This is a genomic window from Streptomyces sp. NPDC043867 (assembly GCF_056435845.1).
The window spans coordinates 224653-282323 of sequence record NZ_JBWKDS010000003.1 but is presented as its reverse complement, the minus strand read 5'-3'; the positions used below and the strand labels follow the sequence as shown (position 1 = coordinate 282323).

Annotated in this window: 43 protein-coding genes (2 of these 43 only partly in view); 19 read left to right on the top strand and 24 right to left on the bottom strand. The window is 69.4% G+C overall.

Translation table 11 applies throughout. The annotated features are described in order from the left end of the window. From AC069T_RS04825 to AC069T_RS04795, 7 genes are all read right to left on the bottom strand, one after another. Window positions 1-1156: the 5' portion of a class I adenylate-forming enzyme family protein gene (locus tag AC069T_RS04825; protein WP_478781349.1), read on the bottom strand. Its footprint begins 155 nt before the window's first position; the window shows 1156 of its 1311 coding nt (coding positions 1-1156); it begins with the start codon at window positions 1154-1156; the stop codon falls past the left edge of the window. Further along, entirely contained in the window at window positions 1153-2415 is a 1263-nt protein-coding gene (locus tag AC069T_RS04820) for an MFS transporter (RefSeq protein WP_478781348.1), read from the bottom strand. The genes AC069T_RS04825 and AC069T_RS04820 overlap by 4 nt, the downstream gene beginning before the upstream one ends. A gap of 23 nt (window positions 2416-2438) precedes the next feature. Then, the gene (locus tag AC069T_RS04815; protein WP_478781347.1) at window positions 2439-3467 is read right to left on the bottom strand and encodes a biotin synthase BioB; all 1029 of its coding nucleotides are present in this window, start codon (window positions 3465-3467) and stop codon (window positions 2439-2441) included. Then, the gene (locus AC069T_RS04810; protein ID WP_478781346.1) at window positions 3451-4722 is read right to left on the bottom strand and encodes a hypothetical protein; all 1272 of its coding nucleotides are present in this window, start codon (window positions 4720-4722) and stop codon (window positions 3451-3453) included. The genes AC069T_RS04815 and AC069T_RS04810 overlap by 17 nt, the downstream gene beginning before the upstream one ends. Beyond that, window positions 4719-5564 (bottom strand): GNAT family N-acetyltransferase, encoded by an 846-nt coding sequence (locus tag AC069T_RS04805; RefSeq protein ID WP_478781345.1) that lies wholly within the window; start codon window positions 5562-5564, stop codon window positions 4719-4721. The genes AC069T_RS04810 and AC069T_RS04805 overlap by 4 nt, the downstream gene beginning before the upstream one ends. Then, window positions 5561-6940 carry a B12-binding domain-containing radical SAM protein gene (locus tag AC069T_RS04800; RefSeq protein WP_478781344.1) on the bottom strand — a complete coding sequence of 460 codons (1380 nt, stop codon included), beginning with the start codon at window positions 6938-6940 and terminating at the stop codon, window positions 5561-5563. Before AC069T_RS04800 ends, AC069T_RS04805 begins: the two co-directional genes overlap by 4 nt. Before the next feature lie 165 nt (window positions 6941-7105). Next, complete coding sequence (locus AC069T_RS04795; RefSeq protein WP_478781343.1) at window positions 7106-7396, bottom strand: hypothetical protein; 291 nt, start codon at window positions 7394-7396, stop codon at window positions 7106-7108. A gap of 691 nt (window positions 7397-8087) precedes the next feature. Between AC069T_RS04795 and AC069T_RS04790 the strand changes: the two genes are divergently transcribed. Continuing rightward, a complete protein-coding gene (locus AC069T_RS04790) occupies window positions 8088-8315 on the top strand; it encodes a hypothetical protein (protein ID WP_478781342.1) in 228 nt (75 codons plus the stop codon). Between the two features lie 124 nt (window positions 8316-8439). On the opposite strand, the gene AC069T_RS04785 is transcribed toward AC069T_RS04790, so the two are convergent. Together AC069T_RS04785 and AC069T_RS04780 are read right to left on the bottom strand one after the other, a co-directional pair. Further along, entirely contained in the window at window positions 8440-8838 is a 399-nt protein-coding gene (locus AC069T_RS04785; RefSeq protein WP_478781341.1) for a helicase associated domain-containing protein, read from the bottom strand. Next, window positions 8823-9137, bottom strand: a complete 315-nt coding sequence (locus AC069T_RS04780) for a hypothetical protein (protein WP_478781340.1) — start codon at window positions 9135-9137, stop codon at window positions 8823-8825. Before AC069T_RS04780 ends, AC069T_RS04785 begins: the two co-directional genes overlap by 16 nt. A 625-nt stretch (window positions 9138-9762) precedes the next feature. On the opposite strand from AC069T_RS04780, the gene AC069T_RS04775 reads away from it, so the two are divergent. Further along, window positions 9763-10203, top strand: a complete 441-nt coding sequence (locus AC069T_RS04775) for an ATP-binding protein (protein WP_478781339.1) — start codon at window positions 9763-9765, stop codon at window positions 10201-10203. Between the two features lie 104 nt (window positions 10204-10307). On the opposite strand, the gene tpg is transcribed toward AC069T_RS04775, so the two are convergent. Then, window positions 10308-10886, bottom strand: coding sequence for a telomere-protecting terminal protein Tpg (tpg, locus tag AC069T_RS04770; RefSeq protein ID WP_478781338.1), 579 nt, complete (start codon window positions 10884-10886; stop codon window positions 10308-10310). Between the two features lie 69 nt (window positions 10887-10955). On the opposite strand from tpg, the gene AC069T_RS04765 reads away from it, so the two are divergent. Continuing rightward, the gene (locus tag AC069T_RS04765) at window positions 10956-12023 is read left to right on the top strand and encodes a TniQ family protein (RefSeq protein ID WP_478781337.1); all 1068 of its coding nucleotides are present in this window, start codon (window positions 10956-10958) and stop codon (window positions 12021-12023) included. A gap of 13 nt (window positions 12024-12036) precedes the next feature. Here the strand turns inward: AC069T_RS04765 and tap are convergent, their stop codons facing one another. Beyond that, a complete protein-coding gene (gene tap, locus AC069T_RS04760; protein WP_478781336.1) occupies window positions 12037-14058 on the bottom strand; it encodes a telomere-associated protein Tap in 2022 nt (673 codons plus the stop codon). 279 nt (window positions 14059-14337) lie between these two features. Here tap and AC069T_RS04755 point away from each other — a divergent pair, with 279 nt between their 5' ends. The 4 genes from AC069T_RS04755 (at window position 14338) to AC069T_RS04740 (ending at window position 19325) form a co-directional block, all read left to right on the top strand. Then, complete coding sequence (locus tag AC069T_RS04755; RefSeq protein ID WP_478781335.1) at window positions 14338-15126, top strand: TnsA-like heteromeric transposase endonuclease subunit; 789 nt, start codon at window positions 14338-14340, stop codon at window positions 15124-15126. Next, entirely contained in the window at window positions 15123-17507 is a 2385-nt protein-coding gene (locus AC069T_RS04750) for a transposase family protein (protein ID WP_478781334.1), read from the top strand. Before AC069T_RS04755 ends, AC069T_RS04750 begins: the two co-directional genes overlap by 4 nt. Next, window positions 17504-18568 carry an AAA family ATPase gene (locus tag AC069T_RS04745; RefSeq protein ID WP_478781333.1) on the top strand — a complete coding sequence of 355 codons (1065 nt, stop codon included), beginning with the start codon at window positions 17504-17506 and terminating at the stop codon, window positions 18566-18568. Before AC069T_RS04750 ends, AC069T_RS04745 begins: the two co-directional genes overlap by 4 nt. Window positions 18569-18650: 82 nt before the next feature. Beyond that, window positions 18651-19325, top strand: coding sequence for a hypothetical protein (locus AC069T_RS04740; protein WP_478781332.1), 675 nt, complete (start codon window positions 18651-18653; stop codon window positions 19323-19325). Between the two features lie 68 nt (window positions 19326-19393). Here the strand turns inward: AC069T_RS04740 and AC069T_RS04735 are convergent, their stop codons facing one another. After that, window positions 19394-21718 (bottom strand): helicase associated domain-containing protein, encoded by a 2325-nt coding sequence (locus AC069T_RS04735; protein WP_478781331.1) that lies wholly within the window; start codon window positions 21716-21718, stop codon window positions 19394-19396. Between the two features lie 171 nt (window positions 21719-21889). Between AC069T_RS04735 and AC069T_RS04730 the strand changes: the two genes are divergently transcribed. Further along, window positions 21890-22963 (top strand): TniQ family protein, encoded by a 1074-nt coding sequence (locus AC069T_RS04730; RefSeq protein WP_478781330.1) that lies wholly within the window; start codon window positions 21890-21892, stop codon window positions 22961-22963. A gap of 29 nt (window positions 22964-22992) precedes the next feature. On the opposite strand, the gene AC069T_RS04725 is transcribed toward AC069T_RS04730, so the two are convergent. From AC069T_RS04725 to AC069T_RS04715, 3 genes are all read right to left on the bottom strand, one after another. Beyond that, window positions 22993-24672 carry a helicase associated domain-containing protein gene (locus AC069T_RS04725; RefSeq protein ID WP_478781329.1) on the bottom strand — a complete coding sequence of 560 codons (1680 nt, stop codon included), beginning with the start codon at window positions 24670-24672 and terminating at the stop codon, window positions 22993-22995. Beyond that, window positions 24672-26174 carry a transcriptional regulator gene (locus AC069T_RS04720; protein WP_478781328.1) on the bottom strand — a complete coding sequence of 501 codons (1503 nt, stop codon included), beginning with the start codon at window positions 26172-26174 and terminating at the stop codon, window positions 24672-24674. The genes AC069T_RS04725 and AC069T_RS04720 overlap by 1 nt, the downstream gene beginning before the upstream one ends. Before the next feature lie 204 nt (window positions 26175-26378). Continuing rightward, window positions 26379-27242, bottom strand: coding sequence for a hypothetical protein (locus AC069T_RS04715; RefSeq protein ID WP_478781327.1), 864 nt, complete (start codon window positions 27240-27242; stop codon window positions 26379-26381). A 163-nt stretch (window positions 27243-27405) separates the two neighbouring features. Here AC069T_RS04715 and AC069T_RS04710 point away from each other — a divergent pair, with 163 nt between their 5' ends. Together AC069T_RS04710 and AC069T_RS04705 are read left to right on the top strand one after the other, a co-directional pair. Then, entirely contained in the window at window positions 27406-31818 is a 4413-nt protein-coding gene (locus tag AC069T_RS04710; protein ID WP_478781395.1) for an AAA family ATPase, read from the top strand. A gap of 142 nt (window positions 31819-31960) precedes the next feature. Then, complete coding sequence (locus AC069T_RS04705) at window positions 31961-36412, top strand: hypothetical protein (protein WP_478781326.1); 4452 nt, start codon at window positions 31961-31963, stop codon at window positions 36410-36412. A gap of 168 nt (window positions 36413-36580) precedes the next feature. Here AC069T_RS04705 and AC069T_RS04700 read toward each other — a convergent pair whose 3' ends face one another. Together AC069T_RS04700 and AC069T_RS04695 are read right to left on the bottom strand one after the other, a co-directional pair. Next, window positions 36581-37084, bottom strand: a complete 504-nt coding sequence (locus AC069T_RS04700) for a hypothetical protein (protein ID WP_478781325.1) — start codon at window positions 37082-37084, stop codon at window positions 36581-36583. After that, on the bottom strand, window positions 37035-39011 hold the full coding sequence (locus AC069T_RS04695) for an AAA family ATPase (RefSeq protein WP_478781324.1): 1977 nt from the start codon (window positions 39009-39011) through the stop codon (window positions 37035-37037). Before AC069T_RS04695 ends, AC069T_RS04700 begins: the two co-directional genes overlap by 50 nt. A 38-nt stretch (window positions 39012-39049) precedes the next feature. Between AC069T_RS04695 and AC069T_RS04690 the strand changes: the two genes are divergently transcribed. Then, the gene (locus AC069T_RS04690; protein WP_478781323.1) at window positions 39050-39181 is read left to right on the top strand and encodes a hypothetical protein; all 132 of its coding nucleotides are present in this window, start codon (window positions 39050-39052) and stop codon (window positions 39179-39181) included. Between the two features lie 79 nt (window positions 39182-39260). Then, window positions 39261-39449, top strand: coding sequence for a hypothetical protein (locus tag AC069T_RS04685; protein WP_478781322.1), 189 nt, complete (start codon window positions 39261-39263; stop codon window positions 39447-39449). A 508-nt stretch (window positions 39450-39957) separates the two neighbouring features. On the opposite strand, the gene AC069T_RS04680 is transcribed toward AC069T_RS04685, so the two are convergent. Beyond that, complete coding sequence (locus AC069T_RS04680) at window positions 39958-40125, bottom strand: hypothetical protein (protein ID WP_478781321.1); 168 nt, start codon at window positions 40123-40125, stop codon at window positions 39958-39960. Between the two features lie 90 nt (window positions 40126-40215). On the opposite strand from AC069T_RS04680, the gene AC069T_RS04675 reads away from it, so the two are divergent. The 3 genes from AC069T_RS04675 to AC069T_RS04665 all read left to right on the top strand — a co-directional run bounded on the left by AC069T_RS04675 (window position 40216) and on the right by AC069T_RS04665 (window position 42508). Beyond that, the gene (locus AC069T_RS04675) at window positions 40216-41127 is read left to right on the top strand and encodes a hypothetical protein (protein ID WP_478781320.1); all 912 of its coding nucleotides are present in this window, start codon (window positions 40216-40218) and stop codon (window positions 41125-41127) included. 503 nt (window positions 41128-41630) lie between these two features. Next, entirely contained in the window at window positions 41631-41852 is a 222-nt protein-coding gene (locus AC069T_RS04670) for a hypothetical protein (protein ID WP_478781319.1), read from the top strand. Beyond that, window positions 41849-42508 carry a hypothetical protein gene (locus tag AC069T_RS04665; protein ID WP_478781318.1) on the top strand — a complete coding sequence of 220 codons (660 nt, stop codon included), beginning with the start codon at window positions 41849-41851 and terminating at the stop codon, window positions 42506-42508. Before AC069T_RS04670 ends, AC069T_RS04665 begins: the two co-directional genes overlap by 4 nt. Before the next feature lie 133 nt (window positions 42509-42641). Here the strand turns inward: AC069T_RS04665 and AC069T_RS04660 are convergent, their stop codons facing one another. Further along, a complete protein-coding gene (locus AC069T_RS04660; RefSeq protein ID WP_478781317.1) occupies window positions 42642-44372 on the bottom strand; it encodes an SIR2 family protein in 1731 nt (576 codons plus the stop codon). A 129-nt stretch (window positions 44373-44501) separates the two neighbouring features. Next, the gene (locus AC069T_RS04655) at window positions 44502-45596 is read right to left on the bottom strand and encodes a KOW domain-containing RNA-binding protein (protein WP_478781316.1); all 1095 of its coding nucleotides are present in this window, start codon (window positions 45594-45596) and stop codon (window positions 44502-44504) included. Between the two features lie 479 nt (window positions 45597-46075). On the opposite strand from AC069T_RS04655, the gene AC069T_RS04650 reads away from it, so the two are divergent. The 3 genes from AC069T_RS04650 to AC069T_RS04640 all read left to right on the top strand — a co-directional run bounded on the left by AC069T_RS04650 (window position 46076) and on the right by AC069T_RS04640 (window position 49816). After that, entirely contained in the window at window positions 46076-47959 is a 1884-nt protein-coding gene (locus AC069T_RS04650; RefSeq protein ID WP_478781315.1) for a hypothetical protein, read from the top strand. Further along, a complete protein-coding gene (locus tag AC069T_RS04645) occupies window positions 47956-48357 on the top strand; it encodes a hypothetical protein (RefSeq protein ID WP_478781314.1) in 402 nt (133 codons plus the stop codon). The genes AC069T_RS04650 and AC069T_RS04645 overlap by 4 nt, the downstream gene beginning before the upstream one ends. A gap of 379 nt (window positions 48358-48736) precedes the next feature. After that, on the top strand, window positions 48737-49816 hold the full coding sequence (locus AC069T_RS04640; protein ID WP_478781313.1) for a three-Cys-motif partner protein TcmP: 1080 nt from the start codon (window positions 48737-48739) through the stop codon (window positions 49814-49816). Here the strand turns inward: AC069T_RS04640 and AC069T_RS04635 are convergent. The 3 genes from AC069T_RS04635 to AC069T_RS04625 form a co-directional block, all read right to left on the bottom strand. Then, window positions 49803-50555 carry a DUF5131 family protein gene (locus AC069T_RS04635; RefSeq protein WP_478781312.1) on the bottom strand — a complete coding sequence of 251 codons (753 nt, stop codon included), beginning with the start codon at window positions 50553-50555 and terminating at the stop codon, window positions 49803-49805. The genes AC069T_RS04640 and AC069T_RS04635 overlap by 14 nt on opposite strands. Window positions 50556-50880: 325 nt before the next feature. Further along, window positions 50881-51174, bottom strand: a complete 294-nt coding sequence (locus AC069T_RS04630; protein ID WP_478781394.1) for a WhiB family transcriptional regulator — start codon at window positions 51172-51174, stop codon at window positions 50881-50883. After that, complete coding sequence (locus AC069T_RS04625) at window positions 51167-56569, bottom strand: hypothetical protein (protein ID WP_478781311.1); 5403 nt, start codon at window positions 56567-56569, stop codon at window positions 51167-51169. The genes AC069T_RS04630 and AC069T_RS04625 overlap by 8 nt, the downstream gene beginning before the upstream one ends. 201 nt (window positions 56570-56770) lie before the next feature. On the opposite strand from AC069T_RS04625, the gene AC069T_RS04620 reads away from it, so the two are divergent. Next, window positions 56771-57109, top strand: a complete 339-nt coding sequence (locus AC069T_RS04620) for a hypothetical protein (protein WP_478781310.1) — start codon at window positions 56771-56773, stop codon at window positions 57107-57109. 33 nt (window positions 57110-57142) lie between these two features. Here AC069T_RS04620 and AC069T_RS04615 read toward each other — a convergent pair whose 3' ends face one another. After that, window positions 57143-57671 carry the 3' portion of a hypothetical protein gene (locus tag AC069T_RS04615; RefSeq protein ID WP_478781309.1) on the bottom strand. It continues 92 nt past the right edge of the window, so only the last 529 of its 621 coding nucleotides appear in the window; its start codon lies off the right edge, out of view; it ends in the stop codon at window positions 57143-57145.

The window sequence follows — 57671 nt, the reverse complement described above, 5'->3', positions numbered from 1 at the left end:
CGCCCTCCACCACCGCGAAGAAGTCCTCGAACTCGGGCATGCCCTCGCGTGGCAGCACTAGGAGGAAGACGTCCCTAACTCCGTGGACGCGGCGCAGGAGGCGTTGTGTGAGGTCCGCCTTGATGAAGGTGCCATTCAGGCGGAGGGGCCCGCGGGCGCGTTCCTCGAAGTACAGACAGCCGTTGCTGTGGTGCCGGACGATGTCACCGGTGTGCCACTCGCTGGTGGGCCCGCGTTCGTCATCCAGGCGGCCCTCGACCGGGGCGGCTGACCGGAGTACCAATTCGCCGCGCTCCCCCTGCGATGGCGCGAGGACGTCGATTCCGGGTACCGGACGGCCCATGCCACGGTCTCCGAGGAAGGTGCCTCCGGTCTCCGTCGAGCCGTAGCCACGCAGCAGGGGGACGCCGAAGCGGTCCCTGAACGCCTCATCGAGGTCGGCCGGTACGGGGCCTGCACCGGCCATCGCCGCCCGGGGACGGGCCGAGCCGGTGCGGCGGGTCTCAACGAGAAGGCGGGCCACCGGCGGGGTGACAGCGAGAACCGACGCGGTCCCGGCGTCGGCCTTGCGTGCCAGGGTGCCCGCCCGGACGAACGGGGTGACGTCGACATCGCATCCGGCGAGGAGCGCGGCGACGGCGACGCCCCAGCCAAAGGAGTGTGTGAGCGGTACGGGTACCGCGACCCGGTCGTCATGCCTCAGTCCGAGGCCCTGCCGGTAGCCCTCCGCGTCCTGAAGCACGCTGGCGACGCCGCGGCGGACGACTTTCGGGCGGTCGGTGCTGCCCGAACTAAGGTGCAGCACCGCCGTGGTCACCAGCCGCTCGTCCCGGGGCGCGGGGGCGGCAGAGAGCACGGACAGCGTCCTGGTGATGCGGCAGGTGCCTTGCCAGTCGTCGTCCGCCGCTCCCGCGGCGGGGTCCCTCGGCGGTACGGGGAGGGGGACGGCGTCCGACTGCCAGACGGCCAGGGCGGCGACGATCAGGTCTCGGCCGTGCAGTCCGTCCAGCACGACGATGTCACCGGGTCGGACGCCAGCGCGCGGCAGCGCTTCGGTGAGCCGGTGGAAGGCGGACTCCGCCGCGTCCACGCGGTCGCCGTTTACCCGGACCCGGTGGTCGAGGATCCGTGCCACCAGATCCCGCCGCGCGGTCATCGTACGGTCTCCGTCTCCAGCGCCCGTGTCGCGTCCGTACGGGAGTCCATCAGCCGGTCGATGGTGAGGATCGGGAGGACCGTGACCAGGCTGCCGACTACGCCGACCCAGAGAGTAGCTGTGACTCCGATCGCCGAGCCTAGCCAGCCCGCCAAGAGCGCCGCGAGCGGCATGCTGCCCCAGACGACGAAGCGGACCGAGGCGTTCATACGACCCAGGAGATTCTTGGGACAAAGGGTCTGCCGCAGGCTGACCTGCGTGACGTTGAAGAGGAGCGCGCCCACTGTCAGGCCGAACTCGCCGAGCAGCAGCACCGCGCCCGCGGCCAGCTTGCTGTGGGGGGCCAGGACGGCGGCCAGGGGGTTGGCGACGGTGAAGGACGCGGCCGTGAGCAGGCCGCAGGCCATCACGGTCCCGGCGCTGAGCCGCTGCCGGGCCTTGGGAGCGAGCAGCGCGCCCAGCACGCCGCCTGCGGCGCCACAGGTCATGACGAGCCCAAGCATGAACGAGTCGAAGCCGATGGTGCGGATCACGAGAACGGGCACCAAGGTCGAGACGACGGTGGCGAAAAAGTTGGAGACTCCCATGGAAACCGCGAGCCGCCGGATGACGGGCTGGTCCCGGACGAAGCGCAGGCCCTCGGCGATGTCGGCGAGCAGTCGGTTCCCCTTACCCGTGACCGGTTCGGGCTTCTGCTCAGCGTCTCTGGTCACGCTAAGGGACAGGAAGCTGACGAGGTACGTGAAGGAGTCCACAAGCATGACGACGGGGGCGCTGACGACCCGCATGAGCAGACCGGCGAGCGCCGGCCCACCAAGCGTCGAGACCTGGGCTGTCGCCTCCAAGCGGGAGTTGGCGGCGCCGATCTCCTGCTCGGGCACCAGCACCGGTACGTATGACTGGTAGGCGACGTCAAAGAAGACGCTCACCACGCCAACGAGGACGGCGACTCCGTAGAGGACCTCGATCCTGAGGTCGCCCGTCAGCCAGAGCAACGGGACGGTGAGGACGGTGAGGCACCGGATGAGCGCCGCCCACATCATCGTCCTGCGTTTGAGCAGCCGGTCCACCCACGCGCCCGCGGGAAGCCCGATAAGGAGGTAGCAGACGGTGGAGGCCGCGGCGAGCACACCGACCTGCCGGGTGTCGGCGTCGAGCAACTCGACGGCGGTGACGGACAGCCCGAGGGTGCCGATGCGGGTCCCGAACTGTGAGAGGGTCTGGCCGAACCAAAAGCGTCGGAAGTTCGTGGACGACACGGAGTGCAAGTTTATGGGGTGGTTCACGACACCGGCTTCCTCGCACCGGCCCCCACGGGAACGTCAGTACTCGTCTCGGAGTCCAGGAACACCGATCCGCGCAGGCGCAGGCCGGAGGCCCGGGTCAGCTCCTCGACATGCTGTTTTCTCACCACGTAGCGGTCCTTGCCGTAGATCAGATAGCGCTGCTGGTCGTCGGCGCCGGTGAAGTTGACAGTCATGACGTTGGCGCCGGCCTCCAGGCCGCGGGACTGGCCGCCGGCGGACGTCTTCTCAAGCGCGCTCACCGATGGGATCAGCATCTGCGGCCGGTGCAGGCGCAGCACGGCGATCGTGTTAAGGGCCAGTTCGTTGGAACCGGCGGGCGCGAGCTGCAACGGGGTGTCGGGCGCCGGGACGAAGGGAGCGACGCTGCACATGTGGGCCCCGAGCGTCTCGGCCAGTTCGATGTCGTCGACGATGCTGTCCAGGGTCTGTCCGGGCAGGCTGGAGATGAGGCCCGTACCCACCCGGTAACCGAGGTCCACAAGGTCACGGAAGCACCGCAGGCGAGTCTGCAGCGATTCGTGGCGGATCGCCTGGTGGAGGTCGGGGTCGCTCGTCTCGTGCTTAAGGATGTAGCTCGTGGCGCCGAGGTCGCGCAGGCGCTGGTACTGGCTGCGCCGCAGGTTGCCCAGATTCAGCAGGATCTCAACGCGCCCGTCGAACAGCTCGCAGATACGCGGAATGGCGTCTTCCAGGGTGGCGACATTGCGCGGGGTCTCGCCGCCCTGGAGGAGGACGATGTCGATGCCAGCGTCGCGGATGGCGCGGGCGCGGGCAACGATGTCGTCGCTGCTCATGAAGTAATGGTCGTTCTCGGAGGTGTTGTCGCGGCGCATCGGGCAGTAGTCGCAGTTCACCCGGCACACGTTCGTGATCTCGATGACGCCACGCAAGATCACTGTCGGCCCGAAGTGTTCCTCCCGAAGCCGCCGGGCCTCGGCGAAGAGTTCCTCCTGGGCCGGGCCTTTGGCGGTGAGGTACGCCCGTATATCAGATCGAGTCAGCATTGCGACACCTCGCGTGTGCGTTCGGTTCGGTGGGCTCGGTACGGGACGGTCGCGGTACGTCGAGGTGGATGACCTGTTCGGCAACGAGTCCCGCGTCCGCGGTGTCCCGGAAGGTGCGGCGCACGACATCCGCGTCGGGCACGAAGATCACGGTGGACTCCGTGCCGTTGACGGTGACCGAGATTGTGCGGCTGGCGGGGAGCCGATCGCCGCACAGGTGGAGCGTCACGCGCCGCGCACCGCTCGCCTCGATCTCGATGCGATCCGACATGGTCCATCGAGCGTGGATCTCGCCCCGTCTCTCGGGTGCGATCCCACTGATCGCCACCCAGTGGGCACGGCCGTGCGCGTCCTGGTCGGCGCGGTGGTGGATCTCCAGGGGCGGCCGTGCGCGCCTGGCTCGGCTCAGCCATCGCTCCAGTCGCAGGAACAGCGGGTTGTCCTCGGTGAGTCTGAGGGTGTCCAGACCGTGGGCGCCGTCCGGGATCTCGGCATGCTCCAAGTCGCGGTGTCCCAGTTCGCGCAAAGTGGCGACGGACTCGCGGTCGAATTGAGGCGGGATGCGGGTGTCCTGGGCTCCGTGGATCACGAAGAGAGGGAGCGGCAGCGTGTTGCTGAGCAGGGCCCGTGTCCGTCGGTCCGGGCCGAACGCCTCCCACATCGAGAGGGCGCCGTTGAGGGGGACGGCGGCGGCGAAGGAGTGCCAGAACCGCATGCCCAGGTTCCAGGTGGCCAGTCCGCCCATGGACACTCCGGCGAGCACGCAGCGGTCGGGGTCGGCGCCCAGCACCGTACGGGCCCACCGCAGGGCGGTGTGCGGGAAGTCCTGGCCGGTCAGGTCCCAGCGCGGCATCCGGAACCGGCTGCCGAAGATGCCCGCTACATCGAGGTGGTGCGTCGGCTTGGCCAACTCCCGCGCGGTGGGCGCCAGGACCGCGAGCGAGAGCCGGTCCCCGAGAGCGGTGAAGTACGGCAGGATCTGCTCGCCGGAGCCGCCCGCGCCGTGCAGGACGATCAGGGCGCCGAGGCGTCGGCCGGGCCGGTGGGGCGGTACGTGCACTGCCATGTCGGTGCGCCGGCCGCTCGCGTCGTCGACGAGTTCCACGGTGTCCGACCAGGCTCGCCAGGGACGGTCGTCGAGGTGGCCGAGCAACTGCCGCAGGCGGGCCGCGTCGAGGCCGTGACGGGACAGCTCGGCGTGCGCCTTCTCCTCGTCGGGCTGAAGGGCCAGGGCTCGCGCTTCGCGCGGCATCATGCGCGGACCTGCTCCTTCGGCTCTCGTGCGGCGCGTCCTCGGCGGGTGGAGCCGAAGTCCGTGCGTCCGAGCCGGACGGGCGTACGGCTGAGCCGATGGGCTTTCAACGACGCGAGGAAGAACGCCGCCGACAGGTCCGCGGCAGGCACGGGTAGCTCCAAGCGGCGGGTGCCGGCAGCCTTGGCCAGGGGGCCCGCAGCGGCCAGCACCTGCCCGAGGTCGGTGACGGAGGCGGCGGGAAAGCCGCTCAGGACGAGGCGGTGTCGGTCATGGACCCACCGCACGCTCCCGGGCGCGTCAGCGGTCAGGAGGTCGGCAACCAGTGGCGGCGCGGACGTCACTGGTTCCATGACGAGTCGGCCGTTTGAGCGGGCCGGGGCGGCGACAGCGTACGGACCGTCGACTGGCAGGGGGACGTCGAACCGGTGGACGAGGGGGCCGGTGGACCGCAGCCGCAGCATGTGGGCGAGCGCGGCCTCGGGCTTGTGCGGCTCGACCCAGGCCGCGAGTCCCTCGTAGCCTTCGGCATGCGCGGTGTCACGCAGCGCGAACGCGAGTTGCAGGGCCGCGCCGCTGCCGCGCAGTGGCTCGTCGACGAACACGCCCTTCAGGAGAAGGTGGTCGCCCCACCTCATGCTGCGGTGAACGGCGCCTAGTCGCCCCCCGTGCAGGTCGATACCCATCCACATGTAGTCGTCCGGGCGGGCGAGTTCGCACGCGAGAGTGGCGGAGTCCAGTTCTTCGAGGTCGACGATCCGAAGGACGCTTTCGGTGTCGTCGGCCGTTAGCCGCCGCACCGGGCCGGTCCGTACGGATGGCTGGTTCTCGTGCATTGCGGTCACGCGAGGGGCAGCTCTCGGCTCAGTGCCAGGTAAGGGAATTCGGTGGGCGCTGACTGAAGCGAGTCGGCGGGCAGCGGGACCTTGGCCATGCGCCTGCTGGAACTGCGTGCCGCCATGAAGTTGAACAGCACGCTGGACGGCATGAAACGGTTCTCCAGATCACGGATGATCCACGAGAACGTATCGGGGTGAAACGGGTAGAACGTGGGGGCGAGTAGGTCCTTGTCCGGCATGCCCAGTTGCCTGGCCATGCCGGTCTGGGGTAGGACCCGATAGCCGACGTGCATGACCAACTCACCGTCGTGCAGCTTGGAGTTGATGTACTCGATGCTGTTGCGCACGCTCGTGGCGTCCTCGCCCGGTCCGCCGAAGACGACGTTCACCCGCGCCGGGATGCCGTGTTTGCGGCAGCGTTCGAGACAGCGATCGACGTGCCGCGTGTCGAAGGTCTTGCCGAGCAGCTTCATGACCCGGTCGTCGAGACTGTCAGGGGAGATGACGACGAACTCGACTCCGCTCTTGGCGAGAAGAGCGGCGAACTCGTCATCGAACGGCTTGGGTGTGAAGTACGCCGACCACGTCAGTCCCGGCAGCGCCAACTCCGCGATAAGCTGGACCACTTGCTTGGCGAACCGGAGTTCGCTGTTGAATATGCCGTCAGTGAAGAAGACGCGGCGGATGCCGGAGGCATGGATCGCCCGGAGTTCCGCGGCGATGAGGTCGAGGGGCTTCAGATCGCCGCTGTTGTCACCGTTGAGATACGCGTACGGGCAGTACACACACCCCTGGTAACAGGTCTTCCTGCGGGTCTCGACCCCGATCATCGCACCCTCGAACTGCGTATAGACCTTCATGAGCGGTTCGGGGTGCCGGAGCACCTCTGTCAGAAAGCCTTCGTAGCGGCGGCCTGTGATGTTCTTGTTCAGCCCGCGGTGCTCCTCCGGGGCGGCGAGGATGTCGAGCATGGCCTGTTCGCCCGGGCCAATCACACCGACGTCGAAGCCGAGGAGTGGGGTCAGTTGGTCGGCGAACAGGGTGTAGCCCGGTCCGCCACCGATCAACAGCGGGCGCCGCTGGTCTGTCGCGTCGAGAGCCGCGCGCACCCTGTCCAGGAACCGTACGTAGTGCTCGACGTGGCCGTCGCAGGAGAGGTCGATGGGGTCGATGTTGCGGATGGTGAACCCGATGGCGTCCCAGGATTCGGCGGCCCAGGTTAGATCGTCCACGGCTTCGGGGTCCTGGACGAAGTCGATCAGCCGGGTCTCGTGGCCGGACAGGTCGAGAGCGTCCTGAACGCATCGCACCCCGATCGGGAAGATCGGTTCGTTGCCGGGCATGGGGAGACTGGCCAGATTGACCAATGCGACGCGGGCCATGTCGGTCCTCTCTGGAAGACGCTGCGATTCGATGGGCAGGCGGGCGGTGGGGGCAAGCCCACAACGCGACCTGCCCCCGCCCTCCTTGCATTGCTCTGCCGGCGCGTGCGGGAAAGGGGCGGTCAGCCCAGCATTACGCGCCGCCCCCCGGCGCCGGGGATCCGGTCAGCCGCAGGAGGGCGCCGTCATTGCGTGCAGGAAGTCGGAGTCGACGAGGTCGAACAGCGACTCACAGAGCTTGTCGAAACGCTCCGGGTCGGTCGCCATGAGCGCCTGGACGGCCTCCTTCTCCATAAGCATGCCCGAGCCTTCGAGAGCCTCGCGCGGGTTGTTGGCCAGGTGGACCGCGAAGTCCTCGTCCTGGCTGAGGCGCTGGATGAGCGCCTCCATCGCGACGGCAGCCTTGCCGGCCTGAGCGATCTGTTCGGCGGAGTACTCGACTACGTGCTGTGACATGTGTCCTCCTCTTCCCTCGTGTACCGAGGGACGGGCAGCAACGGTGGATGGTATGCCGCAGAAAAGCAGGCCTCGGGCGGTCCAACGTCGTAAGCCGAACCGTTTTCCCTCACGGGCGACCACCCACGAACGAACCCTCCTTGCGGCTCCGCCAATCGTCACGGATGCCGTAGGGAAAGTCATTGCGATCTACACGTTTGGCTCATACATGCAGCATGGACGGAGGGGATCCGGATACGCCGATACCGCTGTCATTGCAGGACAGGGGGTCATGTGCCCGTCGTCTCCCTCACCTCGAAAGATCCATGCAACGGCCACCTACTGGCGGGATCTCTCCACTTGACTCCCATCGGAATCCCCTCCCCCTTCTTCCTCTGCAGGATCCCGCACCGCCCCCGCTCCGGGACTCGGAGCAGACGACTGCGGTGCCCTGAGCAGAACGAGTAAGCTGTTCACCAGTACCTGGCCGGGGCCATGTCGCCGGCGCAGACCCGGCTGACTGCGCTGCTCGCGCTGGAGCTGGACACCGCGGCGCGAAGCGGGGAGCTGGTCGAGCTGCGCACCACGGACCTGAGCGAGGGCAACGCCGCGGTGCGCGTCGAGCGGCGCCCCCCAGGGCGGCGGCACGGTCGAGGGGAAGTGGGGCGAGGCCTCGGCGCTGACACGGGCCGCGCTGGAGCGGTGGCTGGACGTGCGCAAGGGCTTCCTGCAGCGGGCTCACGGCACGTCGAAGCTGTGGGTGTCGCTCTGGATGAACCACGACGGCGTCCTCGATGACCAGGGCAACGCCGTGCTTCAGCCTCCGGGGATGCCGCTGGAGGAGAACGGGCTGATCACCCCGTACCGGGTCGGGCGGCTACGGTACGACGGGCTGCGCCAGTTACTGCCCCGCAAACTGGAGGCTCTGCGGCGCGGTTGACGCCGAACGCCAGCGCACCGCCGCGTAGTCCTCTTATGTGTTGCTGCCTGACCTGGTTTTTTGCCGGGCGGTGGCCGCGGCACCCCCTCATCCGGCAGGTGACGCGATGGCGCGTGCGGCGTACTCATCTGAGGGCGAAGGGAGGCGGTCGGATCCACGACAGGTCGGCGTCGGGTGGCCAGGCGTCGTACGGGGTGTCCTGCGCGTGCTGCACGGTGAGGGGCGCGGGTTGGAAGACGGGGTCCAGGTCGATGCCGAGCGCGGTGAGCGCAGTGATCTGGGGGGCCGTCATCTGTGCGGTGTTGCTGCGGCATTTATGCAGCCACTGGCCGAGGAGGACCTCATCGCGGTGGATGTCTTCGCGGTGGGAGAGCGGGACGTCCAAGTGGCCTTCGCGCTGCTGGTACTGGCGGGCTGCGACCAGGCCGCGGCTGAAGCCGCGGGCGCGCGGTGCGGGGTCGGGCAGCAGCAGCATGGCGTGCGGGTGCAGGTTCGGTTGCTGGGCGGCTAGCTGGGCCAGCAACCGAAGTCGGCAATGGGTTGTGCTGGTGTGGCGGCGGCCATCGCGGGCGCCACCGCTTGCGTCTGGGTGGCGGGATGGGGCGGAGCCTCGGTGCTGTCGGTGGTGGCCGAGGCGTCCGGCTGGGGGCGGGGCGCGGTGGTCTTGGCTGTGGTGAGGCGGTCGGGGGCCAGCGCAAGGGGCAGGGTGACGACGTCCGTCAGGCTCAGTCCGGCCGCCGGGGCGATACGTTCCGCCTTCGCCTTCTCATACCTGGCGAGCTGTGTGATCTGCCGGTCCCGCTCGGCTTCCAGCTTCGCCAAAGCAGTGCGGGCCTTTTTGATCTCACAGCTACACACAGCTGCTGAACCGCCACCTCCGCACCAGCGGCACGGCCCGCGACTTCGAGCAGGCCCTCGACGCCATCACCGCCGAACTCCTCGCCGACCCTGTCATCGACTACCAGCGCCGACGCGAGGCCCTCGCCACCTGGACCCTGGAACCCGAGAACTGGCAGCACATCCTCGCCCAGCTCCCGGTCCTCACAAGCCATCGAAAACCCATCAGCGACGACCGCAGACGCCTGGCCGTCAGCGCCTACATCTGGACCCGCGCCACCGAAGGCGAGCCCGACTTCGCCCCCTGCCCGCCACACATCGCACCCCATCCAGCGCTACGCGCTGTCTGGACGCGGGAACGGCACAACGTCTTCCACTGGCTCCACAAAGCTGACCACCAGCCCCACTACGGCGCCATCAAACCACTGCTCGAAAACCACGCCAAGCAACTCGTCAAGGCGATCGACCGCACCGGATCTTCTACTCTGCCTGTCCCCGCGGCCCGCACGACGCTAGCGTCAAGTCCATGATCGTATGACTTAACGGCACCCACGGCGCAGGCAAGACAACGACCAGTGCGCTCGTCCAGCAGCTGATCCCGGACTCACGGGTGTTCGACGCCGAGAAAGTCGGCGAGACACTCATGGACATCAAGCCAGGACTGCCCGCGACGGACAACTTCCAGCACTGGCCGCCATGGCGGCCCCTCGTGGTAGAAACCGCCCGACGCATCCTCGACTACACCGGCGGAACCCTGGTGATGCCCATGACCGTCCTGGTCGAGCAGTACTGGCGCGAGATCAGCTCGGGCCTTGCCCGGCACGATATTCCGGTCCGGCACTTTGTTCTCCATGCCGACCAGGACACCCTCCGCGCACGCATCGCGGGCGACACCGTTCTCGGCCCCAACTCCCCGTTCCGTCTCCAATACCTCGAGCCCTACGCCGAGGCGGCCCGCACGTGGCTGCACGCCGAGGCCGAGGTCGTCGACACCACGCACCTCACCCCCGCCCAGGCTGCCCAGCAGATCGCAGAAGCCGTCAAGAGTTGAGACCTTCCGGCGCCGCCCTCGCAGGTGACAACAAGACTGCCTACGTGACAACTACCGTGCTTCGGCTCAAGTAGCCGCTCTGAAGGGCAGCACAGAGGGCGGAATCAGTAGTAGAACTCCAGGAAGTCGATGCGCTCCAGGACCGTTTTCTCCTTCGGGTGTGCGGGCCGGTCGCGGTAGAAGTAGCAGACGCCGAGGGCGTCGCTGAGGATGGCGCGTAGTTCTGTCTCCGAAGCCCCTGCGCGCTGGGCGGTGAACAGGCGCTCCGGGTACGGGGCGGTCAGGCTGAGGGTCAGAAACCGCAGGCGGGGGTCGTCGCTTGATCCGGTGGCGGCGGTGAATCCCAGCCAGGCGCGGAAACTGAGCATCATCTGGCCGCCGTTGGCGAGGATGGCGTCGTGCGCACGGCGGCGCACGCGGGGCTGCCAGAGCCGGATGACCTCGCGCTCCACGGCTTGGTGGAGCGGATGGTCCTGCAGTGTCTGTCCGGCTGTGCGTAAGACGTCGAGGTCGGCGGGGCGTGCCTGAAGGCGGTGGGCGAGGGCGGCCGTGTCGTGGTGGTGGTGTTTGAGGAGGTAGGCCAGCCGGGCGCGTGCCGAGAGGGGCGGGGTGCGGGTCCAGTGCCGGGAGTCGGCCCGGTCGAGGGCTTCAAGGACGGTGTCGGCGCTCAGACGCAGTGGCACGGCAGGAGGCTTTCGTGGTGGGTGGCTTGTTTGTGCGGTGCGGGCAGCGGGTCTTGTCACGATCGCCGCATGAGGATCGAGGGTCCGCTTGAGCGGCTGCCACGGCGTGCGGTGATGGTACGGGGCGAGACGGTTGCGTCGTATCTGTGGCGGCTTGCGGAGCTTAACGGGATGGGGTTTGAGGACCTGGCCCGGCATATCGGCGCATCGGGGACGGTCAGGGCGGCGGACCCGGGGGTCGAGGAGGTGCGTCTGGGGCCGGTGGCGCGTCAGCGGCTGGCCGAGGCCAGCGGGGTGGCGTCGGCGCATCTGGCGCAGGCGCTGGTGTCCCTGAACGACAGCAGGATCAGTGCCCGCGCGCGCCGCCAGGTGGAGGTCGAGCCCTGGCCGGAGGGCTGGATGCCGGTGCTGGCCTGTGCGTTGTGTGCGGCGGGGCGCGGCGAGCGGGCGGTGTGGCGGGTGCCGGGAGGGCGGTGGGCGGTGTGTGTCCGCCACCGGCGGTGGACGGCGCTGGAGCGGGGGCGTGTGCAGGTCGGGCTGGAGCTGTTGCCTGAGGTGGTGGAGGCGCATGTGCGGCGGGTGCGGCTGGAGCGTCGCACGGGCTTGTACGCGCGGGCTTTGCTGGCGGATGCGCAGCAGGTGGCGGTGTATTGGTGGCAGTGCCGTCAGATGGCGTGGCGGGGGGTGTGGCGCAAGCGGCAGGAGATCTTGAGGGTGGACCGTTCGGCGCTGTGGGCGGTACCGCTGGTGGTGTTCCCGGAGGCGGTCACCGTGGCGGAGGCCATGGCGGTGCGCGAGCGCCAGCGCGCGGTGGGGCGCAGTTTCGCCGGCGGTCATGCGGGCTGGTCGACGGGCCGCTGGACGGCGTGGGTGGGCGAACGGCTGGGGATGCGCGAGGAGATGGCCGCCGGGGGCCATCGTGGGCTGGAGGCGTGGTTGGTGTCGCACCGCAATACGATGCCGGTCGTCGAGCGTCTGGCGTCCGAGCAGGCGCGGGCTGTGCCGCGCAGTGCACCGTTGATGCTGATGGAGCCGCACCGTGTGGTTCCGGTTCACGGCCCGCTGGAGGATGCGTCGTGCCTGCCGTGGCGGCTGGGGGCGCCGATGACCGGCCGGCCCTGGCGGCCTGCCGGGTGAACCGCTGGGCAGGTCAGGTGTCGGGTGCATCGTTTTTGATGTAGCGGGCCGGATTGAGGCCCTGGGTGAGCTGCTGCTGGTACCAGGCCATGCTCTTGGCTCCTTCTTGCTTGGCGCAGCCGGGGTTGACGGCGAGGCGGATCAGTCCCTTTGTGCCGAGCTGGTCGGGGCCGGCGGGGACGACGTCGATGGCGGTGGGGGCGTGCGCGGGGTACAGGACGCAGTCGGACAGGACGGCCAGGGGGTAACGGCCACTGTGTTCGGCCATCTTGCGGAGTTTGCGGTGGAGGTTGACGCGGGCCTTGGCGACGACGGCGGCGCGGATGTCGGGGCGCCAGGTGGGCTTGTCCAGGGCGGGCCAGCGTGTGTAGGGGGTGGTGATGTGGCGGGGGCCTTCGCGGAGTTTGCCGAGGCCGCCCTTGGCGGTGGCCTTGATGGCGGCGAGCAGAGCGAGCGGGGCGGGATCGGCCGTGGGGAGTTTTTCCATGGCGGCTAGGTACTGGGCCTGGGGGATTTTCTCGTGCACGCCGAGGTCAGCCATGGTGGCGAGGTAGGCGTCTCTGAGCCGCTCGTACCAGGGGTTGAGGTACGGGCCGTGGTCATCGCGCAGATATGCCTCGGTCGGCCGGACGTCCAGGTTGAGTTCCTGGGCGTAGGCGAGGGTCACGGTGGTGTACCAGGCGGGTTTGGTCGGGGCCTGGCCGGTGGCGGTGAAGGGTGAGGGCAGACGGGGATCCAGCGCCGCGTGGCTGAGGTCGCAGTACCAGGCGCCTGGGATCGTCTTGTCGAAGGTGGGCGCGGTGACGTGGTGGGGCGGGGCGTTGAGGCCGACGGACAGGCTGGAGGCGGCGCTGAGGAAGGCGAGGTTGATGTCGAGCCCGACCACGTGGGCGAGGGCGCTCTCGTGTTCGCCGGGGGCACGGCTCCAGTCCCAGGCCTCCTCTTCCATGGCGTCTTCGGGCCGGCGTTCTCGGGCGAGGGGGTGGGCGTCGGGGGCTTCGGGCGGTGCCGGGTCCATGGCATGGTGCAGGGCGCCGCGGTGTGGTGTGGAGACCCATCTGTTGCTGGCGGGGTCGCGGCCCGGTTTCGTCGGCGGCCGCAGGGCGGTCATCAGCTCTTGGCCGCACACGGCGGTGGAGCCGCGGGGGGTCAGCAGCCGCTCGGTGTACAGGCCCAGCAGCCGGGCCAGGTCGGTCGGCGCCAGCGGGGGCAGGTTCCAGCCGTCCTGGCCGAGCGCTCCCCATGCCTGGACGGCCAGTTGGAGAGAGGCTCGTTTCTTGTTCACGACCGGCCGGTAGACGCGCGGCCAGGGGCCGAAGCCTCGGCGGGTGAGATGGAAGCCTGCCTGGCGCAGTTGGGCAAGGACCGGGTGGTCGGTGGGAAGGCGCAACGCGGCGCGGTCGCCGAGTTCGGCGGGCAGGTGCAGTGCCGTGCTAGCTGCGGGGGTCAGGACGATGAGCGGGTCGCCGACCTGGTCGTAGGGGGAGAGTTCGTCCCGGCGCAGACCGCTGTCCAGGACCCACTGCAGCACGCCGGGCAGGTCGTCTGCGGCCAGTGGCAGTTCGGATCCGTCGATGAAGTGGGCGACGAGGGTGTCGGTGTGGTCGATGACGGCCAGCGGGCCGGTGGGGATGACGAGCGGCTGGCTGGGAGCGGGCCTGCGCGGTGAGGAGGGTGCCTCGTCGGCGGGAAAGAGCGTGGGCTGCTCGGTCCGGGCGGCGGGCGCTGTGGGCTCCCGAGGAGAGGGGATCTTGGTCTGCAGCGGCTGCTCCAGGGCCTTGAGGCCGTCCAGAAGACGGGCGTAGGCGGCGCGGCGCGGCATGCGCGGCTCGCGGGTCCCGGCTTCCCATGCCGCGATGTCCTCGGCCCGGCAGGAAAGGACGTCTGCCACTTGCTCGGTGGACAGGCCTGCGGCCGTGCGCAGCTGCGTCCGTTCGCGGGGCGGCGGCAGGGGGATCCGCTGCGCGGAGAGGTCGGCGAGGAGCCCGTCCACCCGTGCGCACAGTTCGCTCTCGTGGGGATGTTCTTCTCGCACGCACCGAATCTGACAGGGCCGCGGGGCGCGCCGTCGTAATCCGGTCATCGTGGATCATGTTGCGCAGGAGCATCTGGTGGGGCTGCGTCGTGCCTTGATGCTGCGCGATCGTCCAGGGCAATGGCCCGGGCAGGAGGCGCAGGCAGCCCCGTCAGGGCCTCGCGGCACACCGCTGGGTCAGTCGCGGCCGCTGAGGGATGACGGGTTTTTGATCCTGCGGCCGCTCACCCTGCACTAGAGTCAACCCGTTTCACTAGGAGGTCAGTTGACCAGCACTGCGTGGATGCACAGAAGGGGATCTGGGGCACGGTGACTGCAGCGCTGGAGGTCGTCCACCGCCTTGAGGACGGCAGCAGGAGCATCACGGTCTCCGTCGCCCGGGCTGGCTCTGTTCCGCTCACCCGCCGGGGCGAGGTGTGGCGTCCGGCCCGGCATCCCTCTCAGCGCAGCATTGCTACCTGGTGGTGGGCCGCCACGACCGGCAAACATGTGGGCTGCCGGTCCATGAACGTGCTGGCAGTGGCCATGCTGCTGGATTTCAACCCGTCGGTGACGGAGTTCACCGCATGGTCCGCGAAGATCCAGTGGCGGGCGCGGGGCCGGGAGCGCAGCGTCGTGCCGGACTTCTTCGTGCGGACGGATCGGGGGGCGACACTGGTCGTTGCCTGCCCTCCGGCGAGTGGGCCGAGTCCGCGGTGGCAGCGCCAGCAGCAGGTATTGCGCCAGGCCTGTCAGGAGGCGGGCTGGGAGCTGGGGATGCCCCGGATTCCGGAACCCATGGCGCTGGCGAACCTGCGGTGGGTGTCGCGGTACCGGCACCCGCGGTGCGGCGACCGGGAGGTCGAGCAGGCCCTGAAAGCCGCGTTCCGGACACCTCGCACGCTGGAGGAGGGGGTACGGGCGACGGGGCTGCCGCGGCTATCGACGCTGCCGCGCCTGTATCACCTGTTGTGGCGGCAGGAGCTGGGCATGGAGTGGAACAAGGCCATGAGCCCGAGCAGTGTGATCAGGCTGTCGGGCCGGATGCCGTCGGCGATGCGTCAGGTTCTTGAGGCGGAGGCCGTATGAGCGTGGTGCCGGAGAGCCGGCCCCCGGCAGCAGGCCTGGCACCGCGCGGCATTTTGGCGCCGGGCGACCAGGTGCGCTGGATGGGCAACCTCTATGCCGTGTCGGCCCTTGCGGGGACGACGGTGCATCTGGAGCCTGCCCGGGGCGGGGCGGCGCCCACGGTGGCGGTGCCGATTCAGCTCCTGGCCGCGGCTGAGGACTTCGCCGTGCTCGACCGGTCGGGCCGGCCGGTGTCGGCGGAGCCGCTGCCGAACTGGTCCATGCTGGAGGGGGTCAGCCCCGAGTGCGCCCATGAGGCACGGATGTGGCGGCGGCACGTCATCGAGGTCGACACCGGTCTGCTGCCGGAGGTCCCCGAGGGCAGCAGACCGCGGGAAGGCTACGACCCCGAGCAGTTCACACTGGTCGAGCGCTATGAACGCAAGGCCGCCGAACTGCAGGCCGTGCTGGGCTGGAAGGTGTCGTGGAAGACGGTCCAGCGCAAGCGGCTGGCCTTCCTGCGCGAGGACATCTGGGGGCTCATCGACAAGCGGCGCACCCGCCCGACCACGGTGAACCGGCGCACCGACGCACGGGTGGTGGACCTGCTGCTGGCTTTGCAGGAACGCCAGGCGAAAGAGGAAGCCGCCACCGACGCCCGCACCCTGTTCAAGAACCTGCGGCGCACGGCACGGGCCAGGCTGGGCCCCGGCGTGAAGGTGCCGGCCGACCCCACGCTGTACGCGCTGTTGAAGCGGCTGGGGTTCGACGCACTGCAGCTGCGGGATCCCACCCGGCGCCGCAAGGACCGCCTCAACCGTCCAGCCCCGCCGTTCGGAGTGACCACCGCCACCGCGCCGGGCGAGCTCGTGCAGATCGACTCCACCGCGCTGGATGTCAAAGTGCTGGGCGATGACGGACGGCCCACACAGGTGGAACTCACGGCGGCCATCGACGTGTTCACGCGCAGCGTCATCGCCGCCGTACTGCGGCCCAAGACTGCGGGCCGGCGCAAGACCCGGCAGCAGACGAGGGCGCTGCTGAGCACCAACACCAGCAAGGGGCGGGCCACCAAGGCGGTGGACGCCTCGCTGCTGCTGGCGCTGTGCATGGTGCCGGCTCCGATGCGGCCCGGGTTCGATGCGGCGGCGTCCGCGGCCCGTTCGGATCTGCCGTACGAGGAACTGCTGGAGGTCGACGCGCGGATGGAGCACGCCGCGGCCCGGCCGGTGATCATGCCGGAGACGATCGTGATCGACCATGGCACGGTCTTCACCGGGCAGACCTTCTTCGACGCCTGCTCCTTCCTCGGAATCTCCGTGCGCCCGGCCCGCAAGCGCACCCCAACCGACAAGGCGATCGTCGAGCGGACCTTCGAGTCGATCAAGTCGCTGTTCAGCCAGCACGTCAACTCCTACACCGGGCGGGACTTCAGCCGCCGTGGCAAGGAGACCGATCCGGACCGGCTGTGGACGCTGCAGGAACTGGACGATCTGCTGCAGGAGTGGATCGCGGTCGGCTGGCAGGCGCGGCCGCATGGGGAACTGCGCAGCCCCTACGAGCCGAACCTGCCGCCGCTGACTCCGAACCAGATGTACGCCGCGGGCGTGCAGGCGGCCGGCTACCTGCCGATCCCGCTGGGCTTTGCCGACTACCTCCAGCTGCTGCCCACCGCCTGGGTCGGGGTGCGCGATGACGGCATCCGGTTCAAGAACCGCACCTATGACAACTTCAAAGGGGAACTCGAGGAGGTCCGCAACACGCCATCGGGGCTCAAGGGCAAGAAGCGCGACGGGTGGGAGCTGCGCTACAACCCCTACACCCCCGAGCAGGTGTGGCTGCGCGACCACCGCTCCGGTGAGTGGATCACTGCCGTCTTCAAGCACCAGCACCTGATCGGCGCCCCGTGGACACAGCACCTGTGGGACACGGCCACCGCGGAGCACGTGGCGCGCGGCGGCCGCCACACGCAGGACGAGGACATCGCGCAGGTCCTGGCCGACCTGCTGGAGCGGGCGGGACAGGGCCCGGACGATCCCGGCGTGGTGAGCGTGCCCGACGGGTACGCGCCCGTGCCGGGGCTGGATGCCGGATGGGCACGGGCCGGTGACGGCGTCTTCGACCCGTTCGCCGACGCGGAGACGCTGGACCTGGACGCGCTGGGACCGCTGACGGTGCTGGAGCTGGACGATCCGAGCCTGTACGCCCCCGCCCCGTCCCTCGCGGAAGAAGAGATCGCGCCCGGGCCCGCCCACGGACCGGACGCCCGGGGCGGCGCGGACACCGAAGAGCCCTCGCTCCTGGCGGATCTGGGCGACCTGGACGACAGCCTCGACAGCGCCGCGCGTCACCTGCTGGACCTGCCCGCCGAAACCAACCCACCGCAGGAGGACAGGTCATGATGCAGCCACCGGGCATCGAGGAGATCGAAGACGACGACATCCGTCTGCTCATCGACTCCTCCGCCCCCACGCCGGTGTTCACCGCGCCCCGGCCCATTTGGCTGAACACCCTGAGCAACTGGCGCACCTTCGCCGCCCTGGACCGCACCCCGCCCGACCTGGCCGACAGCCCGCCGCCCGGCACGGAAGTCACCGACAACGACCTGCGGCTGCGCTATCACGCCTTGATGCCGACCGTGGTCACCCCCGCCGTCGGCCAGGCCCTGGTCGTCGTCCACGAGCATGTGCTGGCCAACCGGGAACGCATCCACGGCAAGACCGGCGTCATCATCGAGGGCCCGCGGGGCACCGGCAAGACCGAGATCCTGCAGTACATCGGCCGCCACTACGAGAACAAGATCGCCCGTCTGTATGAGCCGGACGAGAACCGCATCCCGGTGATCGCACTGCGGGTGCCTCCCCTGGCCCGGGGCGGGCGGCGGAACTGGCCGGCCGCCTTCGCCTCCTTCCTCGGCCTCAAACACGATGGCGGCAGCGATCCCACCCGTTCCATCTGCCATGTGATGCGTAATAGCTCCACCCTGCTGGTCCTCATCGACGGCATCGAGCAGCTGCGGGCAGGCGCGGACGCCGAGGAGTCGTTCGCCTACCTGGAAGAGATCAGCGAAAGCACCGGTGCCACCTTCCTCTTCGCCGGACGGGCCGCCCGGTCCATCGTCGACCCCCTGACTCGGGACCGGGAGACCGCCCTGGCCGACAACGAGGAGATCTGGGGCGACTACGCCACCCTGCGCACCAGCCGGATCGGCTACGACACGGACGGCCACAAGCTGTTCACGAGGATCGTCCGCAAGTTCGACAAGAACCTGTGCCTGCACCACCACCAGCCTGACGACCTGACCAACCTGCACGAGTACCTGCACCGCCGCACCAAGGGCTACCTGCGGGCCCTGTCCCAGCTCGTCAGCCAGGGCGCCCAGAAAGCGATCTGGAACAAGCAGGAGCGCATCACCGAGGAGCTGCTGGAGTCCCTGGCCATCGGCCGCAGCCGCACCATCTGACATCGCGCACAACCGCCCGGGCAGTCAATCAGCCCAGGGCGAGGACTCTGGTCACAGTTCACCTAGCAGGGGAAGAACAGCCGTGGAGTACGACGACGTCGAAGAGGACGAGGACAGCGGCGCGACGAAGGTGACCGTCCGCGTGCCGCTGGGCACCCGCCTCGCCCTGACCAGCGGCCTGGAACGACATCAGGCTTGGACGCAGCAGTTGAAGGCACATCATCGGACACAGCTGAAGGGGCTGACACCCCCGCAGCGGGACACCCTGCGGGCCGAACAGCGCCAAGCACTGGACGTCTTGCGCAGCCGCGGCAGCCTCCTGGACAAGAGGGACCTTGTGATTGCCTTCGGGGTACGCCAGGAACTACAGGCCCGGGGCTGGGACCGCTCCTGGATCGGCGTGGACTGGGAGGAGATGCCCATGGGGCTCCTCCCCGCCGCCATCGGCAACAGCTATCCGGAAAGCCTCTCCCTGTCCCTGCCGGCGGCTCTCGTGGAACAGGTGCGTGCCGGATGCTGGTCCTCCTCAAAAGAGTCCATCCGCCGACTCCGGCAATGGCGTGCCGACTACTCCGCCGCCGTTCTGCAGTCGCGCGCCAAGCCGCGGGAGCAGGCCACAGCGGAGTACGAGCGCCTGGCCGCCGGTGTCACCACGGCGGGAGAGGTGTACCGGGCGGGGATCCGGCGCGGGCTGCACGCGGCGCTGTCCACGCCGCAGCCGCCGCTTGTCGCGACTGTCGGTGCTGCACCGCGTTGACGGCGTCGTCGGCCACCCCGGCCTGAGGCGTGCGCTGCGCGCGTGGCCGGTTTCTTGCGAGGTGGCGTCTACTGCTCCTGCGCGGGCGGTGGTGTCTGCCAGGCCATGCGGAGGATGTCGAGTGCGGCGCGTTCTTCGTGGGTGAGTTCGTTGGGGGCGCGGCGGATGTGGTCGATCCAGGAGCCGAGCCGGAAAGGGCCGATCCAGTCGGTTTCGGTGTGCTGGCGGGGGACGTTGAGGTGGCCTTCGCGGGCGAGGTAGCCGGAGGCGGCGACCAGGCCGCGCCGGAAGGCCTGGCCTCGTTCGGTGCGGAAGGCTTCGGGGTGGAGGCTGTCGACGTGCGGGGTGATGCCAATGTCGATCAGCAGCTTGGCCTGTTCGATGTGGAGCGTGTCGAAGTGATTGCGCTGGCGGCTGAGCCACTGCCCCAGCTTGAAGCCGTCCGCAGTGGTGAAGGAGCCGGCCACGTCCCGGCTGCCGCCGGCGTCGATGTGCGCTTTGGCGTGCGCGTAGGCGCGCCGCCAGGTCAGCGGCCAGCCGGGGTTCCACCAGGGGTCGAGGGCGTGCAGTTGTGCGGCATGGCTCTTGGCCAGTGTTGCGGCGTTGGCTTTCTTGCGGCACTCCGCCAGCCACGCACCGACGGGGTGGCCGCCCTGGGTGGCGCTGGTGGGTGCGGCCAGGTGTCCGTGGGCGGTGGCGTAGGCGCGGGCGTGTTCGAGCATGCGGTCGATGTTGGTGGGCGGGGTGGCCCACTGCATGCCGAGGCCGTCGAGGGCGGCGATCTGGTCGGCCGTCAGGCGGCCGGCGACGCGGCGCAGGCGCTGGTTTGCGATCCAGTCGCCCAGGGCGAAGCCGTCGCTGTCGGTGTAGGCGGGGGCGACGTCGAGGGTGTGGTGGGCGGCGTGGTGGCGAGTGGCTGCGGCCAGGCCGCGCCGGAAGGACCCGGTGGCGGGCAGGGTGACTTCGAGGCCGAGGGCGAGGGCGATCTCCAGGGCGCGCTCGGGCGGGCTGTAGTAGGCGCGCCGCAGTGACGTGGCGCCGCCGCGGCTGCTGCGGCGCGGCAGCGCGATGTGGTCGAGGAAGGTGTCGTCGTGGGCCCGCAGAGCTTGGAGGGTGGCGAACAGCGCGGCGAACTCGGAGCTTTGCAGGGTGTTTTCGCTGACGCGGCCGTTGGGCAGGTAGACGGGCAGGATGAGGGTGGCCTTCTTGCCTTTGCCGGGTGGCAGGCGCAGGGCCCGGCCGATGGCCTGGATGGCGTCGACCATGCTGTTACGGGGCGCGGCGAAGACGACGGCGTCGATGGTGGGGATGTCGACGCCCTCGTTGAGGACACGCACGTTGTTCAGCACGGCGCAGCCCTCGGTCTGGCTGAAGGCGCTGAGGATCTCGCGTCGCTCGCGCAGCGGCTGGTCGCCGTCGAGGCAGAAGGACGCCAGCCGGGCGTGGTGAAGGGGCTCGGTGGCCTGTGCCGCGGTGAGGGGAAGCTGGTCGGAGAAGGCTTCGGCCGCCGCGACGCGGTTGTGGAACACCAGCACCCGCTGGAGGGTTTGCTCGGCGATGGCGCGCAGGACGGCGATGTGGAGGGCGGCGGTGCGCAGCCCGTCGTGGTGTGGGCTGCGGTGGGGCGCGGTGGTCAGAATGGCATGCAGGTCACTGTCGGTGATGACGGGCATGAGGACCTGGTAGTCGGCGAGGATGCCGCGTTCGATGGCCTCGGCCATGTTCAGGCGGTAGACGACGGGGCCGAAGATGTCGCGGCGGTCCATGCTCGCTGCGGGCAGGTCGTGCCATGGCGCCTCGCCGGGCAGCGGTGCGTTGAACACCCTTGGGGTGGCGGTCATGTAGAGGCGGTGCAGGGCGGGCAGGGTGTCGTTGTCGTGGACGATGCCCCAGCCTTCGCTGGTGCTCATGCAGGTGCGGTGGGCCTCGTCGACAACGATCATGTCCCACGCGGGCAAGCCGTGGCCGTGGTGGGCTTCCGCGAGGCGTTCGAGGGAGGAGTAGGTGACGAAGACCGCCACAGGCCCGGGCGTGTCAGCGACCAGGTCGGCGAGCTGGTCTGGCTCTTTGACGAGGCGGGCCACGCTTTCGGGCAGGCCGGTGGCTTTCTGGCTGAGGGGGGTGAAGCCGATCATCATCCGGTTGCCGGACGCTTCGTGCCAGCGGTGGATGGTCTGGGTGAGTAAGTCCCGCGTCGGGACCACGACGAGCACGCGCCCCTGGGGGGTCAGCTGCTGGACCGCGCCGATCGCCATGCGGGTCTTGCCGGTGCCGCAGGCGGACACCACGATGACGCGCTCGAGCCGGTCCGCGGTGAACGCCTTCGTGATCGCGTCGACCGCCTCCTGCTGGTGCGGGCGCAGGCCGGTGTCGGACGGTGCGGCGGCAGGCACGAAAGCTCCTCGGGGCTGGGTCGGTGACGCGCAACTGATCACCTGAACTGTACGAAGCCGCTGAGCAGCGAGGTGCCAAATCCCGCTACCCAGGGGTGAGTTGGGTAGCGTTGCCGGTGACAGGGCCGGGCGCGGGAAGGGTATGCGGTGGCGAGTGGGGAACCGGTGAGGGTGCCAGGCCTGAAAGGCGGGCGCGAGACGCTGGAGCCGCGGCCCCGGCGGGTCAGGCGGTTCTTTCCCGGCGAGTCGGTGAACTCCTACCTGCACCGGCTGGCCGCCGCCAACGACGAGAGCGTGCAGGAGCTGCTGTCGGACGTTGGCCTGGGCAGCGGGCCCGTCCCTGGACCGCAGTACACGGAGGTCTATCTCAACCCGGCCGCGTGTGCGCGGCTGGCCGCGCTGGCTGCGCGCACGCCGGACATGCTGGCCAGGGCGCTGCCGAGCCTGGCGGGCCGGATGCTGCCTGCGGATGAACGGCCGCGGTGGCGTGCTCCGCGGTGGGAGCCGGAGGCTGGATATGTGGTGCCAGCGTGCGAGGTGTGCGTCAGCGGCCGGGCTCCGGGCGAGGTCATCCATGTCGTGTCGGCCACCAGCTGGCAGGTATGTGCGCGCCACCGCCGCTGGCAGGACAACCTGCGCCAGGGCGGCGTCACTTCGATCCCGCTCGGGCAGCTGCCGGATGTTCTGGAGGCCCATCGCCGACGGCTGCGTCTGGAGCGCCGTCTGGGAGCGGGGGGACGCGTCGCGTTCGCCGACGCCTATCACATGGTCGGGTACTGGTGGAACGTGGGCCTGGCGCCTGAGGGGTGGAAGCGGCGGCTGCAGCAGATCACGGCGGACAGCAGCGGGCTGCGGCTGGCGCCGCTGGTCGCCTATCCGGAGATGGTGCTGCTGGCCACGGAGCTGGCTGCCCGGGAACGCCGGCGGCTGCGCGGTACGCAGTCCCGCACACAGGACGGGGTGTGGCTGGGTCATCTGCGGGATGCGTTCACCTCCTGGGACATGCCGGGCGATATCGCCGTCGAACCGGTCCTTGAGTGGTCGGTCCTCCATCAGGGCCGGCCCGGGCGCGGCGTGCAGCGGCCGGCTCAGGGCCGCTTGCGGCGGCTGCCGCTGTGCGGTCCGCACCCCACAGCCGCGGCCGGCATGGGGCTTGAGGAGATCACCTGTCTGCCGTGGCGATGGGGTACGCCGCCGGAGCCGGAAATGCGGGAGTCCGAGTTTCCCGTGCGCGCACGGGTCTGACCGGCTGTCGGCGGTGGAGCTGGTGCCGGTCAGGCGCCGAAGCCCACGTGCCTCACGTTGAGGTAGCCGGCGCCGTCGGAGCCGAGGTCGTCCGTGATGTTCTCCCATGCGCGTTCCAGGCCGCCCTGGTCACCGTGGTGCCAGGCGTCCACGATGTGCTCCCACTCGCGGCGTACGTTCTTGGTGCGGATGTTCAGTGCGCGGCGCCGGTTGGGGGCGACCGCTTGCTGGTCGACCGGGTGGATCTCGATGCGGGTGCCGGTGCCCTCGCGCCACAGACGGCGCTTGAGGTCGGCGGCGACGGTGTGGCGGTGGAAGGCCCAAAACGCCCGGTCGATCAGCAGCAGGTGGGTGTCGGCGGGGGTGCGGGTACCGCGGGCCCACTGCGCCAGGGTGCGTTCGGTGACGGTGATGCCGGCCGCGCGCAGCCAGGGCAAGCCCTGGTTCTCCCACAGCAGGTAGCGCAGGCGCACGCTCAGGCCGCGACGGGTGGTGACGGGGTCGCGGGGGCCGTCGGGGGCGAGCCGGTCGAGCTGGTGGGCCAGTGCGGCTGCGCCGCTGATGCCGTCGGCGCCGAACTTGCCGGCATCCTCCCAGGCCCGGCGCCCGGCCCCCGGCGACACGGGGGTGGGGGCAGGCCGTGGGGGCGCCGCCGTGGCGGGGGTGGTGTGGACGGCGAGCGGGTCTGCCAGGGGGGCGCCGGGCTGGGCCGGTGCCCCGGCGGTCGGGGCGGCGGTCGGGGCGGCGGGCACGCCGAGACGGGTCAGGACGGTGCGCTGGCGGGAGGTGAGGGTCTGCCACCTGTTCGTGTACCGGCGCAGGCGGTGGTGCAGCGGGATCAGGGCGGTGCCGATCAGCACGTGGTGGTCGGGGTGGACCAGGAGTGTCGCGTCGGCCCCGTACAGGGGGCCGACGTCGGTGAGGTACTGGCGGCAGGCGGCGACCAGTTCGTCGAAGGGGCGGCCGGAGAGGTCGGTGCGCGGGCGGGCGAAGGCCTCGGGGCCGCCGGTCATCGCCTGCAGGGCGGAGCGCTGCGCGTGGCCGAGCTTGTCCCAGGACGTCATCTGCTTGCGCAGCCAGTCGACGATGTCCTTGGTCGTGCGGCTGCTGCTCAGGTGCCGGGTCGTGTCGGGGCCTTCCAGCAGGTGCTGCAGTTCCACCAGGCGGCGGTAGGCCGGTACGGTCAGCTGTCCGGGCGGCAGCCACGGCACGCCGAGCGCGTTCAGCCGGTCGGTCCGGTCGGGGTGGGCGGCGCGTTCGGCGGCGGTGCGCCAGCGCTCCATCAGCTGGCCGATGGCGATGGTGTGTCCGTCGTGGTGGACGCTCTCGTCGCCTCTCGGCAGCAGGTGGCCATGCCGGCGGGCGTAGTGGGTGACGGCGGCCAGGTTGCGTTCTTCTCGCGCCTGGTGCGGGTCGAGGGTGAAGCCGAGCTGTTCGAGAGCGCGCAGCAGGACGGGGTCGGCGCGGCCGCGGCGGTGGCCGGCGCGCAGACGTGCCAGGGCAGCGCCCAGGCGGACGCCGTCTTCCTGCCAATCCGAGGGGACCGTGAGGTGGCCCGTGCGCTGGTGGAAGCGGCGGGCGGCGGCCAGGACCCGCTCACCTGCGGGAGTGGCGGGCTGGTCGCCGAAGTCCGGGCCGGGTTGCTGTACCGGCCGGCCGGTGGCCGGGTCCGAGTCCTGGGGGTATCCGCTGCGAGGGGAGTCGGGCATCAGACGCTTCCGTGGAGGGTGTAGGTCTCTTTCGCCTTGAGGTCGCTCAGGCCGCGGCCGGAGGTGAAAACGGCCCGCCAGTCGCCGGTCACGTGGAGTTCGTCGGTGCCACTGACCTGGACGACGGCCAGGCCTGCCTGGTGGGCCTTGTGGGCTTTCATCCAGAGCATGGCGAAGGCCTGGGAGCGGATGAGGTGCATCCAGCCGGGCCGGCACAGCTCCCGGTTGGCGTTCGACTCCCCCAGCGTCGAGACGAACTTGGCGTACATGGCCTTCACGTACTCGCGGGTGAGATCGTCCCCGGTGTCCAGGGCGCGCTGGCGGGCATCACGCAGGACGATGCGGAACTTGGCGAGCAGATTCTCGGTGCAGCCGGAGGTGTAGGACTCGTGGATGCGGGGCGCCTCGCACAGGCCGTGACGGCCGGACAGGCGCAGCAGCAGCCGCAGGGTGGGTTCGGTGACCCACAGGGGCCCGGGCTCGTCCCGCTGGCCGATGGGGTTGGGCAGGACGTCGCCGTGGGCCCAGTCGGGCGGTGTGATCAGGTGGACCCCGGCGCGTTTGGCGTCGTGGTGGCCGCTGGTGCTGTGTTCGAGGCGTCCGAGCGGGAGGTGGGTCTGCAGGGCGCTGAGGTAGGCGCCGTTGACGTCGAGTGCGCTGACCTGGTGCTCGCCGGGCGGCAGGTGCGGGCGTCGCCAGTGGGGGCGCGCCTCCCAGATCTGGTCGGGTTCATCGGCGCTGGGGCGGCGCAGGATGTCCGGCAGCGGCGGGTGGTGGACGACGTCGTAGCGGCCGTTTCTGCGGGAGAGTTCCAGCAGGCGCATGGCGTCGGGGATGGCACGAAGCCTCAGCGTCTTCAGGGCTTCGGCCGGATCGCCGGGGTGGGCGGCGTGTGCCTCGTCGACGGCGGCGGTGATGAGTTCCTGCGGGTCGAGGTAGCGGGGCTCGCGGACCGGTCGTGCCGGCCGGGGTGCGGCCGCAGGCGGCGCGGAGGCAGGGGCGGGCGGGCTGGAGGGGGCCGGGGCTGCGCTGCGGGGTGGGGGGATGTGGACCGCCGGGGTGGCTGGCGCGGCGTGCAGGCAGTCTTCGGGGGTGAGGTGCTGGGGGAATCCGGCGACCTGCTGATGGGCCGGGCGACCGCACAGGACGCAGGGCTGCGCGGTGCGGAGGATTCCGTCAGCTGCTGCCGGTGGGCCGGTGTCCCCGGTGGTTTCGCTCATGGGTAACTCGGCCTGGGCGTAGGCCGGTTCGCTCCCGTCGTCCAGGAGGCTGAGGCGTGCTGCCCCGCCGGTGAGGAAGTGGGTGTAGCGGGCGCGGTGGGCTCCGGCTGGTTCCTGGCCGGCCTCCCATGCCTCCAGGGTGCCGGTGTCGACGCCGCAGGCATGCGCGACCTGGTCGGCCGCGAGGTAGAGCTGCTGGCGTATGAGGCGGCGCCGGCCGGGGGCGGGGAGCGGGATGCGAGCAGTGGTGATGAGTTCGTCGATGGCCTCGAATGCGCCCATGGCTGTCCTGTTCCAGGAGTTCGTCACAGCGGACCGCAGCCGGGCTGAGCCGCCCTGGCGCCGGTTGTGATCACTATTAAGGGCACAAGCGCCATGCGGGAGGCAGGAGGGTGGAGTGAACTCCCCTCGCCCGCCGATGAGTTGGCTGGACTGGCGACGTCGGGTACCTGCAGGCGGGACAGGGACGGGAGGCGGTGCTGGGGCTCAGAGGGTGCTGGTTTTCATGATGAGGTCGGCGAGCGGCTGTTGGGCGAGGTAGCGGCTGGCGGCGTGTGGTTCGCCGATGCCGTTGCGGACGAGTTCGTCGCGGATGCCCGGGACGACGGCCGCCAGTCCGCTCTGGGCGACGATGTCACCGGCGGCATGGAGGTTCATCCAGTCGATGCCGTCGGGCAGGTGCAGGGAGCCGTCCTGGCCCAGCGAGTGGCGGATGGTGGGCCAGGCGAGGGGCGACCCGCAGGTGACCAGGGTGGTCAGGCCGTCAGGGCCGGGGCCGACGTCGGCGCGGGTGAGCATGTCGAAAGCGATGATGCTGCCCAGGGAGTGCGCGATGACCAGGCGGGGCTCGGGGCGGTGCAGTTCGGTTCGGACTTCGTCTCGGATGCGCTCACCGATGTCGTGGTGCAGGTAGCGGTAGACCTGGCGGATGAAACGCAGGAGGAGGCGACCCATGTCGCGACCGATTTTGCGGTCGGCGGCGGCCAGGGCTTGGGCGATAGGACGGGGCGTATAGGGGATGCCCAGGCCGAGGGTTTCGGTCTCGAGTTGTTCGGGGTCAAGGCCAGGTGGGGTGTACAGGGCGAGAGTTTCGACGACGAATGCTTCCTCGTCGTCTGTGAAGGGCTCGGCGTCGTCGACCAAGGGGCTGCTGTCCTCGGCGCCCAAGCGCTGGCTGGGCGTGCGGAAGAGGTTGCCGTAGTAGGCCACGTTCAGCGGCGGGACAGGGCAGGCGGGCCCATGGTGGGTGCGCAGGCCCTTGGTCAGAGCGCTGGCCCAGTCGGCCGAGAGCTTCCGGGCGTTGGTATTGCCCTGCCAGATGCCGTGAATCCCGACGATGTGCACGCTCACCTTCTGTCCCCTCTTGACCTGCGGCCTGGCAATTGCCGGGCTGTTGTGGCTGAGCGGATCGTATCCGGTCGGATGTGAGGGGTATGGCCGTGCAAGAGGCTGGCGAGGGTGGTGGTTAGAGTGCTCGGGCAACGTGTGCTGTGAGGGGGGCGGGTTGGATTTGATGGCGCCGGGTCCACGGCGGTTGGTGGTTGTCGCGGTCGATGACTACTTCACAGATGACGAGAAGTTCACCGCCGGGATCCGGGCTCAGGTGGAGACGATCACTGGCTGGCTGGCCGATCCGGCGCTGGGGGCGCAACGGCGATTCGAGGTCGCGCAGGCCAAAGAGCTGACCCAGCCGGAGGATTTGCGCGCGTTCCTGTCTGATCAGGCGCTGGCTCAGGCCGAGTGGGACGAAACGCTAGTCGTCTACATCACCGGACATGGTCTTCGGGGCCGGTCACAGCGTCACTTCCTGACCTTCGGCTACACGGAGCGGGACCGGTTGCTGGGGACCGCGTTTCCCACGAGTGAACTGGTCACACAGGTCATGGACAGCGAAGCGGACCACGTGCTGGTGCTGGTCGACGCGTGCTTCGCTGGCAGCCTCAGGAGCGAACTCGCCTCACTGTTCGAGGAGCTGTGTGCCCAGCGGCGGAAGCTGAAGACCCTTGCGGTGATCACCAGTGGTGATTTCGAACAAGAGCCGCGGCTGGGTGAGTTCACCCGGCTGCTCCAACTGGCGCTGGACAGGGCCAGGGACGAGTCGGCAGGCTTCACGGCCCCCTACCTGTCGTTCGAGGAGTGGGAGAAACTCCTCAACACGGTCGGGGATGAGAACCCGGGCCTGGTGCGGGCTTTGTGGGTGTGGCCCGATTCCCGCCGCAGCGAACCGAGCCTGTGCCTGCCCAACCCCCGCTACCAGCCGCAGGAGCAGGTCGTGGAGGCCCCGCGGCAGTCGGTGTCGCTGTCGGCATCCGCGCTTGAACAGTACTGGCTGGCCCGGGCCTCGGGCCGCACCGACGATGACGATCCGGGCTGGTACTTCAGCGGGCGCCAGACCTTGATGCAAGCACTGGTGGAGTTCGTCCACTCGGGTGCGGGGGTGCTGGTGGTGACCGGGGCGGCCGGCTCGGGCAAGTCGGCGCTGCTGGCCCGACTGGTCACCCTGAGCGATCCGCTGTTTGTCACCGAGTCCCGGTTCGCCGACATGGTACTGACGATTCCAGCACCGCTGTGCCCGGAGGTAGGCGCGGTGGACGCGGCCGTGCTGGCGCGGGGGAAGTCGTCCCTGGCGCTGATCGAGGGCCTGATGGCCGCCCTCGCTGCCAGTACTGCAGGAGGCGAACCTCCTTTGCAGGCGCTGCTGGACCATGTCGCCGCTGCCTGTGCGGGCGGGACAGGGCCGGTGACCATCGTGGTCGACGGGCTGGATGAGGCGCAGGAGCCCACCGCCTGTCTGTCCGATGTGATCGCTCCGCTGGCCCGGCTGCGTGCTGCGGACGGGCAGCCGGCGGTGCGCTTGGTGCTGGGGATGCGCAGTTCGGCCCAGGACGTCGAGGACGGCAGGCTGCAGGATGCCGCGGCCGATCAACTGCTGGGCTTCCTGCACGCCGTCCTGCAAGCGGGGATGGGTGAGGGCCCCGTGCCGCTGGCCCTGCTGCGCACGGACGGTGTGCCGACCGCCGAGGACATCACCGCCTACGTGCAGATGGTGCTGGAGGCGCAGGAGTCCAGCCCGTATGCCGGCCATGCTTCGGCGGCCGCCGAGGCGGCGGGGGTGATCGCGCAGGCGGTGACACCGTCGTTCCTCGATGCCCGGCTGGCCGCCGCTCAGTTGAGGTCCGCAGCCGACCGGCAGGATGTGCAAGATCCCCGCTGGCGCGGCCGGCTGCTGGCCGGAACGACTGCGCTGCTCGGCAGCGATCTGCGGCAGGTGGCCGCGGATCAGGACATCGGCCTGCGGCTGCTGCTGGCGGTGCTGCGGGCCACCGCTTTCGCTCAGGGTGCCGGGTTGCCGTGGGCGGAAGTGTGGCCGGCGGTGGCCGCGGCGGTCCTTGGCCCGGATGCACCGCCTGCTGGCGAGATCGATGCGGTGATCCGCACGGTGCGGCACAGCCGCCTGATCGGTTACCTCGCCGTGGGCGAGGAGGACGGCCGGGTCACCTACCGGCCGGCTCACCAGCGGGTCGCCGAGGTGCTCCAGACCGAACCCGGCTCGCTGACCGTGGATCCACTCGCAGGCGTTCCCGAACCGTGGGCTGCAGAGATGGAGGATGCGCGGCCCGCGGAGCAGGTGCACCGTGCCATCGCCGAGGCGTGCGCCCGGCTGGCGCAGCAGGGCGGCCGCCTGGCACCGCATCCTTACGTGCGCCGCCACACGGTGGCACACGCCGAAGAAGGCCACGCGCTGGACGATTCGATCATGCCTATGGAGCTGGCGGTCTGGGAGAGCTCGGGATCGCTGCGCGGACGGCTGGGTCTGCCGCTGCCGGTGGGGGACACCCGGCGCAGGGTTCTCACGTCGGCCGGGTTGATCGAGCCTTTCCTGGATGACGCGGTTGATGCCCCCTCCCGCTTCAGCAGCATCGCCTTCCACCTGGCGGCCAACGATGCGGCGGACTGGGACGGCAGTCCCGTGCCGGCGTTGCCTCTTCCTTCCGCCCGCCCCCTCGGGGCGGAGTTGGATACGCGGTGGGGACGCTGGCAGGCACGTGCCAATGTGGTGGCTTCCCCGGTCGGCCGGGTGCACGCCCTGTGCTCGCTGAGGACGCTGGACGGCCGCCGTTTGCTCGCCGCCAGTACCCGTGCCGGCATCGGCATCTGGGACGTTGCGACGGGCCAACAGCTCACCCGGATCAATAGTGGTGTGGCCCATGCGCTGACCGTCGCGAAGGGCACCAGTGGGCGTCCCTTCCTGGTGGCGGCCGGGCCCCGCAGCACGGTGGTGTTCGACCCGCTCTCGGGCCGCCAGTTGGCGGGCCTGGAGCTGCCCAGCGTGCGCCTGGTGACGGTGGCACGTGATGGTGCCGCCCGGTGGACGATGGTGGTGGCCAGCGGGCGGGACGAGCTGGTTCTGTGGCAGCCGTCGGAGGGGGTGGTCCGCCCGGTACGCCTGCCCGATGATCTCCGCCTCCCGGAGCGGCTGACCTGGGTCCGTGACCCGCAGGGCCGGGGCTATCACTTGTGCAAGCGGCATCGTGCCGGGTGGGTGCTGTTCGATCCCCTGACCGGCGAGGTTCTGTCCCTGCACCTTCCGTTTTCCACGGCGCGGTCCGTGGCTGCCGTACGGGGGCCGTCCGGAGGCGATCTGCTGGCCGTGCTGCGCGGCCAGGACGGGCCGGTAACGCTGGTCGACCCCTTCCAGGGCGACCTCTTCGAGACCGACTTTCGGGCTGGCGTAGAGGTGGACCGGTTGCCCGTTGCGGGCCAGCGTGTGGTGGCCTTGGCCGCTGGCGGCGGTGCCAGCCTGGCGGGCATCGTCACGGACGACGCTATCGAGGTATGGGACGTGTCCCGGCCCAAGCCACGGCAGGTAGGAGCGTATCCGGCGCAGCCACGAGCGATGTTCGCCGGCGTTCCCGGCCCGGGTGAAGCTTGGAAGCTTGCGGTGAGCGGCGACGAGGGCGTCCTGCTGCACCGGGCCGGGCAGAACACGCCTCCCTCCCGACGGCTCCCGCAAGTGACCGAGCCACCACGGGCCTTGGCGGCAGCGCGCATGATGACCGCGCTGGTGTCGGCCGACGGCGCGCAGCGGCTGGCCGTTCCCACGGCCTGCATGGTGGAGATCCTCGACGCCGCCACCGGCCAATGCCTCGATTGCTACGAGCATCCCTCCCCCGTGACGTTCCTGGAAGCAGTGCCCGGCTCGGATACTGAGCCCACTGTGGTGGTGGGCGACAGGAAGGGCATTCATCTGTGGCACCCCGGGCGGGATGTTGCCAAGCCGATCGTGAGCGGCTCGTTCGAGCTGAACCGCTGCTGTGCCGTGCGGCTTCCTGGTGGCCGACCCGTGGTCGTGGTGGCCGGCAACACCGGAGCGGTCATCGTGGATGCCGGTTCCGGCGAGGTGACGGGGCTGCCCGACGGCGGGCAGCGCGTCAGCGCACTGCTGGCGCTTCCCTCCCCCGCTGGGCGCTGCCTGGTGATGGGGACCGTGCGCTCCCGGCTGCTGGTGTGGGACGTGGTCAGTGGCGAACTCGTAGACGAGAGCACGCTGGCCTACCGCAACATGATCACTGCGCTCTGTCTTGTCCCTCTGCCCCAGGGCGGTGTCGCGGTCGCCATCGCCACGCCCCACGAGATCGCGTTCTGGGATCCCCGGGGTTGGAACCCGATCAACCGGGTCGACACCCCGTACACCACGGTGATGACCCCGCTTCCCCAGCCTGCGGGGGCCTGGCTGCTGGCAGCCGGAAACGGCACCGGCATGCGGCTGTGGGACCCCCTTACCGGGCGCCTCGTGCATTCCCTGCTCACCGCGGCACCGGTCACCAACATCGTGCACACCGCCGACCGCACGCAGCACGTGCACATCGGCGGGCCGGCGGGGCTTGCCACCCTGGGCTGGCCGCTGCAGGCAGAGTCGCCGTGAGGAACGGTATTGACGATCTCGGGCGGACGGCGGGTACCGATGCCCGAGGGGTGGGTGACCGCAGATCAGTGGGTTTCGTCGGTGCCCGGTCGCTAAAGTCAGCCGGAGCGGATGGAGTGCGGGACACGGAGTGAGGGTGCGGGTGAGCGGGCCGGTGACGGCGGCGCGGCAGCTTGTCGTGGTCAGTGTGGACGACTACGGGGACGACGACGAGGACTTCGCCCGGGCCGTGGCCGCTCAGGTGTCGGTAGCGACGGACTGGCTGGCCGCCCCAGATCTGCCGGATGCGGACCGGTTCAAAGTCTCGCGGCCGGTGAAGTTGGAGCAGGCACGGGATCTGCGCCGGTTCCTGCTGGAGGAGAACCTGGCCGCGGCCGCAGACGACGAGGCGCTGGTGGTCTACATCACCGGGCACGGGGTGACGAGCGCGGCCAACCACCACTACCTGACGTTTGCCTCGACCGATCCGCGTCGTCTGGTGGGGACGGCGTTCCCGACGCGGGAGCTGATCGGGGCGGTCTTGGACAGCGAGGCCGAGCACGTACTGGTGCTGGTGGACTCGTGTTTCGCCGGCGCGCTCGGCGCGGAAGTCGCCGCGCTGGTCAATGACTTGACGGCCGCCCGCCGCAAGCTGCCCACCCTCGCGGTGATCACCAGCGGTGATGTGCACGAGCAGCCGTATGTGGGTGAGTTCACGAAGCTGATCGCGCTGGGGTTGGAGAGGGCGGCGGACGAGGCTTCGGGGTATGTCAACTCGCATCTGTCGCTGGCCGAGTGGGAGCGGCTGCTCGCCGAAGTGGGTGAGGAGCACCCGGAGCTGATCGAACCGGTATGGGTGTGGCCCCGCTCGCGTAAACCGGTGTTGAGCGCGTGTCTGCCCAACCCGGGCTACCGGCCGGTGGATCCGGTGGTGGGTACGGCGCGGCGGGAGGTGTCGCTGTCCCGCGAGTCGCTGCAGTACTGGGTGTCTCGCGCGTCGGGACGTGCGGGTGATGACGATGCCGGATGGTATTTCAGCGGCCGCGGTGTGCTGATGCGCGAGCTGGTCGGCTTCGTGCGCGAGGGTTCGGGTGTGCTGGCGGTCACCGGGGCGGCCGGCTCGGGCAAGTCCGGACTGCTGGCCCGGCTGGTCACTCTCAGCGATCCGGTGTTCTTGGATGTGCCCGATTTCCGGGACGCGCTGGGGCGGGTGCCCGAGGGGATGCGCCCGAGCGCGGGGGCGGTGGATGCGGCGGTCCTGGCGCGAGCGAAGACCTCGCTGGGTCTGATCGAGGATCTGCTGCGGGCGCTTGGCCATGCGGGGCCCTGGGGTGACAGTCCTCCGCTGCAGGTGCTGCTGAGGCTGGTGGGCAAGCGGTCGGCAACGCTGGGGCGGCCGGTAACAGTGGTCGTCGACGGCTTGGACGAGGCGAGTGAGCCGCTGGCGTGCATCAGCGACGTTGTGGTACCGCTGGCCCGGCAACGGGGAGCGGACGGGGCTACGACCGTGCGGCTGCTGCTGGGACTGCGCAGTTCTTTCCCCGTCCGCGCGGACGATGTGCGCCGGCTGCGTGATGATCGGGCGGACCGGCTGCTGACCGGCCTGCAAGAGGCGCTGGAGGACACCACCGGGCAGCAGCCGGTGGCATGCCGGCTGCTGCGCACGGATCAGCCGGACAGCACCGAGGACATCGCCGTCTATGCCCGTGCCCTGCTGATGGGCGGGAAGCACAGCCCGTACCGGCGGGATCCGGCTGCCGCCGATGCGACCGCACGGCTGGTCGCATCGGCGGTGTGGCCGTCGTTCCTGGATGCCCGGCTGGCTGCCGCACAGCTACGGACCGCCGCGCGGGTCCAGGACCTCGGTGATCAGGCGTGGCAGTCACGGCTGGAGTCCGGCACGGCCGCGCTGCTGCGCGCGGACATCCAGCACGTGGCGCACGACCATCAGGTGCGCAGCGATGTGCTGCTGGCCGTACTGCGGGCCACGGCGTTCGGCCAGGGCAGCGGCCTTCCCTGGGCGGAGGTGTGGCCGGCCGCCGTGCGCGGGGTACTGGGCCCGGGCGCCCCGCAGGATGCCAGTCTCGGCGAGGCCATCCGCGTCGTGCACGCCAGCCGACTGGCCGGCTACCTGGCCCACGGTGTGGAGGACGGCCGGGCCACCTACCGGCCCGTCCACCAGCGGGTGGCCGAAGCCCTGCTGAACCAGCCGGCGTCCCTGCTCACTTTGAACGGCATGCCGGCACCGGGGCTCTGCGGGCTGGACGGGGTTCAGCGCACGCACCGCGGCATCGCTCTCGAACTGGCCCGTCTGGCACGGGCGGCAGCCCCGCTGCCGGCCCATCCGTATGTGCTGAGACATCTTCTCGCCCATGCCGAGGCCGGAACGGTCCTGGACGACGAGCACGTACCGGCCAGTCTGCTGGTGCAGGAGACGTCGGGCACGGTGCGGGCACGGCTGCGGCTGCCGTTGCCGGTGCACGACATGGGCCGGCCCACCCTGGTCGCCGCCGCCCTGATCGAGCCGTTTGTGGATGCCACCGTCGATGAGGCCTCACGTTTGTCGAGCATCGCCTTCCAGCGTGCGGCACTGAGCGATCTGACGGACGCACAGGGGACGCTGCCGCTGCCCGAGGCGGACTTCTCCCCTCTTCGGCCAGCGTGGACGACGGCCTGGTCGCAGTGGCGGTCGAGAACGAATGTCCTGGGCTCGGTGGGTAGATCGGTGCGCGGGCTGTCCGCGTTTGGCACCGCCGACGGACGGGCCATGGTCGCCGCGGCGTCTGGTGGGGGCGTCGACGTATGGGACAGCGCCACCGGCCAACGGCTGATCCACATCCGTATCCCGCAGATACGGGACCTGGCGGTGGTGGCCGGCCGCGGCGGGCGGACGTTCCTGGCCACCGCGTCGTACGAGAGCGCGGCGGTGTGGGATCCACTCTCGGGCCGCTGCCTGGCCTCGGTGCAGGCGTCCCACGGCACGCCGTTGCGCGGGCTGCAAGCGGTCCGGGTGCTCCAGGACGGCGATGAGGAGTGGCTCATCGCCATCCTGGCGGACCACCGCATCTGGCTGTGGCGGCCCGCCGAGGGACAGCTGCACAAGCTGCCCCATGAGGTGGCACCCCCGCGGACGGCCGACCTCGTGGTGGTGCACGGCACGGGTGAGCCCGCCATGCTGGCCTACCCCGGCCCGCAGGCACGCAGTGTGATGGTGTGCGACCCGCAGTCCCCGCACGTGCGGCAGTTGGCGCTGCCGCACCAGTTCACCAGCCGCGCCCTGGCTGCGGTGCGCGGCCCCGACGGGCATGACGTGCTGGTGACACCGCACGGGTTCAAGTACGGCATGTACGTGTGGGACCCCTACAGCGGCCAGCGGCTTTCAGGCCTGGCCGGGTCGGCACAGGATCTGTACGCCCTCACCGGACCTGACGGCCACCGTGTGCTGGGTGTCAAAGACGGCCTCACCATCCGTCTCCACGATCTGTCCCGGTCTCCCGCCGACGGCTACCGCCTGGGCACTGTCACCGACGACGGTATCCGTGCGGTTGCCGGCGTGCCGCAGGGCAGGGACAGGTCGTGGACGGTGGCCACAGTGGGAGAGGGGGGAATCCGCCTGGCCGCGCCCTTCACCGCGGCCTCCCGCGCAGCGGCAGCCACCCGTGACGGCCAGCGCGGCCGGCCGGCACGGGCTCCCGACCATCTGCGGAACCTGCACTTGCTCGCCAACGGCCGCTCCCCCGGCCTGCTCGCCGGTGTCCGGTCAAGACGGGCTGTCCTGTTGGACACCGACAGCGGTCTCCTGTGGTCGAAACTGCCCGGCGAGTCCGTGCACTCTCTTCAGCCGTTCCCGGGCCGGGCGGACGGCAGTCTGCTGGCCGTGATGACGCAGACCGAGATCACCGCCTGGGACGTGCGCAAGGAGCAGTCCGTCGGCACCGTGCCCCTGGCAGCACGGTCGGCGTGGTGCACCGCCGCACTGCCCGACGGCACCCCCGCCCTGGTGGTTGCCGACCCTCAGGGCCTGCACCTGTTCACCTCCGGCGGCGACCTGGTCTGGCACGTGCCTCAAGTGCCCATCTGGCAGATGCCCTCGGAGTCCACCGGGTGGAAACAGACATGGCCGCCCGGCAGCCTGTATGTCTGGGACCGGGGCGCGCGCCGCGGCCAGGTCATCGTCGGCGGCGCCAGCAACGTTCTGCTCTTCTGGGACCTGGCTTCCGGAGAGTTCCTGACCGAAGGCCATATTCCCGGCCGGGGTTCGGCCCGCCTCATGGCCTCGCTCCCCCGCGCGTCCCACGGCCCGCTGCTGGCGGTGGCGGGTGGCCACCAGGTCACCCTGTGGGACGACATGTCCGCGTATGCCACTCTCGAGACCCCTGCACCGATCAGCACGCTGACCGCCGTCACCGCACGGGGTCAGCGCCCCCTGCTCGCCACGGGCGGCGGCACCGGCGTGCAGCTGTGGGACCCGCACACCCGCGACGTCGTCCACACCCTGCTCACCGCCGCCCCGGTCACCGGCCTCGCCCACCGATATACCGGTGAAAGCCACCGCCTTTGGATCGCCGGCCCCGCAGGCATCGCCGCTCTGGACGGCAGCGTTCCACCAGCCTGAGCCGGGAAGACTGCCAGGCGGGCCCTGGCCGCTATCTGCAGCTGGGGCCGCAACTCTGCGCGTGTCCCGGCGAGTTGCGTCAGCGCACCGCGCAGGCCACCAGGGTGCTGCCGCGGCGGTGTCCCAGGCCAGGTCAGGCACTTGTTGAGTTCGCCCTGTATAGGCTGTTCACCCGCGTGCCAGGCCTTCGATCAGGTCCTTCTGCTTATTGATCTCCTGCGCCTGGTGGTGCGGCAGGTTGTAGTGGAGCAGGCTTTCGATCTCGGTGCGCGCTGCGGCAAAATCGCCGGTGCGCGCGAGGAAGACAGCGCGCTGGGCGCGGACCGCGATGACGAGGTCGGCCAGTCCTTGGTGCTGGGCTGCGGGCAGCAGGGCGCCGTCGAGGATGTTCATGGCCTGCTGCAGGTCGCCGAGGTCGACGAGGTCGTCGGCGACGTCTTGTCCGACGTGAACGAAGTGCCGCCATGCCTGGGCCAGTTGATAGAACTTCATGGCGTGTGCCGCGGCCAGGACGAACGGTCGGCCCAGATGCCGTTTGCACCCTGCGGACAGGGACAGGCAGTCGGCGAGGCGCTTGCAGTCGTCCAGGTCAGCGTCGGCCTCCAGGAGGGCGGCCACCTCCTCAACGGTTGCGCCGACGATCTCGCCGGGGTCGAGCCCCAAGTGCGCCATGTAGGTCTCGGCCAGGTCGAGGGCGATGGTGTCGGCCTGTGTGTAGCGTCCGGCCTGGTAGAGGCATTTGGCCTGGTTGTAGCGCAGGATGCGCCGGGCGGTGCTGTTCTTCGGCAGGGCGGTAGCGGGCCGCGAGGTAGGTCGCGTTCAGCGCTGGGATGTCGCGGTCGTAGGCGTGCTGGTGCATCTGATGGCCCGCCAGGACCACTGTCTCCCTGATGCCCCACTGCTCCTGGTGGGCGTCGGCGAGAGCGGTGAGCTCGGCGGTGAGCTGCCTGTGGGCCGATGTGTCGTCGGCGTCGAGCGCCAGGGTCGCCAAGGCGTTGAGGGCGTCGAAGCGGTCGATGGGCCGGGCGTCGTGGTCGGCGGCCACGGTATGCAGGGTTGGCTTGAGGTCCGCGGCGAAGGGCTGGTCGGAGAAGTAGTCGTGGCTGGCGAGCGGCAGCAGCTGATCGGTCTGCTCGGTGCGGGCCAGCAGGCGTGCCCAGCGGGCCAGACGCCCGGGCGAAGAGCTGCCGCTGGTCAGGGAGTTGTGGAGGATGCCGCTGAGGGTGAGGTCGAGCTGGTGCTGTGTGTCGGGGTGGTGAGGGGTGTAGTCGGCCGCGAGGGCGCGGGTGGCGTCATGCAGGGTGGTCAGGCCGTCTCCGGTGCGCTGGAGGATGCCGAGGCCGGCCAGGGTACGCAGGCCTCGCGCGCAGTCTCTCGGGCCGAGGCCGGCTTCCTTGGCGAGGCGGCTGAGCTCGTCCTCGGTGAGCGGGATCTCGGCCAGCGCGAGCAGTGAAGCGGTGGTCTGGGCCTGCGGGGCCAGGCCCTCGAAGGTCTCTTCGAGGATGAGGTCCTGAGCGGTGGGAGCGGTGTGTTGGCGGTCGGTGAGCGCCTGGCACATGCGGGCCGTGTCGTGGGCGTAGTGGTTCTGGGCCAGCAGGGCGGCGTTGTGGACGTAGAGGGGAAGGCCGCCGGTGAGGGTCATGAGGCGGGTGACGGTGGCCACGTCGGCGGGAGCCCCGGCGTTGGCGAGGACTTGGGCCACCCGGTCGGCGTTCCAGCCGTTGAGGGATTCGCCGGTGATGCCCAGGTGCGCGGTGAGGGTGGTCTGGTCGGGGCGCGGCTGGCCCAGCAGGACGAGGCGGGCGGTGGGCAGCGCTTGGGTGATCTGCCTCAGCTCGGCGGCACTGAGGCGGTGGACGTTGTCGAGGACCACGGCTACCGGTGTGCCGGTCAGGTGCTGGTGGACGGCGCGCAGGAGGTCGAGGCCGGAGGCATGCGGCAGACCTGTGCGCTGTTCGACATTCAGGTGCTGGGCCGCCAATTCACGGGCGAGGCCGCCAGCGACGGCGTCTGCGGCGAGCGCGGCCGTGTCGAAGTAGGTGAGGGGCTCGGGACAGTGCTGGGCGGCGTGGGCGGCCCAGGCGGTCTTCCCCGCTCCGGAGAAGCCGGTGATCAAGCGCACCCGCTCGTCGGTCAGCAGGTCAGGCTCGTCGGCCTGAGGCAGGTAGTCATGAGCGAGGACCGGGAAGGCCTGCAGCTCCTTCACGAACTGCTCGTGCAGGTCCTCGACGGTGTCGGCGGTGAAGGCCTGGTCGCCGTGGCCCGTGCAGGCATAGACGACGCGGGCGGCGAGTTTCCACACGAGGGTAAGCGGCGCCAGGGAGGAGAAGGGAACCTGCGCGGCTTCGCGGGTGCACCAGGCGATGCCTTCCTCAAGATCGCTCCAGGCCGGGGGAAGCCACTCCTGCGGCGGGGCCGCCTGCGGGGTCAAGACGGTGACGTCGCCGGGCCAGTCGGCCGCCTCCATCTTCGCGGCCAGTTGCGGGCCGGGCGGCATGTTGGCCACGATGACCAGCTGCGGCTGCCCTGAGCGTTTGCCCTCGGTGTGGCGGGCACGCACCGCAGCGAAGCCGTCGACCGCGCCGCTGATGCTCCCCACTGCAGGGGCCGGCTGCGGGTCTTGACCTGCAGGTACAGGTGGCGTCCGGGCAGGACGGCTTCGAGGTCCTCGTCGCGTTCTACCAGCAGCCGGTGCATGCCGGCCGTCTTGAAGCGCAGCAGGCAGGCTGCCGCGTACAGGTGCTGGTAGAGAAACCCCCGGTGCAGTGAGGTGATCCGGACCAGTTGGTCGGCATCGATGACCGTGTCGCCGTGCACGTCGGCATGGAGGCTTTCGGGGGTTTCGGGCATGCGTTCATCCTGCCATCGCAAGCCGGACCGCTCGGCACGGGACGACGTCCTGCTCGGTGCCCGGCGGTCACTGCGCGCCCTGCGGACAGCGTTGCGTCAGGCCCTGACCGATCCGGCAACCTTGGAATCCGAGCCGGATTCTCCCGACCAGCACGGAACGCAGGAAGGCCTCTTCGACGAGGCCTGACACTCGCCGCAGGCCCCGGCGCCAGAGGTGCCCTCGCGTGCCATGTGCTCCTGAAGCCGGCCGTCGTGCCGGCCGCTGGGATCCGGCCCGGTCATCTTCACGGTGGCCGGTCCGGCCCGTGGACTCACTCCCGACGGACTGGGACAGGGAGCCCAGAGCGAGAGATGGGGGAAAGTGCGTCACCGCCGTCACCGCGGCGAGAGTGTCCGGAAGAACAGCAGGTCAGGGCTGGTCTGTGAGGTCGAGGTGCGTCATCGTGCCCGGCTTGCCTCATCAGCCCTCCGCGGGGATGGGATGCGGCGGCCCTCCCCTACCCTGATCGCCTTCCGGACGCGGCCGTTGATGTGCTGTACGACAGCGGAGACCGAAGGGGAACAGGCGCGCTGCTCACGGAGAGTCCTCGAGTCCCAGAGAGCGGACTCGGTCGTGTCGGGCTCTCTTTCATAGGACGGCCCAGGTTGCATGTGGTCGGGCAGTTTAAGGAAGGGAAAGGCGGCCCATCCTGCGTCTACCAGCCGTCGGGGGAGGCTGCCTGCGCGTTGGCCTCGCCCACGGTCTGCACGTGGGTCAGGCTCCGCTTGCGCGGAATCCGCTCCTGGTCCGCATCGACGGTGCGCAGGGCCCTCGGCAGCTCGGCGGTGCTGTAGGGGTCCCCAGCCTGGCTGCAACAGGCCATACGAGAAGAGGTTTTCCTACTCTACGCGGCTTCGCATGCGGTATCGGCCAAGACTGGCTTTAACCCAACTCCCCGGCGGAAGGAGACATCGTGGCGTCCAATTCGCTGCGCGCCGTTACGACCAATGTCGGTCCCTGCCAGGAACAGGTCAGCGCCGAGCCGGTTCGAAGGCCCGCCCAGGCATCGGCTAAGGCCCGGTACCCCCTGCGCGCGCACGACGCGTGGGCCCTGCCCGTCGAAGTTCTGCAGAACGCCCTGGGCGCGGAGGCCTTCGAGCGGGAACTGCACGACGACGAACAGGCGCTGCTCATCGCCCACCGCGGCCGACTCCTCGTCGTCACGGTCCCCGGGCTGCCCGGCAAGTCGAGGGAACGCCTGGTCCGGCTGCTCTTCACGGAGTACATCAAGCATGGGTGGGCCGCCATCGTGCTGGATTCGAAGCTGAACGTGAGCTTCAGCGAGACCCTCGCTCGTCCGGGCGAGGAGGATCCCCGGGACGGGCGCCTGGCCAGGATCACGGACGTGCGCAACCTCTACGACGGCTCCGTCTACGCGCCGTTGCACGGGTGGCGGCGCAACGAGGACGCGATCGCAGCACTGCGCGACATGATCACCAACGAGCTGAACGGTGTGGCGGAGGACATCCCCGCAGAGGCGTATCCGCTCCCCGACGGCGTCGGCGCCGCGGTCACCATCGGCTACGACGGGCACGGTGCGCCCCATCCCCTGGTCTGGGTCCGCGCCGACCTTCCCAGCGGGCTGCGTACGGATCTGTGGGGCTACTGCGCCGCACTGGTCGTAGGCATCGACCGTGTGGACGTGGAGCCCGACGAGAACGGCATCTACTACGTGGGGACGGCGCGCTCTGCGGTTACCGGTCCTGGCTTGGCGTTGCTGGCAGCAGTCACCGTGCAGCGGCTGGGTCGTCGCCCCGGGGACTGCGCCTTCCCTCTCCTCTCGTCCCTCGATCAGGCAGAGGCGGTGCCGCCGGCGGCGGCCTGAACCGGACGCCCGGGTGCGGCCGATGTCCGCGGGCCGCACCCGGACGGCACAGCGATCGCCGACTGGCGGAACGCCACAGCAGTCCGGCGCTCGTCGGCAGGGCCGGTCGGCAGCCAGTAGTGACCTCGAACGCGGAGCGGAAGGAGCCGGCGCGCTGGGGCTGCCAGAGGTGCGGGACTCAAGCCGGTGCGCCCGGCGGCGCCCCGGTTGGAACACCTGTTCCGTCCCCTCCCACGAGCGGTACCTCGACCGCGGCCCCCTCGCTCCCCCGCGCCTCTCCAGTCCCCGGTGTCCGCGGAACGCAACACTTCCCGGGCCACTGACGGGCCGTCCGAAAGCCTCCAACAGCCAAGCAGGAAAGAGCCCGATCCGTGCACACGCTCACACCGACGTCACCGACGTCCGCCAACCCTTCCGGCCAGTGCACCCCCGCGGCATCCGCCGGTCCTGCGGGTCTCCGCACCACAACAAGCCCTCCCCCGACCTGGCAGCAACTCCGCGCCATGGCCACCTCCTACGACGGTGTCGCCACCTTGGTGATCGAGGCCGGCATCGGCCTGTCCAAGCTCGCTGAACTGCACGGCGATACGCAGTGTCGGACCGCTCACGACCTGCTGCAGGTGATCATCGGCATCGTGGACGACCGCGTCCAGGACGTAGCGGAGGCCGAGGAGCGGCTCCGCGCCGTGCGCGGGATTCCCACCCACCCGGGGGTGGAGGCATGACCGCCATCTCCTTCTCCCAGCTCAACGACGTCACCGTGGGGATCCGACTCGGCACCGCCATCCAGGACAAAGCCATCATGGTCAGCCGCGACGGCGACCGTTTCACCGTCGCCTACGACCTGGAACGGGTCTCCCTCGACGGCGCCGCCATGCTCAGCCGTTCATTCCTTCGCACGATGGGCTACACCGTGGCCGAGATCATCCTCGAAGACCACGACCCGGACCTGACCGCCTTGTACCGGTCCTGCTCGAAGCTACGCATGAACGTCGAGCACACCGAGGGCCCGCTCATTACCGAGCCGGTGGTCAAGGGACGTGGTGAGGAGCGGTCCTACATGGTGCCCAAGGGATGGGACCTGTCCGATGCACTCGGCAGGCTCCCCGCCGCCTTCGCCACCGCCCGGCCGAACATCGCCCGCAACCTCAGGCGGATCGAGCAGGCCCGGCGCGAGTCCGACGGAAAGATCGACCAGGCTCTGGACATCACGGTCTCGTTGATCCTGGAGACCGGAGATCCGGAAGGCGTGTACGACGAGTTGACCCTTCTCCTCGGCAGGGCCCAACTGGAGTCAGACGAGTCGGGTCGCGTGAAGCACGCCGCCCGACGGCACCTGCGCCGAGCGGGCGGCCGTAGCGGACAAAGTTCTCCTGAATGACGTGTCCGCGCATCCCCGGTCGGCGGGATCGGGCGCTCGCAGGGGGGTGGCCGTGGGTCCCTACGCTCGCCTGCCTGGTGGTCGGCCTGCCCCGGCCACGGGCTGACACGAGAGGTGAGCGTCCGGAGTGGGGCTATTCCGCTCCCCAGGCGAGGCGTGTGGCCCATCTGTTGAAGTCTTCGAGGAACCGTTTCTGGGCATCCTTCAGCTTGGTGATATCGCCGTCGCAGAATCCCTCGGCCAGCAGTGGGTGCCCTTCGGGGGAACGGGTGAGCTGCCGTTCCAGCCATGCGGCCGCGAGGGGCCGGTAGGCGTCCATCCCGCCCGTCCGACGCATTTGGAGAGCTCCGTCCAGGCCGCGGCCTGCGCTGTACACGGCGATGAGCCGCAGGAGTTCGAAGCGTTCCCAGGCATCCGTGTAGGCGGTCGGGCTGAGGGCCAGGTGTTCGGTGAAGACGGGGCGAAGCTGCTGGTAGAGATGCTCGGAGGCGTTTCGTTGGGCGAGCACGGCGCCTGGGCCGAGGAGGACGGCGACCGGGGCGGCAGGGTTGCCGTTCGCGTAGGGGTCTGGCGTGTGGGGTTCGGTGAGGATGCGGGCCACAGTTCGCCATCGTTCAGCGGCGAGAGCGGCCACACCCGCCGCGTGGGTGACCATGACGGCGGGAGCACGCACGAGGTTGAGAAGGGAGGTCACGCCGCCGTCGCGGCTGGGTTCCGCGAGCTGTTCGATGTCGTTGATCCACCAGCGGTCGGTCTCATCGCTGCCCCAGTAGGCGCAGGTGGCCACCAGGGCGAGCAGGCGCTCGATCTCGGCGCTGAGCGTGTCGAGGCGGTGGACGTACTCGGCTCGTTCGTCGGCAACGTTCCACGGACCCTGGCGCATAGGGAGATTGGTGATGCGAGTGAACTCCCTGCCAAGGGTGTCGTGCAGCGAGATCGCCTGCCGGGTGCCGGCCAGGGCGCGTTTGGCGGACGCCACGGCGACGGCGGTACTGACCGGGTGCTCACGTGCGATGTCGTTGAGCGCATCGACGGCGTCGGCGCTCTGTGCGAAGAAGGTGTCGGCGTCCGCAGCCACGTAGGTGGCGGCCCTGCGGGTCAGCAGGTCCTGGGCCGCTTCGGACAGCGGACGGGGATCGGTCCAGAAGGTGGCGAAGCGGCGCGTGGTGCAGCGGGACAGGGCGTTGCGCAGGGCGGGGTCGTAGGTGGCGGACCAGCCGGCGATGGCCAGGCCGTATTCGTCGAAGACACGGTCCAGTAGCGCATCCACCTTGGGGTCGTAGTGCTCGAGTTCTTCGGGGGTGTTGAGCATGCTCGTGGGGTTGAGGTAGTCGCCGTGCACATGCACGACCAGACACTTGACGGTGTGGAGCGGAGCGAGGCCGGTGATGTCGTCGGCGTGGGCGACCACGGTCGGTTCGATACCCGCCTCGCGCAGCGCGGTCTCGGCGAGCCGGTCGAAGTTGGTGGTCAGCACGATGCGCACGATGCCCGCGGCGGCGAGCCGGGCGATGGCGTGGTGGGCGGCCGTGGGCCGTTTGCGTCCTTCTTCGCGCTCCTGCTCGTCGGGCTCGAAGTAGGAGCGCAGGAGTATCTGGCGCTCGTACGGGGTGCTGGTGAGGGTGGCCAGGAGTGTGTCGTAGGTGGCGGGCCGGCCGAACCGTTCCCGGTACCAGGTGTGCGGATCGCCGATCTCCTTGGCCCCCTCCGCGGCGGCGACACGGCGGATGAGGTCTTGCTGGACGTCCCACGCGGCGGGCATGCCGGAGGCGATCGAGGCGCCCGCGCCGAGGAGCACGGCGTAGGCGCCGGGTGCGGCGTGCATGGCGAATGCGAGCTGGACGTGCGGTTCCATGGTCTCCATCAACGACCTCCGGGTATCGGCACGGCAAGGTGCCAGTTACCGGTCGGCCTGGCCCACCCCTACTTTACGTCAGAAAGACGAAAAGTAGGGGTGGGGTCCTCTGCCCGCCCCATCGCACCGAGGGAGGCGTCAGCGGTATTCACGCAGCCGTGTGAGGAATTGCCGGACGAGCGCGTCAAGATCAGCGTCGGCGCTGGTCTCCTCGACGAGGATGCGTTCGATGTGAACGATCCCGCTGTTGCGCCAGTGCCGGTCGCGCGTGGTGTCCGCGCCGAAGCGCCCCCGGTGGTGGGGTCCGTCGACCTCGATGATCCCCACCCTGCCGGCGACAGTGACGAGGAAGTCCGGCGTCCAGGCGTTGCCGACACCGACGCGTCCCATCGGCAGTGGGAAGACGGAGATGGTGGACTCCTGGGGCAGCGTCGCCTGCGCCCTCTTCAGTGCCTCGTAGACGAGCACTTCTTCGCGGGAGTCGAAGACGAAGCCTTCCTTGCTGAGCCCGGGGGTAACTCCTTTGGCGCGGGTCCTCGACGCCTGGTTGGACGCCGCTCCCTTGGCCAGCCGCTCCTGCAGTATCCGCCGCCAGTCGTCACCGATGTCGGGCAGCGCCGGCGCGGCAGTGACCCCGCCGATCTCCAGACCGTGCCGTCCTGCCACATGCTCGAACACCGGCTGGATGGCTGCGGTCACGGTCTCGGTAAACCGGGGAACGAGATAGGGCGGCACGATGAGTACAGCGTCCTGCCAGTCACCGAACCGGTTGCCGGGGACCAGTTCCACGTCCTCGACGTCGGCCAGCAGTGCCGCGGCCTGGCTGTTGCCCTGCTCATGCATGAGGAACGCGGTCTGGGCCAGGACGCGATGCAGCGTGTGTGTCGCTGCTTCGCTTGGCTCGCTCGAGGTTTCAGAGGTGGTGACGGCTACGGACACCCGCACCTCCGTCGCCGGGCCTTCCGGCGTGGAGCTCGGAAGGGCCAGCGGCGCCCCTCCCTCCACCACCAGTTCGACGGCAGGCCGGGTGTGGAGCACCTGGTCAAGGGCTTCGTCCAGCACGTCGCAGCCGCCCGAGTTAACGAGGTGGTCGTATATACCCTGGTTCGGCGCGCTCAGCGTCAGGGTGGCGCCGTCGTAGAAGAGCACCTCCGTGTGCTGCTCCAGCAGAATCCAGGTGAACCGTCGCCGGTTCTTGACCGCTTCCAGAACGTGCGGCCAGAACTCGTGCATGCCCGCCGTCATATCCGCCATAACGCCTCCCGTGCGCTGCCCAACCAGCAGAGTAGAGGCAGGCACTGACAGCGGCGGATCTTCACCCGCTGCGTACGGACAGGGCCGCCACTCCCCCGCGCCGTGCGACGTTCCGGACAATCCCAGGCATCACCATCGGGGCCCGACTACGGCCGGCGTCGGGCCTCGGGTAGCGCGTACAGTCGCGGCGACGCTAACCTCTTCGGCTAGCTGCATTATCGTCAGTTCGCGTTTCCAGTAAGGCCGTTGTCATCAAGATGGCCCGGTCTAACCAAGGCTCCACCCGTCACTGATCGGCGGGTGTCCTGAAGGAACGGTGAGTTGGGCGGTGTGCGCCACAACCCTGGACGGCCACCCGGCCGGGAGGGCAGGTGGGGGCACGGTGCCGAGTCAGGTCCAAGCCCTCGCCCTCTGCTGACCACAGCGGTGAGCAGGTCGAGAGACTGAGGAAGACCCCTGTGTCCCAAGCACCCGCGTTGGCCATCGAGCCGCCGCTTCCCTCCTTCACCGAGTCCGACATCGTCGATCACCGACTCATCGGCGCGCGTCTGCGCCCGCCCGCCTCGAAGGCGGTGCTCGACAAAAGCATCTCCGCTGGCGTCGCGGCCGGCCTGAGCCCCACGATAGCCGAGGTCCTGACCGCCTCAGCTGCCGATCAACAGCAGCTTCGCCGGGCTCTGCGCTCGCCGAAGACTCAGCGCTTCGGCTCCGAGGAGTTTACGTACATCGAGTTCGATGTCGTGACCTGGCGCATCCTGCCGTCGCCGGACAACATCCGGTTCGAGGACGAGCACGCCCGCGGCACGATGCGCATGCCTCGGTTCGGGGCAATCGAGGGGGAGGCACTGCTCACCTTCGAGATGGACTCGGTCGACGAGATGATCGACGCGATGGCCCCGCGGATCGCCGACATGGTGGCGAACAACCCGCACGTCGGCTCCATCATGGACCGCGGAATCGAAACACCGGGATGGCTGAGCGCCGTCCAACTGACCAGCGACGTGGGCACGGTGACCAGGCTGGAGTCCACGGATGGCTTCGGCCGCACCGTCGCCGCCCACGAGGGCCTCGGCATCACGTTCAAGGACGTTGCCTGGAACCTGCGCCCCGGCAGCCGTCGCGCGATCAACCTGCTCAAGGACCTTGTGGACTGGGCCGGAAGCGACATCGTCACCGGCGAGCAGGCCCGCAAGGTCCGCTGCTCGATCATGCCCAACGCCCGGGTGATCATCGCCTTCTCGGCCCCCCGGGCTTTCGACCGGGCTCGGCGGCGGCTTGTGGCTCACCTGCACATGGCGCCGCCCATGACCTTCTCCACCGCGACCACGCTGAACGCCAAGGCGAACGCCGCGGTGGACAACCTCTACGAACGCGAACTGCTTCCCGTTCCCGGCGGGATGACAGCCGAAGAGGTCCGCAACATCCTCGACGGCACGGAGCGCGTGCATAACCTTCTTCCCGACCAGGTCGCCGTCCTGGCCTGCGGGGCCCTCAACCCTCACCCGAACAAGCGCCAGGCCCGTGCGGTCAACGAAGCGATCGCCGACCTCACCGGCACGAAGCCCAAGCTGGAGGAGCGCACTCAACTGGCCGCCGAGGTCGCCCTGCGGAGCTTCCCCGCGGACAAGCGGCTTACCTCCCTGCGGTCCGCGCTCGAGCGGACCTGGCGCTGGTCGGTCCTGCGCGGAGTCGAGCTGACCTGCCGTACCCCGATCGACCTGCTGTCTGAGGCACTCCGCGAACTCGTACAGGACGGGGACGCCGCCGGCCCGGCCACCGCCGAACTCGCCGCGCTTGCCAGCTACTACCTGGTCGGGGGCCGCACCCAGCTGTTGACCCGCTCCGAGTTCGGTCGCCGCGGCAGCAACACCGAGCCCCAGCAGATCATGCGGCAGCTGACCAAGACCGATGCCGGCCTGCGGCAACTGTGCCAGGTCGTGCTGGACGGCCGTGCCGGACGGGACCCGCAGGAACTGGCCGACGGCACCATGCCGCAGGACCATGTCATCACGGACGCCGAGATTCTCACCCCCGAGCGGCTGCACGAACTCACTGATCTGTCCGACGGGGAAGGCATCACGCACCAGAGCCCGGAGGACCAATTCTCGGCGGCGCTCGCGAAGTTTCAGGACCACCTCGACGACCTGCTTGCCGCAGCTCAGAGGGTCGGCGAGGTGACCGACCAGAACGGCATGGCCCTGGTGGACACGTTGGGATACGAGAACCCCAACGTGCGGACCACGCTCACCGAGATCACCGACCTTGTCTCGGAATGGCGAGGCGCGCGCCGCCGAGCCGGCCGGATGCGGGCCGACCGGGACCAGAGCGGTGAGGCCCGATGAGGCCGAGGCGTTTTGCGTGCACGCTCACACCGGAGAACTACGACACCGCGTGCGATCTCGCCGGATCCGCACTGCTGCGACGCATCCCTGCCGCTTCGACGATCCTGCAGATCACCGAGGGTGGAGCCTGGACGGCATTCTCGACGGGGATCTACATTGCCGCCGACTTCGAGAACATCATCCGCTACACCGGGAGCACGATCCGCGACGGCTCGGTCGGTGACCGCGTCCAGGAACATGTGCTGTCTGGACGGGCCGCACGGTGGACCCGTCTGATGGTCGTCCCACTGGCGGCGGGCACCGAGGAAGACCTCGTACGCAGGATCGAGGGCCGGATCGGAGCGGTCCTGCGGCCGATCGACACAAAGCGGCTCCCCCATCTCGGCGGACCCCGGTAGACCTGCCTAGTTGGGGACGGATTTGACCGGCGCACGGCTCGCGCCGACATCCGATTGAGGTTCGGAGGGGCACCGCTTAGCAGCCTGTCTGACTGGGAGCGGTGCCACGGCCGGGCCGTCGTCGGCCGTGGCCCCGGGCCCCTGCTGTTCTGGCCCTGGGCTCCGGAGAGCTCCTGGTGAAGGCCGGATTCCGGGACTGCAATTCGCCTCGCATCGTGGCGGCAGCTCGGGCCCTGGTACCGGATCTATCGGCGGTGTGGTGTACCGGTGACGAGGGGCCCTCTTGTCGGTCCCTGGCGTGCGGTTCACCATCTGGTACGGCATGTGATTGAAGGATGACCGTCGGAGCGAGGGGGAACGGGTGGGTCTGTTATGGCCGTTGGAGCCTGCCACGGCAGCGAAACACAAACTCTACCGGCGGTACTACGACGCATGGTGGCCGATCATGCTGCAGCCGCACGGTGTGCGCAGCTGGAGCAGAGTGACACTGCTCGACGCCTTTGCCGGGCCGGGACGGTATGAGACGGGCGAGGACGGTTCGCCCGTCTTCGCGTTGCAGCGGCTGCTGGAGCATGATGCTGCCGACCGGATGGGGCTCTCCCCCCAGCGTGTGCAGCTGGTGTTCATCGAGAAGCGCCGGGACCGCTATGAGCATCTGCGGCAGCTGCTGGTTGACCGCTTCGGCCCGCTGGAGAAGCTGCCGGTACGCGTCACCGTCCACCAGGGCGCGGCGGGCCGGGACAGCGAGCGGATTCTGACGGAGACCGGGGCCTGGGGGCAGCCGATCCTCGGTGTCTTCGACAGCTGGGGCAGCGTCAACACGCCGCTGTCGCTGATGCGTCGCATCGCCCTCAACCCCGGCAGCGAAGTGATCACCACGTTCGGGCCGAACTGGTTCAACCGGCGCAAGGACATCAACGCCGACATCTTCGATCAGGTCTTCGGCGGCCGCCTCTTCTGGGAGAAAGCCGCGGCGGTGCAGCGAAGCGATGAGCAGTGGCGGGCCTGGCTGGAGGCTTTCCGTTCCGCGCTGCAGCGGGCCGGCTTCGAGTACTGCCTGCAGTTCCAGGTTGTCCCGCGCACGGGCCAGCCGCTGCATCTCGTCTTCGGCACCCGCCACCCCAAGGGGGTGGAGGTGATGAAGGAGGCGATGTGGACGGTCGACCGCAGCGACGGCATGAGCTTCAAAGACCCCCGCTGCCGCGGAGCGGTGCCCATCGGGCAGGGAACGCTGTGGGAGACGGAAGTGATCGACCCGGAGCTGGTCGCCCTCGTGTACGAGCGGGTGAAGAAGGGCCCGATCGGCGTGGGCGATCTCGGGCAGTGGCTGCTGACCGAGACCGCGCAGTGGCGGGCGAAGGACGCCGCCAAGGCCGTGACACATCTACGGGACGAACATCTCGCCCTCGTCGTTCCGCGAGGCCGCATCACCAAGGCCAGCACGGTCAGCGTGCGGTAGCCGGCACAAGGGGCATCTGGTCCCATGTGCGCCCGTGCAGGTGCCGGCCTGCCGCCTTCGGGGTGCGCCCGCCCCACTGTTTGAAGAAGAACGGCACGTCGGCCTCATCGCACAGGTCACGGATCTCGGTGAGCCACTCTTCCCGGACGGGGCGAAAACGCGGCCCGGACTCGCCGCCGGCGATCACCCAGTGAATGCCGGTCAGGTCCAGACCGCCCAGCGGCCCCAGCAGCGGCTCGCAGGAGAGGAATCTGACCGCGGCGGGCACCTGGCGCAGGTCGTCGACGCGCGGGAGTTCCTTGGCGCTCTCCACCGACACCCCCATCCACAGATTCGGGGGCCACTCGAGCCGGTCGGCGACCAGGCGCAGTCGCCGAGCCCGCTTGGTCAGTACCTGGTAGGTGTGCTGCGGGGTGTCGGTGATCACGTCGAAGACGCGGCGGACGTAGTCGAGGGGGACGCGGGCGTGGAAGAGGTCTGACATCGAGTTCACGAAGACCGTGCGGGGGCTTTTCCAACCGTAGGGCACCGTGAGCGACTCCGGGTGCAGGGTCAGGCCGAAGCCAGGCCCGGAGGTACGGGGATCGCCGTCCTTTTGGTACTTCGCGGATCCCATCGCCTTCAGCCGCTTGCCCAAGGTCAGGGCGTAGCAGTTGTCGCAGCCTGCAGAGACCTGGTCACAGCCCGTCGTCGGGTTCCATGTGGCCTCAGTCCACTCGATCGCGCTGCGATCACTCACCCTGAATCCTCCATCGCCTGCTGCCGGTTGCCGGTGCGCGGTCCGTTGCGTGCCGACGGTCCGGCGGCCCGCCCGCCCTCACCGGCATCCAATCACCGCGGCCGTTGCCCGGTGCGCCCTTTGAGACATCACCGAATAGAACGTGTGTACCCATTTTCGCGCGGTGGGAACACACCTTCACGCCTCACGTCGGGGGGTACCGGGTCAGAGACCCGCACCGCGCAGGGCGGATCCTGGCTCCCTGTGCACATTCGGGGCAGGCGGGCGCACCGGCCGTTGGCTCCGCCAAACAGCCGCAGGGGCACTGGCGTGGGCGTTACCGGTGTCAACTCGCCTGCGAGACAGCAGCCTTGGCACCGCGGGTTCTCCCGTGTTCCGCACGGGCGGTCTCCAGTAGGCGTCGCCAGGAGGCCACGGTAGGCCGACGCCGCAGCAGGGCCCGCCGCTCACGTTCGGTCATGCCTCCCCACACGCCGAATTCAATGCGCTGGTCCAAGGCGTAGGCGAGACACTCGGTCCGAACGCCGCAGCCGCTGCACAGTGTTTTGGCGCGGTTTTGTGCGGCGCCCTCGACGAACAGATCGTCGGGGTCGGCCGATCTCCCGGCGCGGTTACTCAGAGTACGGTGCGAGTCGGGACACTCCAGCAACTACGAGTGCATCGACTACCCGTTGCCAGTCGGCTGGCATGCCTGCGTCGGCCACAGTTTGGCGTAGTTCGATCAGCCATGACGTCAGTAGGTAAGTGCGGTTCGATACTTGGCTGGGATTGGCGAGGACAAGGTTCGCCACCCAGGGAAGGCCGATGTGTACCTGCTCTTCGGCCGGTAGGGGCTTGATGAAGCCGATGAGCTGATCCACGCATGCTGCGTGGCCCTGAGCGAGGGGCAACCACTGGGCGACGGTGTCCTGCCAGGCCAGGGGTTCCCACCAGGCGATGGGCTCGTCCTGAACTTCCCGGTAGAGATAAGCCCCTTCGGAGGCGGGGTTGGGCAGGAGCGAAGCCAGGGCAGAGCGGTACTCGCTTCGCCCTGCGAAGGGCCTGTGCCCGGAGGCTTGCAGCGCGATCACATGGGCGATCACGGTCGGCCACATCCGCTTCGCGGTGGCTGCCCTGTCCGCAGACTCCTCGGCAGCGGAAGACAGCGCGCACAGGAAGCTGCCGAGTAGCGTCGCGTTGTCGGCATAGGCGTCGATGTGCTGGAAGACGGCTGCGTCTTGACCCGTGCTTGCCACCGTAAGCAGTGCCCGCGCCGCGATCAGGGCGTGGGTGCCGCGGCTGTCCATGTCGTGCTCGGAAGCAAGCAACGCGCGGCGGTGCGTTGCGAGGAGGACGGCGAGGAGTTCGCCAGCGGGGGCCGAGACGCAGTTCGACGCCGTCGCCGCCGGGCCGAGGGCTCTGATCGCCGCGTCGAGGCGGTCTACGTAGATGGAGTCGGCTGCGGCTGCGGCGAGCGAGTGCGCGACGGGATCGTGGAGCGCGACGACTGCGCGCTGGCCAGTCTCGGGGTCCCAGTCGCCGAGGGTGCAGTCGCGCATCGTCTCGACCGTCAGCTGGAAGGCGGTTTCGTGGTGGCAGGTGTTGTTTCCGGCTGTGCATGCAGCCGGCCAGAGATGGTCGAGGCCGCGGGCCAGGTGCACACGAACCTCGTTGGGGAGGGAATGCGCCAGTTTGTGTGCCGCGGTGACGGCCTGACGGTACGTCGTGGAGCCGTCTTTGCCGTCCAGCTGGGCGCGGAGCTCCGCAGCAGCGGGCAGAAGAAGGAGCGGCAGTGCCTGTGCGGCGATGCGGTCCGCCCCCTGCTCGAAGTAGGAGTCCTCGGATTCGAATCGACGCGATGGTGCGGCGTCCTCGCCGATGCGCAGGAGTGTGTCGACGGCGAAGCGCAGTGCGTCGACGGGCAGCTCGACGCCGTCCACGATGGCTGCGGTGAGTGCCGTCGCGGCCACCGCGGCGGGTGCGTCCCACTGATCGCTGGGGTCGAGGCCGGGCGGGTTTTCGAGGAGGTCTTGGGCCGAAGCCAGGTCGGAGACCAACTCGTCCGCGTCGACGGCGTTGTCCTTGCCGTTCATGGGATCGATGTAGTAGCGGACGCTCAGCCGGATGGCCTCCTGGGCGCGTGCCGTTTCGACGTTCCCGGCCTGCAGCGCTTCAACGACGTCTTGGGGCGGCGTGCTCTGGAGCTGCAGGCCTCCTTCCACTTGCTGCGCCTGGTAGGTGCCGCGATCGAGGCTGCTGGCCCAGGCACGCACAGGCGCGAGCTGTTCTTGGACGGCTGCCTCGTCGAGCTCGCCGAGTTCTTCCTCCGTCAGTCGCCTGGCCGTTGCGACAAGCCGTTGCCCGATCAGTCGCAACTCGTCCGTTCGCTGATCGTCGGCGCGCAGCACCATCGTCATGGCTGCCTCCCGCAGCGACCAGCGCCGGCGCTCGGGTGCCGCCAGTCCGTCGGTGGCTGCCCTCAAGCCGCTCGCTTCCTGGACGACACGTGCGAACTCCAGCCTCCAGATCGCCGGCTCGGTGAGATAGCGGTCCAGCAGACGGTCGGCGTGTTCCAGGTGGCGAACGAGCAGCCCGACGACCAGGCCGATCATCGCCAGGTTCTCGCAGTCCTCGAGCAAGATGGCGACCAGCGTGGTCAGGGGGACGTCCGCCTCGACCAGTTGGTCACACATCTGCTCCAGCGCTTGCAGCGCGCTCATGCAGGGATAGGGACCGACGCCGGTCCCCCGGTACCAGAGCCAGACGTGCCCGTCTCCGACGTAGGTCCGGCGCGCCCCGGCGACGTCGAGGTCGATGCGGTAGGCGTCGAGGTCGTGGTCCTCGATCCGGGCGCTGTCGTGGCGGTGACCGCCTGCGAGGGTGCGTGCGCGCACCAGTGCGGCGTGGTTGAGCATACGGTTCAGTACTGAGACGCCGTTACGGAAGTCAGAGCGGAACAGCGGCATGAACGGGCCGCGGTACCAGGCCGCAAGGGGGCCCATGCCGAGACTGCGAGCGCTATGGCGCCGGATGCCGTACTCGTGGAGCCCTGCCCCGTCGTGGTCCTCGTTGAGGTAGTAGGCCTCGGTCAGCTCGGCAAGGAAACCGCGCCGATACATGGCCAGCGCCCGGCCGGTCAGCACCTCCTCGACGGCGGGGCCGGCCCATGCCGGCGCGTCGCGCGCAACGCGGCGCAGAACGGCCTCGCCGTCCTCACCGAGATCCGGGCCGAGCAGTGCCAGCAGTTCGACCATGAGCTCATCGGTGATCTCACGGGGGAGCTCAAGACGTCTACGACGGCGCTCGCGCTGACGGCTGTCTCCCATGAAGAGCAGCCGCTGCCTCTCCAGGAACTGGCGCTCGGCTTCGGCTTCCTCCGGCGACTGGGCCGCCCGGGCCGCAGCCGCGGCTGCCTGCTCGTCGTTGAGCCGGCGGTCGGCAGCGGCGCAGGCGGCAAGCAGGCGGTTGTGCAGCCTGACCCGGAGCGGATACCCGGCGGGTGTGTCCGCGATGATGACTGCGTGGAGCCAGTCCCGCAGCATGTTCTGCACGTGCTTGCCCTGTTGCCAGGGTTCGTCGTCGTCGAGGAGCAGGGCGATGAGCGGCTCAGCTGCGGCGATCCGCACCAGGCCCGCTTCGTTGTGTAGCCGCTGGTGCACGAGACGGATGAGTCGCCGCAGGCCGGTACCGGGCTCGGCGCGCAGCATGGGCCAGGCCTCGCGCAGGACCGGGTCGGGCGCTCCGAGTGTCAGGAGCGCTTCACCGGGCACGTCCGCCCAGCGGTCCCCATGGCCTGCCGCGACCAGGTCGTCGAAGGCCTGCTGCAGGCGGGCGAACCTGCCGCGCAGAGGGGCTTTCGGGGTAACGGGAGCGGCAAGCAGGGTCTGGCAGGCAAGGCGTGCGGCACCGAGCGCCCAACGCGGCACGCCAGCCTCGACCAATTTCGCCGTGGGGTGGCCGGCCGAGAGAAAGAGCCGGGCGATCGCGTACCGGCGCACTTCGTCATGGGCGAACTGCGGGCCGATGGCGAACGGGTCGTCCGCGTCCGTGCGCAGCACCCCGTCCTGCCGCAGTCCCGCAAGCGCCGTGGGATCGATCGCTCCGACGACCTCCAGGGGGTCTCCTTGACCGAGTTCAAGGGCGGCCAGGCGGAGAAGGGCAACGTTCCGGGCGTCCGGGGTCCCGCGTTCAGGACGCCGGCGGAGCACCAGTCCCGACCACACCTGCTGCATGGCATCGGCGTCGCTGAGGGGTGTGGTCCTCACGCCTCCTCGGACGAGCAGGTCCACCACCACGGGTCTGCGCAGCAGCTCACGTGAGCGCGGGTCCGCCGCGAGGGTCGACAACTCGTCAAAGACTGCAACGATTTCGGCGACCTGGGCATCGGTCAACGGTGGTACTTCGAAGCCGGCGACCTCCCCGACGCCGCGTTCGTTGATCGTGTCACGGACGACTTGCTGGGCGTCGTTCGCCGTGACGGCCACGATTTTGACGTCGGCCCGACCAGCCGCGTCAACCAGATAGAGGAAGGGGTTCCGCAGGCCCTCGGCGAGCGCGTCGGCGCCGTCGATGACCAGCAGGCGCCGAGGGGCGCTCAGCTCGCCGAGAAGCGCGGTGAGCGAGGTGCCGAGCACGGACTCCAATTCCACTGTGGTCGGGGGAAGATCCCGCAGGTTGATGCACGCCACCTGCATGGAATCGGGGTCCTGTGCAGCGTCGGCGAGCGTGCGCACGACGAGGGCGCTCTTGCCCACGCCGGAGTCACCGTGCGCGACGACCGCCGCGGCCGGGGACTCCACGAGCTGGAGCAGCTGACGTGCCGTATCGCTCCGGTCAAGGCGCACCGTGCGACTGTCCTCGGTAGCGATCTCGTCGCGCACCGACGCAAGCGCACGCTCGTGAAGGTGCCCGAGTGCACTCCATCCCTGCCGGTGGCGGCGTGTGGCCGAGTCGAGGACCTGGTGCGCATCGCGCCGCAGAAGACTCAGGTCGACGGTGGCCGCCTTCGGCGGGTACTCGTCAGCCAGGGCAACGAGCCGTTCCAGCAACCGCGTAGCCCCGTAGAGGTCAGTGCCGCGGGCCACAGGGATCAGGGAGTTCGTTACGTGGGCCCAGTCCGATTCATCCGGTGTCTCGAGTCGGGGCATGAGCACGGTCAGCCGTGACAGCAGTTCCCAGGTGCGCTGTTCGACAAGCTGCACGCTGGGATCAGCGGTCCCGAGCGTGGCCAGTGCGAGTCTGACGAGTTCTTCGATGTGCGTGAGCCGTGTCCGAACGCCGCCGAGGAACTTGTGGTGCGTCCGGATGAGGCCGAAGAAGCTGGGCGCATCCTTTTGCTTGCCGGCCTCGGCGGCGAGTACCGCCAGCTGCTCCGCGTGCTCTTGCGGACCGGCGACGACCAGAGCCGCTCGGTATTCAGGCCCGTCGGCGGGTGCGTTGACGACCTCGTGCACGAACGTGCAGATGAGCTTCCTGCTCGACTCGTTGCTCTGCACGAGGTCAGGCGCGCGGCGCACGGCGAGGGCGAGCACCAGGGACGGCTCCGGCTCGTCGGCACACGCCGCGTGGATGACGAGGTCGTCAACCGAGTGTTCCGGTGCTTGCTGGAAGGCCACGCTGACGACCGACCGGCTGTCGCCCAGCTCGGGAGCGCCCTCGCCGAGGAGCAGATGAGCAAGGTACTGGACGGCGACCTTGCGCTCAAAGGTGACGCCGCCACCACCTGTCGCGTACGGGCTCATCCCGGTGAGAGCGGGGGCGTCGGCGGCACTCATCCGGATCTCTTCCAACCAGGTGCGCAGCGTGTCGTTTTCGGTGTTGAGGCGCCACTGCTTGGCACGCCCGACCTGGCTTGCGGTGGCGAACCCGGCCTCTCGGAGCTTGTCCAGCGCCGCTGTCGCCGTGGTCGGAGATACATTCAGAGCCTTCGCGACCTTCCGGCCGGACAGGGGCGTGGCCGTGCTGGCCAATGCCTCCAAGGCCTTGTACGCGTTCTCGCCCAGCATGCCGCGGAGCAGGTCGACGGTTGAAGTCACACCACCACCATATCGAATGTCCAGAGAATCTGGACATCCAGGCCATTTGCTCGATTGTGAAAATGCGGCTGGTCCGCGATCTTTGCCGAATCCCGGCCCCTTGGGTCCCTGCATCCTGCCGACCGTGCGGGACGTCACGGGGGTCTGCCAGCGTCCTACTGCATCGCCTCCGTCGGCGCGCTTACCGCGCTGATGATGCTGGTGGCCTTGGTAGGCGGCCTGTCCTCTGCCAGCACGGCCGCCAAGCGCACTGCCGCACAGGCCGCGGCCGGGCACGACCTCGCTCCCCTCTTCGGGATACCCGCCCGGCGGGTCTGTGTCATCCTGCTCGGCACGATGAAGACGGCTGTGCAGCCAGGCCCTTTGCCCACCGGCCACCCGGTCGTCGCGTTCGGCGCCACCGGAGACGAGACCTGGCTGTGGGATCCCCAACGCGCCCAGGGCACTGGCGAGTTCGCGGACAAGGCGCTGCGAGTGCGGACCGACCAGGTCGCCACCCGTCCAGCAGACCGGGAGGCCCTCAGCTGTCCCCCGGCTTAGCTCTCGCCAAAGGCAGCGGGGCTGGGGACAGATTCACCGGACCTGTTCAATGATCTTGGCAAGACGTTGAAGTGACAGTTCGTCATGCCCACGGGCGAGCATGTGTCCAAGGATGACATCTGCCTCCAGGACGTCGTCCTGCGCCCGTAGGACCCTCGCAGCCCCGTCGGCTCCGAATCCCCTCGTCCACCCGTTGTTGCCGTAGCTATGAATGGACTCGAGATCTGCTCGCTGTGCTCCGGTTCGGCTGTCGGCCGTCGCCTGTCCGCTGAGGAGGTCCAGAGCCTGCACTTCCATGGCCCAGCCGATCAACGGGTCAGATTGGCTTTCAACCACCGCCAGCGCGCCACCGTTGGCGTAGGAGATGGCACGGTACATGTCACTGTATCCAGGAGCGTAGGCCAGAACGGGTCTGCCTTGCCCAGCCACTCTGCTGCCACGCGCGGTGGCGGTGTCGTATGTACGGGCGAACTGCCCGATCGTGACCGGGCCTAGGCGCCACTGAGCCTGGGAGGTCGTCACCAGAACAGGTCTCTGCTCCAGATGCTCGGCCTGCTCCAGT

Coding starts and splice junctions, on each gene's coding strand:
- AC069T_RS04645 (WP_478781314.1), top strand. CDS start 47,956: ATGAGGCCGAGGCGTTTTGCGTGCACGCTCACACCGGAGAACTACGAC.
- AC069T_RS04815 (WP_478781347.1), bottom strand. CDS start 3,467: ATGCTGACTCGATCTGATATACGGGCGTACCTCACCGCCAAAGGCCCG.
- AC069T_RS04665 (WP_478781318.1), top strand. CDS start 41,849: ATGACCGCCATCTCCTTCTCCCAGCTCAACGACGTCACCGTGGGGATC.
- AC069T_RS04720 (WP_478781328.1), bottom strand. CDS start 26,174: ATGGGCGCATTCGAGGCCATCGACGAACTCATCACCACTGCTCGCATC.
- AC069T_RS04685 (WP_478781322.1), top strand. CDS start 39,261: ATGCGTTCATCCTGCCATCGCAAGCCGGACCGCTCGGCACGGGACGAC.
- AC069T_RS04800 (WP_478781344.1), bottom strand. CDS start 6,940: ATGGCCCGCGTCGCATTGGTCAATCTGGCCAGTCTCCCCATGCCCGGC.
- AC069T_RS04765 (WP_478781337.1), top strand. CDS start 10,956: ATGAGGATCGAGGGTCCGCTTGAGCGGCTGCCACGGCGTGCGGTGATG.
- AC069T_RS04680 (WP_478781321.1), bottom strand. CDS start 40,125: ATGGCCTGTTGCAGCCAGGCTGGGGACCCCTACAGCACCGCCGAGCTG.
- AC069T_RS04700 (WP_478781325.1), bottom strand. CDS start 37,084: ATGGCGCACTTGGGGCTCGACCCCGGCGAGATCGTCGGCGCAACCGTT.
- AC069T_RS04750 (WP_478781334.1), top strand. CDS start 15,123: ATGAGCGTGGTGCCGGAGAGCCGGCCCCCGGCAGCAGGCCTGGCACCG.
- AC069T_RS04795 (WP_478781343.1), bottom strand. CDS start 7,396: ATGTCACAGCACGTAGTCGAGTACTCCGCCGAACAGATCGCTCAGGCC.
- AC069T_RS04810 (WP_478781346.1), bottom strand. CDS start 4,722: ATGATGCCGCGCGAAGCGCGAGCCCTGGCCCTTCAGCCCGACGAGGAG.
- AC069T_RS04660 (WP_478781317.1), bottom strand. CDS start 44,372: ATGGAGACCATGGAACCGCACGTCCAGCTCGCATTCGCCATGCACGCC.
- AC069T_RS04725 (WP_478781329.1), bottom strand. CDS start 24,672: ATGCCCGACTCCCCTCGCAGCGGATACCCCCAGGACTCGGACCCGGCC.
- AC069T_RS04655 (WP_478781316.1), bottom strand. CDS start 45,596: ATGCACGAGTTCTGGCCGCACGTTCTGGAAGCGGTCAAGAACCGGCGA.
- AC069T_RS04745 (WP_478781333.1), top strand. CDS start 17,504: ATGATGCAGCCACCGGGCATCGAGGAGATCGAAGACGACGACATCCGT.
- AC069T_RS04710 (WP_478781395.1), top strand. CDS start 27,406: ATGGCGCCGGGTCCACGGCGGTTGGTGGTTGTCGCGGTCGATGACTAC.
- AC069T_RS04670 (WP_478781319.1), top strand. CDS start 41,631: ATGGCCACCTCCTACGACGGTGTCGCCACCTTGGTGATCGAGGCCGGC.